At 62.5% G+C, this 57,671-nt stretch carries 51 protein-coding genes and 2 pseudogenes (2 of these 53 running past the window's edge); 40 read left to right on the top strand and 13 right to left on the bottom strand.

Translation table 11 applies throughout. The annotated features are described in order from the left end of the window. Nucleotides 1-498, bottom strand: the 5' portion of a protein-coding gene (locus C8N35_RS21945) for a response regulator transcription factor (RefSeq protein ID WP_107991884.1). Its footprint begins 174 nt before the window's first position; only the first 498 of its 672 coding nucleotides appear in the window; its start codon is at nt 496-498; its stop codon lies beyond the left edge, outside the window. 136 nt (nt 499-634) lie between these two features. Between C8N35_RS21945 and C8N35_RS21950 the strand changes: the two genes are divergently transcribed. Further along, nucleotides 635-1,732 carry a Bug family tripartite tricarboxylate transporter substrate binding protein gene (locus C8N35_RS21950; protein ID WP_245926936.1) on the top strand — a complete coding sequence of 366 codons (1,098 nt, stop codon included), beginning with the start codon at nt 635-637 and terminating at the stop codon, nt 1,730-1,732. Between the two features lie 70 nt (nt 1,733-1,802). On the opposite strand, the gene C8N35_RS21955 is transcribed toward C8N35_RS21950, so the two are convergent. From C8N35_RS21955 to C8N35_RS21970, 4 genes are all read right to left on the bottom strand, one after another. Then, complete coding sequence (locus C8N35_RS21955; protein WP_107991886.1) at nt 1,803-2,294, bottom strand: tripartite tricarboxylate transporter TctB family protein; 492 nt, start codon at nt 2,292-2,294, stop codon at nt 1,803-1,805. An 11-nt stretch (nt 2,295-2,305) separates the two neighbouring features. Next, nucleotides 2,306-3,799 (bottom strand): tripartite tricarboxylate transporter permease, encoded by a 1,494-nt coding sequence (locus tag C8N35_RS21960; RefSeq protein ID WP_107991887.1) that lies wholly within the window; start codon nt 3,797-3,799, stop codon nt 2,306-2,308. Between the two features lie 137 nt (nt 3,800-3,936). Next, nucleotides 3,937-4,923 carry a Bug family tripartite tricarboxylate transporter substrate binding protein gene (locus tag C8N35_RS21965; protein ID WP_107991888.1) on the bottom strand — a complete coding sequence of 329 codons (987 nt, stop codon included), beginning with the start codon at nt 4,921-4,923 and terminating at the stop codon, nt 3,937-3,939. Nucleotides 4,924-5,288: 365 nt separating this feature from the next. Further along, nucleotides 5,289-6,272: a LysR family transcriptional regulator gene (locus C8N35_RS21970; RefSeq protein ID WP_107991889.1), complete on the bottom strand. Its 984-nt coding sequence runs from the start codon at nt 6,270-6,272 to the stop codon at nt 5,289-5,291. 161 nt (nt 6,273-6,433) lie between these two features. On the opposite strand from C8N35_RS21970, the gene chvE reads away from it, so the two are divergent. From chvE to C8N35_RS22040, 14 genes are all read left to right on the top strand, one after another. Continuing rightward, the gene (chvE, locus tag C8N35_RS21975) at nt 6,434-7,504 is read left to right on the top strand and encodes a multiple monosaccharide ABC transporter substrate-binding protein (protein ID WP_107991890.1); all 1,071 of its coding nucleotides are present in this window, start codon (nt 6,434-6,436) and stop codon (nt 7,502-7,504) included. 185 nt (nt 7,505-7,689) lie between these two features. Further along, nucleotides 7,690-9,234: a multiple monosaccharide ABC transporter ATP-binding protein gene (mmsA, locus tag C8N35_RS21980; RefSeq protein ID WP_107991891.1), complete on the top strand. Its 1,545-nt coding sequence runs from the start codon at nt 7,690-7,692 to the stop codon at nt 9,232-9,234. Then, nucleotides 9,231-10,454, top strand: a complete 1,224-nt coding sequence (gene mmsB / locus C8N35_RS21985; protein ID WP_107991892.1) for a multiple monosaccharide ABC transporter permease — start codon at nt 9,231-9,233, stop codon at nt 10,452-10,454. The genes mmsA and mmsB overlap by 4 nt, the downstream gene beginning before the upstream one ends. Nucleotides 10,455-10,458: 4 nt before the next feature. Beyond that, nucleotides 10,459-11,451: an AraD1 family protein gene (gene araD1, locus C8N35_RS21990; protein WP_107991893.1), complete on the top strand. Its 993-nt coding sequence runs from the start codon at nt 10,459-10,461 to the stop codon at nt 11,449-11,451. 8 nt (nt 11,452-11,459) lie between these two features. Further along, nucleotides 11,460-13,205 (top strand): L-arabinonate dehydratase, encoded by a 1,746-nt coding sequence (gene araD / locus C8N35_RS21995; protein WP_107991894.1) that lies wholly within the window; start codon nt 11,460-11,462, stop codon nt 13,203-13,205. After that, nucleotides 13,192-14,154 (top strand): Gfo/Idh/MocA family protein, encoded by a 963-nt coding sequence (locus C8N35_RS22000; RefSeq protein WP_107991895.1) that lies wholly within the window; start codon nt 13,192-13,194, stop codon nt 14,152-14,154. Before araD ends, C8N35_RS22000 begins: the two co-directional genes overlap by 14 nt. A gap of 383 nt (nt 14,155-14,537) precedes the next feature. After that, complete coding sequence (gene ytfQ, locus C8N35_RS22005) at nt 14,538-15,500, top strand: galactofuranose ABC transporter, galactofuranose-binding protein YtfQ (RefSeq protein ID WP_107991896.1); 963 nt, start codon at nt 14,538-14,540, stop codon at nt 15,498-15,500. Nucleotides 15,501-15,576: 76 nt separating this feature from the next. Then, a complete protein-coding gene (locus tag C8N35_RS22010) occupies nt 15,577-17,106 on the top strand; it encodes a sugar ABC transporter ATP-binding protein (RefSeq protein WP_107991897.1) in 1,530 nt (509 codons plus the stop codon). Then, the gene (locus C8N35_RS22015; RefSeq protein WP_107991898.1) at nt 17,103-18,128 is read left to right on the top strand and encodes an ABC transporter permease; all 1,026 of its coding nucleotides are present in this window, start codon (nt 17,103-17,105) and stop codon (nt 18,126-18,128) included. The genes C8N35_RS22010 and C8N35_RS22015 overlap by 4 nt, the downstream gene beginning before the upstream one ends. Next, the gene (gene yjfF / locus C8N35_RS22020) at nt 18,125-19,120 is read left to right on the top strand and encodes a galactofuranose ABC transporter, permease protein YjfF (protein ID WP_107991899.1); all 996 of its coding nucleotides are present in this window, start codon (nt 18,125-18,127) and stop codon (nt 19,118-19,120) included. Before C8N35_RS22015 ends, yjfF begins: the two co-directional genes overlap by 4 nt. Then, complete coding sequence (locus C8N35_RS22025) at nt 19,117-19,962, top strand: SMP-30/gluconolactonase/LRE family protein (RefSeq protein ID WP_107991900.1); 846 nt, start codon at nt 19,117-19,119, stop codon at nt 19,960-19,962. The genes yjfF and C8N35_RS22025 overlap by 4 nt, the downstream gene beginning before the upstream one ends. 10 nt (nt 19,963-19,972) lie before the next feature. Further along, the gene (locus C8N35_RS22030) at nt 19,973-20,950 is read left to right on the top strand and encodes an aldose epimerase family protein (RefSeq protein ID WP_107991901.1); all 978 of its coding nucleotides are present in this window, start codon (nt 19,973-19,975) and stop codon (nt 20,948-20,950) included. 286 nt (nt 20,951-21,236) lie between these two features. Continuing rightward, the gene (locus C8N35_RS22035; protein ID WP_107991902.1) at nt 21,237-22,379 is read left to right on the top strand and encodes a calcium:cation antiporter; all 1,143 of its coding nucleotides are present in this window, start codon (nt 21,237-21,239) and stop codon (nt 22,377-22,379) included. A 252-nt stretch (nt 22,380-22,631) separates the two neighbouring features. After that, nucleotides 22,632-23,735 (top strand): transporter substrate-binding domain-containing protein, encoded by a 1,104-nt coding sequence (locus C8N35_RS22040; RefSeq protein WP_210203643.1) that lies wholly within the window; start codon nt 22,632-22,634, stop codon nt 23,733-23,735. A 185-nt stretch (nt 23,736-23,920) separates the two neighbouring features. Here the strand turns inward: C8N35_RS22040 and C8N35_RS22045 are convergent, their stop codons facing one another. Further along, a complete protein-coding gene (locus tag C8N35_RS22045; protein WP_107991904.1) occupies nt 23,921-24,457 on the bottom strand; it encodes a MarR family winged helix-turn-helix transcriptional regulator in 537 nt (178 codons plus the stop codon). A gap of 277 nt (nt 24,458-24,734) precedes the next feature. On the opposite strand from C8N35_RS22045, the gene ectA reads away from it, so the two are divergent. The 4 genes from ectA (at nt 24,735) to C8N35_RS22065 (ending at nt 28,588) form a co-directional block, all read left to right on the top strand. Then, nucleotides 24,735-25,283 (top strand): diaminobutyrate acetyltransferase, encoded by a 549-nt coding sequence (gene ectA / locus C8N35_RS22050; RefSeq protein ID WP_107991905.1) that lies wholly within the window; start codon nt 24,735-24,737, stop codon nt 25,281-25,283. 50 nt (nt 25,284-25,333) lie between these two features. Continuing rightward, entirely contained in the window at nt 25,334-26,629 is a 1,296-nt protein-coding gene (gene ectB / locus C8N35_RS22055) for a diaminobutyrate--2-oxoglutarate transaminase (RefSeq protein ID WP_107991906.1), read from the top strand. 9 nt (nt 26,630-26,638) lie between these two features. Next, nucleotides 26,639-27,034, top strand: coding sequence for an ectoine synthase (locus tag C8N35_RS22060; RefSeq protein ID WP_107991907.1), 396 nt, complete (start codon nt 26,639-26,641; stop codon nt 27,032-27,034). 87 nt (nt 27,035-27,121) lie between these two features. Next, on the top strand, nt 27,122-28,588 hold the full coding sequence (locus C8N35_RS22065) for an aspartate kinase (RefSeq protein WP_107991908.1): 1,467 nt from the start codon (nt 27,122-27,124) through the stop codon (nt 28,586-28,588). An 89-nt stretch (nt 28,589-28,677) separates the two neighbouring features. Here the strand turns inward: C8N35_RS22065 and C8N35_RS22070 are convergent, their stop codons facing one another. The 7 genes from C8N35_RS22070 to C8N35_RS22100 form a co-directional block, all read right to left on the bottom strand. Further along, entirely contained in the window at nt 28,678-29,403 is a 726-nt protein-coding gene (locus tag C8N35_RS22070) for an SDR family oxidoreductase (protein ID WP_107991909.1), read from the bottom strand. Nucleotides 29,404-29,449: 46 nt separating this feature from the next. Further along, nucleotides 29,450-30,520 carry an ABC transporter ATP-binding protein gene (locus tag C8N35_RS22075; RefSeq protein ID WP_107991910.1) on the bottom strand — a complete coding sequence of 357 codons (1,071 nt, stop codon included), beginning with the start codon at nt 30,518-30,520 and terminating at the stop codon, nt 29,450-29,452. 11 nt (nt 30,521-30,531) lie between these two features. After that, complete coding sequence (locus C8N35_RS22080) at nt 30,532-31,584, bottom strand: NAD(P)-dependent alcohol dehydrogenase (RefSeq protein ID WP_107991911.1); 1,053 nt, start codon at nt 31,582-31,584, stop codon at nt 30,532-30,534. Nucleotides 31,585-31,588: 4 nt separating this feature from the next. Beyond that, complete coding sequence (locus C8N35_RS22085) at nt 31,589-31,837, bottom strand: DUF2160 family membrane protein (protein ID WP_107991912.1); 249 nt, start codon at nt 31,835-31,837, stop codon at nt 31,589-31,591. 4 nt (nt 31,838-31,841) lie between these two features. Then, entirely contained in the window at nt 31,842-32,678 is an 837-nt protein-coding gene (locus C8N35_RS22090) for a carbohydrate ABC transporter permease (RefSeq protein WP_107991913.1), read from the bottom strand. A 4-nt stretch (nt 32,679-32,682) separates the two neighbouring features. Next, nucleotides 32,683-33,561, bottom strand: coding sequence for a carbohydrate ABC transporter permease (locus C8N35_RS22095; RefSeq protein ID WP_107991914.1), 879 nt, complete (start codon nt 33,559-33,561; stop codon nt 32,683-32,685). A gap of 119 nt (nt 33,562-33,680) precedes the next feature. Next, the gene (locus tag C8N35_RS22100; RefSeq protein WP_107991915.1) at nt 33,681-35,132 is read right to left on the bottom strand and encodes an extracellular solute-binding protein; all 1,452 of its coding nucleotides are present in this window, start codon (nt 35,130-35,132) and stop codon (nt 33,681-33,683) included. 251 nt (nt 35,133-35,383) lie between these two features. Here C8N35_RS22100 and C8N35_RS22105 point away from each other — a divergent pair, with 251 nt between their 5' ends. The 21 genes and pseudogenes from C8N35_RS22105 to C8N35_RS22200 all read left to right on the top strand — a co-directional run. Then, the gene (locus tag C8N35_RS22105; RefSeq protein ID WP_107991916.1) at nt 35,384-36,340 is read left to right on the top strand and encodes a sugar-binding transcriptional regulator; all 957 of its coding nucleotides are present in this window, start codon (nt 35,384-35,386) and stop codon (nt 36,338-36,340) included. Next, nucleotides 36,340-37,029 (top strand): HAD family hydrolase, encoded by a 690-nt coding sequence (locus C8N35_RS22110; RefSeq protein ID WP_107991917.1) that lies wholly within the window; start codon nt 36,340-36,342, stop codon nt 37,027-37,029. Before C8N35_RS22105 ends, C8N35_RS22110 begins: the two co-directional genes overlap by 1 nt. A 15-nt stretch (nt 37,030-37,044) precedes the next feature. Beyond that, nucleotides 37,045-38,484 carry a xylulokinase gene (gene xylB, locus C8N35_RS22115; protein WP_107991918.1) on the top strand — a complete coding sequence of 480 codons (1,440 nt, stop codon included), beginning with the start codon at nt 37,045-37,047 and terminating at the stop codon, nt 38,482-38,484. Nucleotides 38,485-38,555: 71 nt separating this feature from the next. After that, entirely contained in the window at nt 38,556-39,284 is a 729-nt protein-coding gene (locus tag C8N35_RS22120) for an SDR family oxidoreductase (RefSeq protein WP_107991919.1), read from the top strand. Between the two features lie 499 nt (nt 39,285-39,783). Further along, a complete protein-coding gene (locus C8N35_RS22125) occupies nt 39,784-42,075 on the top strand; it encodes an ATP-binding protein (RefSeq protein ID WP_170122217.1) in 2,292 nt (763 codons plus the stop codon). Nucleotides 42,076-42,301: 226 nt separating this feature from the next. Then, on the top strand, nt 42,302-42,580 hold the full coding sequence (locus C8N35_RS22130; protein WP_107991921.1) for an STAS domain-containing protein: 279 nt from the start codon (nt 42,302-42,304) through the stop codon (nt 42,578-42,580). Further along, nucleotides 42,581-42,952, top strand: a complete 372-nt coding sequence (locus tag C8N35_RS22135) for a response regulator (protein WP_107991922.1) — start codon at nt 42,581-42,583, stop codon at nt 42,950-42,952. It abuts the gene before it with no gap. Between the two features lie 19 nt (nt 42,953-42,971). Then, nucleotides 42,972-45,170 (top strand): chemotaxis protein CheA, encoded by a 2,199-nt coding sequence (locus C8N35_RS22140; RefSeq protein WP_107991923.1) that lies wholly within the window; start codon nt 42,972-42,974, stop codon nt 45,168-45,170. An 18-nt stretch (nt 45,171-45,188) separates the two neighbouring features. Further along, a complete protein-coding gene (locus tag C8N35_RS22145; protein ID WP_107991924.1) occupies nt 45,189-45,710 on the top strand; it encodes a chemotaxis protein CheW in 522 nt (173 codons plus the stop codon). A 123-nt stretch (nt 45,711-45,833) separates the two neighbouring features. Continuing rightward, nucleotides 45,834-48,098: a methyl-accepting chemotaxis protein gene (locus C8N35_RS22150; RefSeq protein ID WP_107991925.1), complete on the top strand. Its 2,265-nt coding sequence runs from the start codon at nt 45,834-45,836 to the stop codon at nt 48,096-48,098. Between the two features lie 111 nt (nt 48,099-48,209). Further along, nucleotides 48,210-49,079, top strand: coding sequence for a CheR family methyltransferase (locus tag C8N35_RS22155; protein ID WP_107991926.1), 870 nt, complete (start codon nt 48,210-48,212; stop codon nt 49,077-49,079). Then, nucleotides 49,076-49,714, top strand: coding sequence for a chemoreceptor glutamine deamidase CheD (locus C8N35_RS22160; protein ID WP_210203645.1), 639 nt, complete (start codon nt 49,076-49,078; stop codon nt 49,712-49,714). Before C8N35_RS22155 ends, C8N35_RS22160 begins: the two co-directional genes overlap by 4 nt. A gap of 8 nt (nt 49,715-49,722) precedes the next feature. Then, the gene (locus tag C8N35_RS22165; RefSeq protein WP_107991928.1) at nt 49,723-50,781 is read left to right on the top strand and encodes a protein-glutamate methylesterase/protein-glutamine glutaminase; all 1,059 of its coding nucleotides are present in this window, start codon (nt 49,723-49,725) and stop codon (nt 50,779-50,781) included. A 79-nt stretch (nt 50,782-50,860) separates the two neighbouring features. Further along, nucleotides 50,861-51,994 (top strand): methyl-accepting chemotaxis protein, encoded by a 1,134-nt coding sequence (locus C8N35_RS22170; RefSeq protein ID WP_146177460.1) that lies wholly within the window; start codon nt 50,861-50,863, stop codon nt 51,992-51,994. A gap of 13 nt (nt 51,995-52,007) precedes the next feature. After that, nucleotides 52,008-52,313, top strand: a complete 306-nt coding sequence (locus tag C8N35_RS22175; protein ID WP_107991930.1) for an STAS domain-containing protein — start codon at nt 52,008-52,010, stop codon at nt 52,311-52,313. Nucleotides 52,314-52,323: 10 nt separating this feature from the next. Continuing rightward, nucleotides 52,324-53,559 (top strand): PP2C family protein-serine/threonine phosphatase, encoded by a 1,236-nt coding sequence (locus C8N35_RS22180; protein ID WP_107991931.1) that lies wholly within the window; start codon nt 52,324-52,326, stop codon nt 53,557-53,559. A 62-nt stretch (nt 53,560-53,621) separates the two neighbouring features. Continuing rightward, nucleotides 53,622-54,545, top strand: coding sequence for an ATP-binding protein (locus C8N35_RS22185; protein ID WP_170122218.1), 924 nt, complete (start codon nt 53,622-53,624; stop codon nt 54,543-54,545). 19 nt (nt 54,546-54,564) lie between these two features. Then, nucleotides 54,565-55,080: a putative pterin-binding protein gene (locus C8N35_RS22190; protein WP_107991946.1), complete on the top strand. Its 516-nt coding sequence runs from the start codon at nt 54,565-54,567 to the stop codon at nt 55,078-55,080. A gap of 764 nt (nt 55,081-55,844) precedes the next feature. Beyond that, nucleotides 55,845-56,450: pseudogene (locus C8N35_RS24555) on the top strand (sensor histidine kinase); the annotation flags it as partial. A gap of 150 nt (nt 56,451-56,600) precedes the next feature. Next, nucleotides 56,601-56,990 (top strand): annotated as a pseudogene (locus C8N35_RS24560) (response regulator); the annotation flags it as partial. Between the two features lie 518 nt (nt 56,991-57,508). Further along, a protein-coding gene (locus tag C8N35_RS22200) for a PqqD family protein (RefSeq protein ID WP_107991934.1) crosses the window boundary here: on the top strand, nt 57,509-57,671 show its beginning. The gene runs 254 nt beyond the window's last position; only the first 163 of its 417 coding nucleotides appear in the window; it begins with the start codon at nt 57,509-57,511; its stop codon lies beyond the right edge, outside the window.

Genomic DNA, 57,671 nt, shown 5'->3' on the forward strand with positions numbered 1-57,671 from the left:
TCCGCGATGCTCGAGAAGGCATTCGAAAAGAGCGAGTTCACGCCTGGGAAGCTCGATCACCGTACCGCGGTGGAACAGCTCCCGGCGCCCCCGGTTGAATTTCAGCCCGCCCAGTTCTTCCCATTCGCTGCGCAGCACCGGCCTGCGGCGGGCGAGCGCACGCAGGCGCGCCACAAGTTCCGCCATTTCGAACGGCTTCACCAGATAGTCGTCGGCGCCGAGCTCCAGCCCCTGAACACGCTCGGAGGTCTTGCCGCGTGCCGTGAGGATGAGTATGGGCGTCGAGCAGCCTGCCCTGCGCAACGCACGGATCACCTCGAAACCGTTCTGACCGGGAAGGTTGATGTCTATGATGGCTACGTCCGCATCGGCGTCCTTGAGGAAAACCTCGCCTGCAAGACCGTCTTCGATCCAGTCGACACCGAAGCCGAGATCTTCGAGCGCGCCCCGAATGGCTCTGGCCAGGATCTCATTGTCCTCAAGTATCGCGATACGCATCAACTCGTCCCGTAACTCACCAGAAAGCAGGCCGGACAGAGGCGCCGAACCGCCACAGGCGGGTATCGGCAATTCATGTTCCGGTGTTATCCATACATATGCGACACTGATAAGCCAGTCTGGGGAGGCCAACACTGTGAATGCCACAAATGGTATGCGGCTTGCGACACTTGCACTCGCAGCCATTGTGACATTGTCCTGCACAGGAGACGGTGCGCGGGCCGGAACCAGCTTTGCGGGAAAGACGATCATATGGACCGTCCCCAACTCCCCTGGCGGCGGCTCTGGCCGGATCGCCCAGTTCCTTGCACCCTTTCTGACAAAGTACCTGCCGGGACACCCCACCATCTCGATTTCGTACCAGCCCGGAGGTGGTTCGATCCGTGGCGCCAACCAGTTCGCATCGCACGCCAAGTCCGACGGACTGCACCTGCTGATCACCACCGGCTCCACCCAGCTGCCATTCCTGCTCGGCGACCCGCGTGTGAAATACGACTACAAGGACTGGCGCATCATCATGGTGATGCCGACTGGCGGTGTCGTCTACACCACGCCAAGGCTCGGAATCCATGGTCCCTCCGACATTGCCAGGCTCGCGAACAAGCGGCTGATCTATGCCAATCAGGGCGCGACATCGCTTGATCTGATCCCCTTGCTGGCGTTCAGGCTGCTGGGGCTGAAAGTGGAGCATGTCTTCGGCTATCGCGCCCGCGCTGATGGCCGCCTCGCCTTCGAGCGCGGCGACGTGAACATCGACTACCAGACGACCCCCGCCTTTCTCAAAAGCGTCCGGCCGATGGTTGAAAGCGGAACGGCGATTCCCCTTTTCTCGTGGGGTGTCCTGGGCAAGGACGGCAAGCTTGAACGCGACCCCACCTTTCCCGACCTCCCGAATTTCGATGAGGTCTATGAGACGCTGAGAGGCAAAGCCCCCTCCGGGCCCGAATACGAAACCTACATGTCCATCTTCACCACCGAGTTCCTGGCGCAGAAGATGGTATTCGTCCCCAAGGACACGCCCGATGCGATCGTCGAGACCTACGAGGCCGCGCTCAAGGCGATAACGGAGGACCCCGATTACAAGGCTGAGGTCGCGAACGTTCTCGGCGACTACAGGCTGACCATCGGCAAGGAGGCGCAAGCGCTGTTTCACAGGGGCACGACGATCCGCCATGCGGACCGGAAAAGCATTACCCGCATTCTCTCAGACTACGGCGTGAACCTGAGCAAGTGACGCTGCGCGCCTGACAAAGGCGACAGGGCGACGGACCGGCAGACACTTGAGGCCTGCCGGCTCTGGGCTGTCAGCTTTGAAGCCGGAAGATGAAACTGGTGAGCCAGTCATCCAGAACCCCGGCGGGGACCGGAACATAGAAGACCGTCATGAACAGCACCGCGAAGACCACCGAGAAGGCCGCGGCACAGGCAAGAGCCAGCAGGATCCGTTTTTGGCCCAGCATGTAAAGCGACACGGCAATCGCCAGCGTCGTCGTGACGATGAACCCCAGCAAGCCCAGTAGCCACGGATAGGCAACCCAAAGGATCACGAACGCGAAAAGTCGCAGCCGCTCGGGGCCCGTGGCCGCAACCAGATGGGACACGTCGCCCGTCAGGACGGTCGGCTCGCGGCGTTGCGCGACGGCTGTGGCGATCATGTACAGCGTTCCCGCCAGCACCACCGTCACCAGCGTCAGCGGGTAGGTGCTGGCCATGCCGGAGATGCCCATGGCCTGCTCGCCGAGCACGAGCGCGAAGGCGGCAATCAACAGGAATGAAACCAGTCTGAAGACAAACATGCCGGACCTCCTCAAACTTCGGTCTGTTCGGGCATGCCGCGCCGCGAGGTTCCGCGAACGAGACGGAAGCCCAGCATGAGCACGGACACGGCCAGAAACACCACGGCGACAGGGCGCTGGAGCACCTCCCCCACGGAACTGTAGGAAGTGTTGAGAACAGCGATCTGCTGCTCGAACAACGGCCCGAGAATGACAGCCATCACCACCGGCAACAGCGAGATCCGCAGGGCCTGGAACCAGAGCGCGAAGGCGGTCGCGCCGAGCATGACGAACACATCGAACATGTTGTTCTGGATGGCGAAGGTCCCGAGGATCGAGAACACCGCGACGAAGGTCGCCAGAACGAATTTCGGGATCTTGAGAACGAAGGCGCAGTAGCGCGCCGCGAAGACGCCGAAGAAAAGCATGAAGATGTTGAGGATCAGGAAGCCCCAGAAGAAGCTGTAGATGAGGGTCGGCTGATTGGCGAAGAGCATCGGGCCCGGCTGCAGGCCATGCAGCGTCAGCGCGCCGATGAACACGGCCGCCGCGCCGGAGCCGGGAATACCCAGCGAAATGAGCGGGATCAGCGATCCGCCGACATTGGCGCTGATGGAGGTTTCCGATGCGATCAGCCCCGAGATCGATCCTTTGCCAAACTTCTCGTTGCGCTTGTTGAAGCGCTTTTCGAGCGCATAGGAAATGAACGGCGTCTCCACCGGTCCAAGTGCCGGCAGGATCCCCAGAAAGACCCCCGTCACGGCAGAACGCAGATAGGTGAAGATCCGGGTTGGCACCACGCGCAGCAATTCGCCATACGGCCTCTTGCCGTCGAAGATGATCTCGCCGCCCTTGTCGGGCTTCAACGAATTGAGTGCCAGGACCACGGCCTGGCTCATGCAGAAGAACCCGATCAGCACGGCGACGAGATTGAAGCCGGAATACAGTTCAACAACGCCAAATGTGAAACGCGGCGTGCCGATGACCGGGTCGATCCCGATCGTCACGATCAACAGGCCGACGAAACAGCCGAAAAGATTGGACGCGAGCGGCGTTTCCAGCATCACGATCACGATGGTGAAGCTGAAGATCAGCAACGCGCAATATTCCGGCGAGCCGAAGCTCAGCGCGAAAGAGGAGAGAATTGGTGTCAGGAACAGCACCGCGATGGCTGCCAGAATGCCGCCAATTCCCGAGCTTACGGCCGCCAGAGCGAGGGCGAAGGGCGCCTTGCCGGCCCGCGCCATGGCATGGCCCTCCCAACTCGTCACGATCGAGGCGGGTGTTCCGGGAATGTTGATGAGAATGGCAGAGATGCTGCCGCCGAATATGCCGCCGGAATAGATGCCACCGAGCATTATCATGCCGTGCTCGGGGCTCATGAGGAACGTCACCGGAACGAACAACGCGATGCCAAGCGTCGCCGTCAAGCCGGGGATGGCACCGAAGATGATGCCAATGATGACGCCGCCGATTTCTGCCGCCACGCTCTGGTAGGTGATGGCGTTCAGGAAACCTTCGAGCATTTTCCCTATCCTTTGATGCCAGGTCCTGTGGTCACTGAGGCCGGATTTCGCAAAGCCGGGCGCACGCGCTCACCGACAGACACCGCGCCGGCCATTGGCCGACACGGTGCCCCTCGTTCGCTTTCGTGAGATCGACGTCAGTGGGCGGCGTTCTGGAAATACTCGCTGACAGCCTCGAACGAGGCGTTGTAGCGCGCCTGTTCTTCTTCAGCGGTCAGGGGGATTAGCTCGATGCCGACTTTCTCGAAGGCCTCGCGCGTTTCCTCTTCCTTCAGCGTGTCATTGATGATCGAGGCAAGGTAGGCTTTGATCTCCGCGGGCACCTTCGGGCTGACGGCGACGAGACGGTCGGCGCCCCAGGTTCCCGACGGAATCTTCACGCCCAGATCCTTCATCGTCGGTGCGTCGGGCACCTGCGAGAGCGGCGTGTTGTCGGCAACCGCCAGCAACTTCATCTGCCCCGCGTCGATGAACTGAGCGACTTCGTCATAGTAGTTGGCAGCAATATCGACATTGCCGCCGAGAAGCGCCACGGCAGCAGGTTTGCCGCCCTGGAACGGCACGATGGTGAACTTCACACCAAGCTGCTTTTCGAGGATACGGGTGGCGATATCGAAGGCACCATTGGGAATGACGCCGACCTTCAGTTCGCCCGGATGCTCCTTGGCGTAGGCGATCACTTCCTTGAAGCTCTTGCCGGCGATCTTCGACTTGGTTCCGGATAGCCAGATGGCGGGAGCGAAGGTGATGCCTGCAAGAGGCTCCAGATCGCCCTTCACGAAGGGGGCCCGGCCCTGAACAACGCTGATCGCCATTGTCGGATTGGCGAGCACGCCGACCGTGTAGCCGTCAGCCTTCGCCTGCTTGGCGACATAGGAATTGCCGATGGTGCTGCCGCCGCCCGCGCGGTTTTCCACGCGGAACTGCAGCCCGGTCGTGCGCTCAAGTTGGGCAGCCAGTGTGCGCGCCGTCAGGTCGACGCCACCGCCGGCCGGATAGGGAACGACAAGATTGATGGGGCGAGTCGGATAGTTGGCCGGCTTGTCCGCCGCCGACGCGCCCACGGCGCTGGCGATGGTGAAAAGCACGGCTGCGCCGGTCACGGCGACTGATTTGAACGTCATCACAGATCAACCTCCCAATTATTGCTTGATTCCAACAGGCAGCGCTGGCTCCTCCAGTCGGCTTCACTCAATCGGCCACAAGGCTGAAAGCGCGGTGCCTGCTCGGGCCCACACAATAAGGTTGATCACCTGTCCAAAACCTGTCCGCCCTCCCGCCATTGACGAAGGGGCGCCGTGCCGCACCCGGCAACCCCAATCGTCAAGCTCGGCCGGGACCTGTCCCGGCATTCCGGACTACCTCACATGTTTACGCCGAGGCGACAAAGGGACACGAACGGGATCAGAGAGGGCGAAACCGCTCGGCGAGCATCGCCGGACCAAAAGTCGCCGGTATGGATCGTCACCTGCCGACAGCGGTTCGCCGTTTAAACGCCGGGTTGAGGCGGAATCTTCTGTCGTATCAACTGTCGAACCCGGCGAACCGCCGGCGAAGGTTCGATTCCACGCAAATAAATCAACGAATACGGAACCACAGCCATGTCCTCCCCGGCTTCGAGGCAGCGAATGCGACCTCCGAAAGCGTTTTGGGATGCATAGAAATTGGCCGCGGATCGAGCGATCGGGGCGATCGCGTTGGTCTCGCAGATGATCGCCAGCGTCAGCAGCATCGAGGATGTACTCAGGATGCGCTCCGGCGGCCGGTAGCCGTTGCGCAGCAGATAGGCTTCCACGGTGCGGCGCAGCAACCCGTCCTCCGGCTGCATCACCCAGTCATAGGCCAGGCAATCGGCCATGGACGGATCGGGGCGGCGCGACAGCGGATGCTCCAGCCGGGCGATGAGCGAGACCGGCTCCGGCCCGATCTCGTCGAGCGCGACGGTGCGCGCCTCCATGCCGTCGGGAACCCGGCCGATATAGAAATCGAGATCGCCGGCGAGAAGCGCGTCGCCGAGCTTGTTGCTGGTGTCGACCAGCACCGAAAGCTCGATTTCGGGATAGGTCACGCGCAATTCGCGGATCACCGGCAGCACCAGCTGCACCGCCGGCCCGGTCACGCTGCCGATGCGCACCGTGCCGCGCTCGCCGCTCTCGATGGCCGCGATCTCGTGCTGCACCGCATCGAGGCCGCGCAGGGTCTGGCGCGCCCGTTCCGCCAGCGCCGTGCCGGCCGGCGTCAGGGTCACGCCGCGGGCATGGCGGCTGTAGAGACGGGCGCCGACCGCCCTTTCCAGATCCGACAGCAGACGCGAGGCGGCCGGCTGGGTCATCGCCACCTGCACGGCGGCGGCCGAGACCTGGCGGGTTTCCGACAGGGCCAGCAGCAGCCGCAGCTGCGACAGCCGCAACCCGCGCCGGATCAACTCGTCGCGAACGACGAAACCGCCTTTCGCCGAAGAGGTCGTATCCATCTACGATATTCCAAAAAGAGTATAACTAAATCCGGAATGCGTATTTGATTGTTATAGCGGCGAGGCGCAACGTGCAACGGTCACGGGTTCCGGAGGGGAATCCATGAAAAGAATCCGGCGCACCGCAGCCAATGCGGAACAGTCGGGACCGGGAGGGAAAAATGCATTTGACCAGACGCGCCTTCGGTGCGGCCGCTATTTCGATTTCCATTGCGCTTGCCGCCCCTGCCATTGCGCAGGACAAGGGATATGTCGGCATCGCCATGCCCACCAAGTCGTCCGCCCGCTGGATCGACGACGGCAACAACATGGTGAAGCAGTTTCAGGCGGCCGGTTACACCACCGACCTGCAATATGCCGAGGACGACATCCCCAACCAGCTCGCCCAGATCGAGAACATGATCACCAAGGGCGTGGACGTTCTCGTCATCGCCGCGATCGACGGCACCACGCTGACGAGCGCGCTGGCGAACGCCGCCGCCGCCGATATCAAGATCGTCGCCTATGACCGGCTGATCCGCGACAGCAGCGATGTCGACTACTACGCCACCTTCGACAATTTCAAGGTCGGCGTGCAGCAGGCCGAAACGCTTGTGGCGGGGCTGAAGGAACGGTTTCCCGACACCAAGCCGTGGAACGTCGAGCTGTTCGGCGGCAGCCCCGACGACAACAACGCCTACTTCTTCTACAACGGCGCCATGTCGGTGCTGCAGCCGATGATCGACGAGGGCCGGATCGCCATTCCCTCGGGACAGCGCGGCATGGATAAGGTCGGCACGCTGCGCTGGGACGGCTCGGTCGCCCAGGCGCGGATGGACAATCTGCTGTCGGCCTACTACACCGACCGGAAGGTCAACGGGGTGCTTTCGCCCTATGACGGCCTTTCCATCGGCATCATCTCCTCGCTGCAGGGCGTCGGCTACGGCTCGGGCGACATGAAGATGCCGATCATCACCGGCCAGGATGCGGAAATACCCTCCGTCAAGGCGATCCTGCGCGGCGCGCAATACTCCACCATCTTCAAGGATACTCGCGAACTCGCCCGCGTGACCGTGGGCATGGTGAACGCGCTGCTCAGCGGCGGCCAGCCGGAGATCAACGACACCAAGACCTACGACAACGGCGTGAAGGTCGTGCCCTCCTACCTGCTGGAACCGGTCCCGGTGACGGCGAAGAACTGGGAGAGCGTGCTGATCGAGAGCGGCTACTACAAACGAGACCAGATCAAGTAGCACCGCCGCCGTCCATCCGCGAAAGGCGCCGGCAAAGTCGCCTGCGCGGGCCGGAGCGGTTCGCAGGTCGTCGTCTCGGTTTTTTCCGAAGTCGACAGCCGCCGGGGCTGGCCATGTGCCGGCCCCCCTGCCTCGCCCTGCCCGGCCGCCTGCGGCGGATCTCTTCGAAAAGACGCGAGGATACGATGTCGCCGATACTCGAAATGCGTGAAATCACCAAGGAATTCCCGGGCGTCAAGGCGCTCGACCGGGTGACCCTTTCGGTTGCCGAAGGCGAGATCCATGCCGTCGTCGGCGAGAACGGGGCGGGCAAGTCCACGCTCATGAAGGTGCTGTCCGGCGTTTATCCGCACGGCAGCTACGAGGGCGAGATCGTCTTCGACGGCGCCCCGCGCACCTTCCGCTCCATCCGTGACAGCGAGGATCTCGGGATCATCATCATTCACCAGGAGCTGGCGCTGATCCCGCTTCTGTCGGTGGCGGAGAACATCTTTCTGGGAAACGAGCGCGCCCGCGGCGGCATCATCGACTGGCGCGAGACGCACGAGCGCGCCGGCGAGCTTCTGGCCCGCGTCGGCCTGAAGGAGAACCCGGAGACGATCGTCGAGCAGCTCGGCCTCGGCAAGCAGCAGCTCGTCGAGATCGCCAAGGCGCTGTCGAAGAACGTCCGCCTGCTGATCCTCGACGAGCCGACCTCGTCGCTGAACGAGAGCGACAGCGAGAAGCTTCTGGATCTGCTCGTGGACTTTCGCGAGAAAAGCATCACCTCGATCCTGATCTCGCACAAGCTGAACGAGGTCTCGAAGGTCGCCGACACGATCACCGTCCTGCGTGACGGGGCGGCGGTGGCGCGCATGGCGTGTGCCGACGGCGTCGACGAGGACGACATCATCCGCAACATGGTCGGCCGCTCGCTGCAGGATCGCTACCCGCCGCGCGGGCCGGGCGAACCGGGCGAGATCGCGATGGAGGTCCGCAACTGGACCGCCTGCCATCCCCTGCATCCCGGCCGGCGGGTCGTCGACGATGTCAGTTTCCATGTCCGCAAGGGCGAGGTGCTGGGCATCGCCGGGCTGATGGGGGCAGGGCGCACGGAACTCGCCATGAGCCTTTTCGGCCGCAGCTACGGCCGCGACATCTCCGGCGAGGTCGAGATCAACGGCCGGCCGGCCGACGTTTCCACGGTGCAGCGGGCCATCCGCTCCGGCATCGCCTACGCCACCGAGGACCGCAAGACCTACGGCGTCATCCTCGACGACACCATCCGCCGCAACGTGCCGCTCGCCAACCTCCCCGCGGTTGCCCGCAACGGCATCGTGGAGCGCCACCGCGAGGCGGAGGTGGGCGAACACTACCGCGACCGGCTGGCGATCAAGTCCTCGTCCGTCGAACAGGCCGTCGTCGATCTCTCGGGCGGCAACCAGCAGAAGGTCGTGCTCTCCAAGTGGCTCTTCGCCGATCCGGACATCCTGATCCTCGACGAGCCGACCCGGGGCATCGACGTCGGCGCGAAATTCGAGATCTACACCGTGATCCGCGACCTCGCCGCCCAGGGCAAGGCGATCATCGTGATCTCGTCGGAACTGCCTGAACTGCTTGGGATTTCAGACCGCATCTACGTGATGAGCGAAGGCCGATTCGTGGGCGAAATGCCGGCGGCCGAGGCAAGCCAGGAGAAGATCATGGCAAGGATCGTCAAGTCGGGAGCAGAGGCGGGGGCGGCCGCATGAGCGACACGACCACACCGATCGCCGTTGCCGACAGGCCCGAAACCTCCAGATCCGGGGGCGGCAAATCCGGCTGGCATTTTCTGAAAGGACACCTGCGCGAATACGGCATCCTGATCGCGCTGGTCGCCATCATGGCCTTCTTTCAGGTCGCGACCGACGGGATTCTGCTCAAGCCGGTGAACCTGACCAATCTCATCCTGCAGAATTCCTACATCGTCATCATGGCGGTGGGCATGCTGCTGGTGATCGTGTGCGGGCACATCGACCTGTCGGTCGGCTCGGTGCTGGGCTTCATCGGGGCGCTGGCGGCGGTTATGATCGTGCAATGGGGCATGCCGTGGCCCGTCGCGAGCCTTCTGTGCCTTGCCGCGGGTGCGCTGATCGGCATGGCCCAGGGCTTCTGGGTCGCCTATTTCCGCATTCCCTCCTTCATCGTCACGCTTGCCGGCATGCTGGTCTTCAAGGGGCTGACGCTGTGGCTGCTCGCCGGCCAGTCGGTGGGGCCCTTCCCGCCGCATTTCCGGCTCATCGCCTCCGGCTTCGTGCCCGACATCTTTTCAGGCGAACACCTGAACCTGTTCTCGCTCGTCGTCGGCATCGCGGTGGCCGGCCTGCTGCTGTGGCTCGCCATGCGCACCCGCGCCCAGCAAAAGGGCATCGGTGCGGAGGTCGAGCCCTTCGCCTTCTTCGCCGCCAGAAATCTCCTGATCTTCGCAGCCCTCGTTTACATGTCCTGGCTCATGGCGGGTTTTCGCGGGCTGCCCAACGTCTTCGTCGTCATGGCGCTCTTGATCGCGATCTACGCCTTCCTGACCAACCGCACGACCTTCGGCCGCCGCATCTACGCCATCGGCGGCAACGAGAAGGCGGCGTCGCTGTCGGGCATCAACTCCAAGCGGCTGACCTTCCTGACCTTCGCCAACATGGGCATGCTGGCGGCCCTTGCCGGTCTCGTCTTCGCCGCCCGCCTCAACACCGCGACGCCCAAGGCCGGCGTCGCCTTCGAGCTCGACGTGATCGCGGCCGTCTTCATCGGCGGGGCGTCCATGTCCGGCGGCGTCGGCACGGTCGTCGGCGCCGTGGTGGGAGCCTTCATCATGGGGGTCATGAACAACGGCATGTCGATCCTCGGCATCGGCATCGACTGGCAGCAGGTCATCAAGGGGCTCGTTCTGCTGGCCGCGGTGATCTTCGACGTCCTGAACAAGCAGAAGGGGTGAAGCCATGCTGCTGTCGCAATATTCCCGGGCGGGCGGAACCCCGCAGATCGTCGTGCGCGAGGGCACCGAAGCCTACGAGGTCAAGACCGACCTGTGCCTTTACGCGCTCGCGCTCGACTGCATCGAAACCGGCCAGCCGCTGCGCGAGCGCATCGCCGCGCTCGGCGTCCGGGACGCGGTGGACATCGAGGCGCTTTATGCCGCCGGCAGGCTTCTGCCGCCGGTGACCCATCCAGATCCCGCCCATCTCCACATCACCGGCACGGGGCTCACGCATCTGGGATCGGCCGCAACGCGTGCGGAAATGCACAAGGCGGCGCAAGAGCACGAGACCGACAGCATGCGGATGTTCCGGCTGGGTCTTGAGGGCGGAAAGCCTGCGAACGGTGCCGCCGGGGTGCAGCCGGAATGGTTCTACAAGGGCAACGGTTTTGCGCTCGCAAGCCCCGGCGCGCCGCTGGAGGCGCCGGAATTCGCCGAGGACGGCGGCGAGGAACCGGAAATCGCCGGGATCTATCTCATCGCGCCCGACGGAACGCCGGTGCGGCTCGGCTGGGCGCTGGCGAACGAGTTTTCCGACCATGTCATGGAACGGCGGAACTACCTCTATCTCGCCCATTCCAAACTGCGTCCGGCGGCAATCGGCCCGGAGCTGCTGATCGGCGAACTGCCGCAAAGTGTCGAGGGCTGGTCGCGGATCCGGCGCGGCAACGAGACGATCTTCGAACAGCCGTTTTTATCGGGCGAGGCCAACATGAACCACTCGCTGGCGAACCTCGAACACCACCATTTCAAGTACAAGCTGTTCCGTCAGCCGGGCGATGTGCATGTGCACATGTTCGGAACGGCGACGCTTTCCTTCGCCGCCGGCATCACGCCGCGCGACGGCGACGTCTTCGAGATCGAGGCGGAACCGTTCGGCCTGCCCTTGCGCAATCCCCTGTCCTTCGCGCCGCTCGCCCGCCCCGAGCCGCGCATCGAAATCCGCGCGCTGTGAGGGACCCGATGCCCTTTCAACCGGCCGCATGGCCCCGCAAGCTCAGATCGCAGGAATGGTACGGCGGCACGTCGCGCGACAACATCTATCATCGCGGCTGGCTGAAGAACCAGGGCTACCCGCACGACCTGTTCGATGGCCGGCCGGTGATCGGCGTGCTCAACACCTGGTCGGAGCTGACGCCGTGCAACGGCCATCTGCACGAGCTGGCGCAGAAGGTGAAGGCGGGCATCTGGGAGGCCGGCGGGTTTCCGCTGGAGGTGCCGGTCTTCTCGGCTTCCGAGAACACGTTCCGCCCGACCGCCATGATGTACCGCAACCTCGCCGCCATGGCGGTGGAGGAGACGATGCGCGCCCAGCCCATCGACGGCGCGGTGCTGCTGGTGGGCTGCGACAAGACCACGCCGTCGCTCTTGATGGGGGCGGCCTCCACCGATATCCCGTCCATCGTCGTCTCCGGCGGCCCGATGCTGAATGGCTGGTTCCGGGGCGAGCGGATCGGCTCGGGCACGGCGCTTTGGCAGATGTCGGAGGACATCAAGGCCGGCCGGATCAGCCGGGAGGATTTCCTGGAAGCCGAGCAGGCGATGAGCCGGTCGTCGGGCACCTGCAACACGATGGGCACGGCCTCCACCATGGCCTCCATGGCCGAGGCGCTGGGCATGGCGCTGTCCGGCAATGCCGCCATTCCCGCCGTGGATGCGCGCCGGCGCGTGATGGCGCAGATGACGGGGCGGCGCATCGTGCAGATGGTCAAGGACGACCTCAAGCCCTCCGACATCCTGACGCGGCAGGCGTTCGAGAACGCGATCCGCACCAACGGCGCGATCGGCGGCTCGACCAATGCGGTGATCCACCTTCTGGCGCTCGCCGGCAGGGCCGAGGTGCCGCTGACGCTCGACGACTGGGACCGGCTCGGCCGCGACGTGCCGACCATCGTCAACCTGATGCCGTCGGGCGCGTATCTGATGGAGGAATTCTTCTACGCCGGCGGCCTGCCCGTCGTCCTGAAGCGTCTGGGCGAGGCCGGGTTGCTCCACCGCGAGGCGCTGACGGTGTCGGGCAAATCCATCTGGGAGGAGGTCGGCGACGCGGTGAACTGGAACGAGGACGTGATCCGGCCGGCCGAGCGGGCGCTGACCTCGTCGGGCGGGATCGCCGTGCTGAAGGGAAATCTGGCGCCCGGCGGCGCGGTGATCAAGCCTTCGGCGGCCTCCGCGCACCTGATGAAGCATCGCGGCCGCGCCGTGGTCTTCGAGGATATCGACGCCTACAAGGCGCGGATCGACGACGAGGCGCTCGACATTGACGAGACCTGCGTGATGGTGCTCCAGAACTGCGGTCCGAAGGGCTATCCTGGCATGTCGGAAGTCGGCAACATGGGCCTGCCGCCCAAGGTGCTGAGGAAGGGCATCACCGACATGGTGCGCATATCGGACGCGCGCATGTCCGGTACCGCCTACGGCACGGTGATCCTGCATGTGTCGCCGGAAGCCGCCGCCGGCGGGCCACTCGCCATCGTGCGCACCGGCGACATGATCGAGATCGACGTGGAGGCCCGCTCCCTCCATCTCGATCTGCCGGCCGAGGAGATTGCCGCGCGCCTTGCCGGGTGGCGCGCGCCGGAAGGGCCGCCTGAGCGGGGCGGCTATACCCGCCTTTACCACGACAACGTCGAAGGTGCCGACACGGGTGCCGATTTCGTCTTTCTCAAGGGCCGCCGCGGCCGGGAGGTACCACGTGACAGCCACTAGCATCGCGCTTGTCGGCATCGGCAAGATCGCCCGCGACCAGCACATCCCCGCGCTGGCCGCCTCTCCCGCCTTCGAACTGGCGGCGACCGTCAGCGGGTCCGGCGGCGTCGATGGCGTGGAGAATTTCGACAGCGTCGAGGCGCTGGTCCGCGACCGGCCGGATATCCGCGCCATCAGCTTCTGCACCCCGCCGCAGGTCCGCTATCCGGGCGCACGCGCCGCACTCGATGCGGGCTGCCATGTGATGCTGGAAAAGCCGCCGGGCGCCAGCCTGTCGGAGGTTCACGCGCTTGAAGCGCTGGCGGCCGACAAGGGCCTGACGCTGTTCGCCACATGGCATTCCCGCCACGCGGCTTCGGTCGCGGCGGCGAAGGCGTGGCTTGCGGACAGGCAGGTGACGTCGGTCCGCATCGACTGGAAGGAGGACACCCGCGTCTGGCATCCGGGACAGCGCTGGATCTGGCAGGCCGGCGGGCTCGGCGTCTTCGATCCGGCGATCAACGCCTTTTCGATCCTGACGGAGATATTGCCGGTGCCGGTTCATGTGAGCGGTGCGGAGCTGCGGTTTCCGGGCAATTGCGAGACGCCGATCGCCGGCGAGGTCCGCATGGACGGCCCCTCCGGCCCGCTCGTCGTCGCCGATCTCGACTTTCTCCACGAGGGCGATCCGTTCTGGCGCCAGACCATCGAGACCGACGGCGGCACGCTGACGCTCGACCAGGGCGGCGCGATCATGGAGATCGACGGGGTGAGGCATGCCGGCGAAAACTGGGAGGAGCCCGGCATCCACGGCGAATATGACGGGCTTTATGAGAAGTTCGCCGATCTTCTGGAAGCCGGCGCCTCGGAGGTCGACCTTCGTCCGATGACGCTGGTCGCCGACGCCTTCACGCTCGGCCGCCGGCTTGAGGCGCCGGACTTCTTCGATCCGGCGCTTGCCGGGGACTGACGGTCTGGCGATCCGACCGATGGGAAAGGAGGAGAGGTTCGACGCAAGGAGGAATGGGCTAAATGAACGGATTCCGGAGCGGTGGAAAAACACCGGGCGCGAGCCCCGTGCACCCCTCTCCCCCCTTGTGGGGGAGATGTCACGCCTTCGCGTGACAGAGGGGGGTAACGCCGCTTGCTCCGTGTCTGCCGCCATACCCCCCTCTGTCGACCGTAGGTCGACATCTCCCCCGCAAGGGGGGAGAGGGGAACAAGTGGCTTGCGCTCGGCGTCCATCTGATCACGCCGAACTGGGGAAGAGACGAAGGCTTTGAATAAATGAATTGATCCGCCGAGACGGACGGGAGCTCTCCGTTTCGGTTCATTGAAGAGGGAGGAGACGACATGAGGAATTTTCTGACAGCGGTCGCGCTGGCGGCCTTCGGCGCATCGGCTGCACTCAGCCAGACCGCGCTCGCCCAGACCGTGGGCTTTTCGCAGATCGGATCGGAATCCGGCTGGCGCGCGGCGGAGACGACGCTGACCAAGCAGCAGGCCGAAGAGCGCGGCATCACCCTGAAATTCTCCGACGCCCAGCAGAAGCAGGAAAACCAGATCGCCGCCATCCGTTCCTTCATCGCCCAGGGCGTGGACGCGATCCTTCTGGCGCCCGTGGTGGCGACCGGCTGGGACAGCGTGCTGAAGGAAGCCAAGGACGCGGAAATCCCCGTCGTCCTGCTCGACCGGCAGGTGGACAGCGACAAGTCGCTCTATCTGACGGCCGTCGGCTCGGATCTGGTGCATGAGGGCGAAGTCGCCGGCCAATGGCTGGTCGATCACGTCGCCGGCAAGGAATGCCGCGTCGTCGAATTGCAGGGCACCACCGGTTCCTCGCCGGCGATCGACCGCAAGACCGGCTTCGAGAAGGCGATCGCCGGGCACGACAACGTCAAGATCGTGCGCTCGCAGACGGGCGACTTCACCCGCGCGCAGGGCAAGGAAGTGATGGAGTCCTTCCTGCAGGCCGAAGGCAGGGGCCAGAACATCTGCGCGCTCTACGCCCATAACGACGACATGGCCGTCGGCGCGATCCAGGCCATCAAGGAGGCCGGGCTGAAGCCGGGCGATGACATTCTCGTCGTCTCCATCGACGGCGTGCCGGACATCTTCAAGGCGATCGCCGCCGGCGAGGCGAATGCGACGGTGGAACTGACGCCGAACATGGCCGGCCCGGCCTTCGACGCGCTCAAAGCCTACATGGACGACGGCACGGTGCCGCCGAAGTTCATCCAGACGGATTCGAAGCTCTACACCAAGGCCGACGATCCGGAAGGCGAATACGAGCGCCGCAAGAACCTCGGCTACTGACACGGACGCGATCGGCGCGGCGGCCTTTCATCGCCGCGCCGGCGAGCCAGTTCCAGACGAAGCGGACCGTTCCGAGATGCTGCTCACCATTCGCTCGCTCACCAAGACCTTTCCCGGCACGACGGCGCTCGACGCGGTCGATTTCGACCTCGCGGCCGGCGAGATCCACGCGCTTCTGGGAGAGAACGGCGCCGGCAAGTCCACGCTCATCAAGTGCCTGACGGGCGCCTACAGCCGCGACGGCGGCGAAATCTCGCTCGAAGGGCGACCGATCTCGCCGCGTTCGACCTCCAAGGCGCAGGAACTGGGCATCGGCACGGTCTATCAGGAGGTCAATCTGCTGGCGAACCTGACGGTCGCACAGAACCTGACCTTCGGCCGGGAGCCGACGCGCTTCGGCATGGTCGATGCCCGGGCCCAGAAGCGCCAGGCCGAGGCGATGCTGGAGGGCTACGGGCTCGATATCGACGTATCGCGCAACCTCGCCGCCTATTCCGTGGCGGTGCGCCAGATCATCGCCATCGCCCGCGCGGTCGCGCTTTCGGGCAAGGTCCTGATCCTCGACGAGCCGACCGCCAGTCTCGACGCGCGCGAGGTCGAGACGCTGTTCGACGTGGTGCGCGGCCTGAGGGACCGGGGACTCGGCATCGTCTTCGTCTCCCACTTTCTCGATCAGGTCTTCGCGCTGACCGACCGGGTCACGGTGCTGCGCAACGGCCGCAGGGTGGCGAGCGAGCGCACCGCCGATCTTAACCGCGTCCGGCTGATCGAGCACATGCTGGGCCATGCGCTGGAAGACGAGGTCATCGCGCACGGCAAGACGCATGATGCGGCGGCGGCGCAAAGGCCGGAGCTTCTGCGGTTTGAGAATTTCGGCCGGCGCGGGCATGTCGAGCCCTTCGATCTTGCGGTCGGGCGCGGCGAGGTTCTGGGTCTTGCAGGCCTTCTGGGCTCGGGACGCACCGAAAGCGCGGAGCTTCTGTTCGGCGTGGTGGAGGCCCACAGCGGCGCGGCGCGCGACGAGAACGGGACCTTCGATCTTTCCTCCCCGCGCGCGGCGGTTGCCGCCGGCTTCGGCTACGCACCGGAAGAACGCAAAGAAGACGGCATCGTCGCCGATCTTTCGGTACGCGAGAACATCGCCCTTGCACTTCAGGCGCACCGGGGCTGGTTGCGCCGTCTGTCGGGGGCGGAACAGGCCCGGCTGGCGAACAACTATATCGCCCGCCTCGACATCCGCACCTTCGGGCCGGAGCAGCCGGTCGGCGAATTGTCCGGCGGCAACCAGCAGAAGGTCGTGCTGGCGCGCTGGCTCGCCATGAACCCGCGCTTTCTCATTCTCGACGAGCCGACGCGCGGCATCGACGTGGGCGCGCATGCGGAAATCCTGCGGCTGATCCAGAAGGTGACGGCCGAGGGCATGTCCATTCTCATCATCTCCTCCGAGCTCGACGAACTCATCGCCGTTTCGGACCGCGTCATCGTCGTGCGCGACCGGCGGCACGTGGCGGAGCTGACGGGACGGGAAATCACCTCCGATACCATCGTGCGCGCCATCGCCGCCCCGCAAGCGGGCCGGCAGAACAGCGGGGAGGAAGCCGCGTGACCGTCTTGCGCCGTATCGCGCCCCAGCTCGTGACGCTTGCCGCTCTCGTGGCCCTGGTGACGCTGTTCTTTCCCGATTTCCTGAGGATCGAGGTCGTGGACGGCCGGTTCGTCGGGCCCGTCATGGACATCGCGAAACGCGGCGCGCAGGTGGGGCTTTTGACTGTCGGCATGACGCTTGTGGTCGCCACCCGGGGCATCGACCTTTCCGTCGGCACGGTCATGGCGATTTCCGGCGCCGTCGCCGCCTGGGCGATCACGCACGACGTGTCGCTCGCCGGCACGCTGGCGCTGGCGCTCACGGCGGGTGCGGCCGCGGGCCTTTGGAACGGCTGCCTCGTCGCGCTCGTCGGCATCCAGCCGATCGTCGCCACGCTGATCCTGATGACCTCGGGGCGCGGCATCGCGCAGCTGATCACCGAGGGGCGCATTCTCACCTTCTCCAACGAGGGGCTGGCCTTTCTCGGCTCCGGCGATCTTCTCGGCATTCCCGTTCCCGCCCTGATCTGGTTCGCCGCGGCGCTCGCCATCGCGTTGCTGATGCGGCGCACGGCGCTCGGACTGCTGGTCGAGGCGGTCGGCGTGAACCGGTCGGCCTCCGCGCTCGCAGGCGTCAACGCCGCCGTGCTGCTGGTCGCGGTCTACGTCGCCTCGGGCCTGTGCGCGGGGCTGGCCGGCATCGTCTCGGCCGCCGACATCCGCGGGGCGGACGCCAACAATGCCGGGCTGTGGCTGGAGCTGGATGCAATCCTCGCCGTGGTGATCGGCGGCAATTCGCTGCTGGGCGGGCGGTTTTCCATCGCCGCCTCGCTCATCGGCGCGCTGATCATCCAGACCATCGACACCGGCATCCTGCTGGCGGGCTTTCCCTCCGAATACAACCTCGTCATCAAGGCCGCGCTGGTGCTCGTCATCCTCGTGCTGCAGAGCCCGAACCTCGCCCATCAATGGCGCACGGTCGGCCGCGCGGCCCGCCGCCGGCGCGAGGGCGTTCCCCTGTCCGCGAAGGCACAAGGCCAATGAACCCGCGCCTCTATCCGCTTGCCGCGACCATCGCCATCTTCGCGCTCGCATGGGCGATCTGCGTGATGCAGTTCCCCACCATGCTGTCAACCCGGGTGGTGGGCAACCTTTTGACCGACAACGCCTATCTCGGCATCGTCGCGGTCGGCATGACCATCGTCATCCTCTCCGGCGGCATCGATCTCTCCGTCGGATCGGTCATCGCGTTTTCAGGCGTCTTCATCGCGGTGATGCTGCGCGACACGAACCTTCATCCGCTCGTCGTCTTCGTGCTGCTGCTGGCTGTCACCACGGCCTTCGGCGCGGCCATGGGCGGCCTCATCCATGCGCTCGCCATGCCGCCCTTCATCGTGACGCTCGCCGGCATGTTCCTGATGCGCGGCCTGGCCTACATGCTGACGATCGATTCCGTTCCGATCAATCATCCCTTCTACGATCTTCTCGACGGCGCCTACTGGCTGATGCCCGGCAAGGGGCGGCTGACGCTGATCGGGGCAGCGATGCTGGTCGCGGTCGCGGTCGGCATGGTCGTGGCGCACCGCACGCGCTTTGGCGCCTCCGTCTTCGCGCTCGGCGGCGGCGAGGCGACGGCGCGGCTGATGGGCGTGCGCGTCGGGCGCACGACGGTTGCGATCTATGCCTTTTCGGGGCTCATGGCCGGGCTCTCGGGCATCGTCTTTTCCATCTACACCAAGTCCGGCTATCCGCTGGCGACCGTGGGCACCGAACTCACCGCCATCGCCGCCGTTGTCATCGGCGGCACGCTTCTGACCGGCGGGGCGGGCTTCGTCTTCGGCACGCTGATCGGCGTTCTGACGATGGGGCTGATCCAGACCTACATCGTCTTCGACGGCACGCTGTCGAGCTGGTGGACCAAGATCATCATCGGCCTTCTGCTGCTGGCCTTCATCCTGCTCCAGAAGAGCCTTCTGCGCCTGTCCGCCATCGGCGGGGGGCGGGCGACCAGATCCCGGAACGAGGCGGCCGCATGAGCGAGATTTTCGACAATCGCGCCTGCGAACTGGGCGAGGGCGCGTTCTGGCACCCGGAACGGAACCAGTTCTTCTGGTTCGACATTCTCGGCCGAAAGCTGCTGTCGCGCACCGATGCCGGCCCGTTGAGCTGGGACATGGGCGAGCACGCCTCCGCCGCCGGATGGATCGACCGCGACACGCTTCTCATCGCCAGCGAAAGCGGGCTCCACCGGTTCGACATCGCGACCGGCGAACGCACGCTTGTCGCCGCGCTGGAGGCCGAACGCCCGCAAAACCGCTCCAACGATGGCCGGGCCGACCCGATGGGCGGCTTCTGGATCGGCACGATGGGCAAGCGCGCCGAACGGGAGGCCGGCGCCATCTACCGCTTTCATGGCGGCAAGCTCCGCCTGCTCTACGACAGGATTTCCATCCCGAACGCCATCTGTTTCGCCCCCGGCGGGCGCCGCGCCTATTTCGCGGACACGTCGCGCCGAACGATCTGGACCGTGGCGCTCGATGCCGCGGGCTGGCCGTGCGAGCGGCGCCAGGTGTTCGTCGATCTCGAAGTGGAGGGATTGAACCCGGACGGCGCCGTCATCGATGCGGAAGGCGCGCTGTGGAACGCGCAGTGGGGCGCCGCCCGCGTCGCGCGCTATCTTGCCGATGCCCGTCTCGAGCGCACGATCCCCCTGCCCGCGCGCCAGCCCTCCTGCCCCTGTTTCGGCGGCGCGGCGCTCGATGCGCTCTATGTCACGACGGCACGGGAGGGGCTGACGGATCCGGCGCCGCAAGACGGCCTGACCTTCGTCCTCGCCCCCGGCGTGAGGGGGCTGGCGGAACCGCCAGTGCGGCTATGAAGGTGCGGCCATGAGAGAACGAGATGTCTTCGGCGTCCTTGCCGACGGGCGCGAGGTCGAGCGCGTGCGGCTTGCCGCCGGCAGGCTCGAGGCGTCGGTTCTGACATGGGGGGCGACCGTGCAGGATCTGCGGCTCGACGGCCGGTCCGTGGTGATCGGCGCCGACCGGCTGGAGCCCTATCTCGGCGATCTTCTCTATACGGGCGCGCTGGTCGGCCGTTTCGCCAACCGGATCGGCGGGGCGCGGTTTACGCTCGATGGCGAGACCTTTCACACGGATGCGAATTTTCGCGCCCGCCATACGCTCCACGGCGGCAGCGGCGGCACCGGCGAACAGCTGTGGCGGCTGGAGGGCGCGACGGAGACCCGCGCGCGCCTCGCGCTCGACCTGCCCGACGGGCACATGGGGTTTCCCGGCGCATTGGCGGTTGCCGTCATCGTCTCGCTGGAGCCGCCGGCGACGCTGCGCATCGCGATCGAGGCCCGCACGAGCCGGGCCACGCCCTGCAGCTTCGCCCATCACGGCTATTTCGTGCTCGATGACAGCGGCGACATCGAGCGCCACCGGCTGCGCGTGGCGGCAAGCCGGTATCTGCCCGTGGATAATGACCTGATCCCGACGGGAGAGATCGCCGATGTCGCGGGCACTGCCTTCGATTTCCGCGCGCCGCGCGCGATCGGCGGCGCCGGCTATGACCACAATTTCTGCCTCGATGACGGCGATGGCCGGCTGCGCGATGTCGCGCGGCTTGAAAGTCCCGAAAGCGGCGTCTCGCTGACCGTTTCGACCACCGAACCGGGCTTGCAGATTTATGACGGCGCCCATCTGTTAGGCGCGCGCGGATTTGGCGGGGCGCGGCTGAAGGCGCGTGCGGGACTGGCGATGGAAACCCAGGCCTGGCCCGACAGCCCGAACCGGGCAGATTTCCCGCTCTGCATCCTGCGTCCGGGGTCCGTCTACACGAGCGAGACGGCCTACCGGTTTTGACGGCACACCCGCGAGACCACGTTTCTGCTCTGGTTCACGACAACTGCCTTATGGGGTTCAACACCGCCCTCAGTTGCAGACGATATGTCCAGCCGTTCTCTTGTCTGTCTGAACTCTCCGAGGGAAGCAGCGCGGGTCAGCTTAGCTCGTCTTGCAACGATATTTTATCAACTTGTTTGCAACACAGTTCTGAGGGACGTGGCCTTGCACCGGAGACCGCTGTGGGATCGATCACCGGGCTGGCTGCTTGACCACGCGGATTTGAGAGCGGGCGGAGGACGACACCATGAACGCCGACACGGCAGACGGCCCCGCCGAGGCACCACGCGCCGAGAGTATAGGAGCGATCATTTCGAGAGAGTGGTTTCTCGCGATCTCAATGATCACCTGCGCCGTCTTCGTGGTTTATGGTGAGACGTTGTTTCGTGGCCTTTCCAATTATCCGATCCTTGCTCTCCTGTTTCTCTGGTTGTTCGCCGCGGTGATTGGCTCGTCGCTGGGAGTGGTGCGGCATGCCGAAGCCATTTCGGATCGGTTGGGGGAGCCCTACGGCACGTTGGTACTGACACTCTCGATCACGGCGATCGAGGTCATGAGCATCACCGCGGTGATGCTCCATGGCGACAACAATCCCACTCTGGTGCGCGATACGTTGTTTTCGGTGGTCCTGATCCTGATGGGCGGCATGACCGGTCTGTCGCTGCTGCTTGGCGCGATCCGTCATCGCGAGCAGACAATCAACCTGCAGGGCGCCAATGCCTATCTGGGCGTCATCGTCCCGTTGGCCGTCTTGAGCCTGGTCTTGCCGAATTTCACCAGCACCACGGACGGCCCGACACTGTCCCTGGTACAGAAGATCATGGTCGGCACGATAGCCGGCGGACTTTATGTGACCTTTCTGCTGATCCAGACCGGGCGGCATCGGGCCTATTTCACCCAGCCGGATCAGGCGGAAGAAGAGGAAGAACGGGCGCACGGGTCGCTGATGCTGCATGGCTTGTTGCTGCTGAGCTATATCCTCCCCGTCGTGTTCCTGGTCGAACAACTCGCTCGCCCGCTTGACTATGTTATCGAAACGCTGGGCGCACCTCAGATGGTGGGCGGCGTCATGGTTGCGATACTGGTGGCAACACCGGAGGGCATCGGCGGCATCAAGGCTGCCCTGCGCAATCAGCTGCAGACCTCGGTCAATGTGTTTCTGGGCTCGGTCCTGGCCACAATCGGGCTGACGGTGCCTATCATGCTGGGCTTGTCCCAGATGCTGGGGCTCGATCTGATCCTTGGCCTGCAGGCGAGCAATCTGGTGCTGCTGCTTCTGGTGCTGGCCGTGAGCGTCATCACCTTCGCCAGCGGCCGCACCAACCTGTTGCAGGGCGCGGTACACTTGCTGATGTTCGCCGCCTTCTTTATCCTTTTGTTTCAAGGGTAGGACGTGTCCGGCGAGGCTCCTTTGGGGGGACAGGCCTGTGGAGCGCGCGCCCGAAAACCGGTTAGTGTCGGTGGCCTGAACCATGGCCTTCCCTGGCGCTGAATGCCTGTAGTTCCGAATGCCCGTAGTTCCGAATGCCCGTAGTTCCGAATGAAAGTGCGAGCCTTGACCAATCCGAATTGCTATCCCGCCACTCACAAAACGGCTCAACCGCGGCGGAATAGGGCACCTCACACGTTACGGCTCGGATCGGTGGGCGGCTGGATCGCCGGGTTTCTTTTCAATCTGGCGCTGGTGAGCGTTGCGGCCGCGCAGGCAACGGATGCAGCCGCACCCCCTCCCGCGCAGCAGCAACCTGTCACGGTCGGGTATCATGTCAGCCCACCCTTCGTGATGGTCGACAGCGATGGCGCGCCGCGCGGTATGGCCATCGATCTGTGGAATGAAATTGCCCAGGGGCTCGGCTACACATCAACCTTCGTGGCCTACCCCACGATTGGTGGCATGCTCGCAGCGGTCGAGACCGGCGATATCGACGTTGCCGCCAGCAACCTTTCGATCACGGAAGAGCGCGCCGCAGTGGTGGACTTCACCCAGCCCTGGTTTGACGGTGGGCTGCGGGTGATGATCGACGAGAGCGGCACCACGACGCCGGGCGACATCTGGAGCGGCCTGCGCGACGCGGGGTATCTCAAGTCCTACGGCTTGATCATCCTGCTGATCGTCGTGGCGACGTTGGGACTGACCCTGTTCGACCGCCGTTTCGACCAGAATTTCCCCAAGCGCTGGCGGGATGGTGTCGCCGAGAGCTTCTATTCCATCATGCTGGTGGTGACCAAGGGCACCCTGCCCGGCCGCTCCCGCCTGTTCGGATGGGTGGGGCGCATTTTCTCGGCGTTCTGGCTGGTTATCGGCATTGCCACGTTCGCCTATGTCACCTCTTCCGTCACCAGCGTCATGACCAGCCTCGCGATTGAAGGCTCGATCCGCGGACCCGACGACCTTGGAGGTCACACGATCGGCGTTCTGAGCGGCAGCATTGGCGAGCGCGCCATGCGCGATGAATTCATCGACATCCGCCGCTTCGACAATATCGAAGCAGCAGTGCAGGGCTTGCGCGATAACGATGTCGATGCCGTTGTCGCCGACGGACCGGTGCTGGAGTACTACAAGCAGCAGCACCCGGATCTTGGGCTGGATGTCGTCGGTCGCATCTTCAGGCCCGACAAATACGGCTTCGCAATGCCTTACACGGATACATCGCGAATGGTTCCGGTCACCGTCAAACTGCTCGCCCTGAAGGAAGATGGCGTCCTCGACAAACTCGAGAGCACCTATTTCGGCGACGAGCGCTGAAACGGTTGACGCGCGGACCTTTCGCATTCGGCGTTTCTGTTGCGGCTTCAGCACGTTCAGGGAATGGTCACTTGCAAGCACGCCGGGCCTTGCCATCGCACGGCCCGGTATATTCGCTCCTGCAAGGAACCGCGACTGAGCTTGCCCCGCAAACGGCATTGTCGCGGTGGCCTATGCGAGCAGGCTCAGGTTGCAACCGGATCGGGCTGCGGGTCCGCCCGTTCCGGTTCCGGCGGAAACGAGAGCGCGCTGGAAATATTGTGAACCCCGACATCGGCCGGCTTCTGATCGGGCCCCTCATCGGCCACCAGGGCAGCAACACGCTCCAGCGCCGAGAGAATCATCGCCTGCTCCCAGTTCGAAATCGTGTCAAACGCGCTTGAAAACCGCTGGTGCAGCGGATCAGGCGCGGAATGCAGCGCGGCCACCCCGGCTTCGGTCAACGACACCCAGTATTTGCGACGGTCACTCTCGCTGCGCCGGCGCCGCAGATAACCGAGCTGGGCCAGCTTCTCGATCAGCGCGGTCGCACTCGCGGGGGCAACGCCCGCACGCGTGGAAATCCCCTTGGGGGTGATTTCCTTGGCATCCTCGATAATCCGCAGGACCAGCAACTGTGCCGTGGTCAGGCCTGTGGCGCGCGCCAGCGCGCGGTCGTTGCGTTCCGCCGCGCCTAACACGCGACGCAGGGCCAGCAGGCAGCTTAGCGCGCGATCTTCCATGTCAATCCAGCCATTTCGCCATAGCGCACAAGTTTCCTCCATCCGCCGGATCGGTGCAAATGATTTTTCAGATTCCGAACCATTTCACCAACATCAATCGAAAATTTCGTTCCAATTTTAAATCATAATTGTCCAGCATATATACCGTATACATTTTTATTCTATTATTTTCAATAGGTTATCATTAGGCCTCGGAGCGTTAGAAATTAAATTACTTCGCTATTGAAAACATTCTCTCAATCCCTATTGTTAGTCGCGCATAGGAACTGAGGATGCCATGAGCTTGAACATTATCGGTAGCAACACATCCAGGCGGAGATCCGAAGCGCTCACCCTGAGGACACCGGAACCACAGGATGGATCGAATATCTGGCAACTGATCCGGGATTGCGGACCGCTCGACGACAACTCGATGTACTGCAATCTCCTGCAATGCGATCACTTCGCCGAGACCTGTGTCGTGGCCGAACTCGACAACGAGATCGTGGGGTGGATATCCGCCTACCTGCTGCCGGCAGAACCAGACACCCTTTTCGTGTGGCAAGTCGCCGTGGCCGAGAAGGCGCGCGGGATGGGCGTCGCCAAGAAGATGCTGTCGCATCTGCTGGCACGCGCCTGCTGCGCCGACGTCTCGAGCCTGAAGACCACCATTACCCGCGACAACAAGGCCAGCTGGGCGCTCTTCAACGGCTTCGCGGACAAGATGGACGCACCGCTCGCATCCACCGCGCATTTCGAGCGCGACGAGCACTTCGAAGGACGTCACGACACCGAATATATGGTGACGATCGGCGCTTTCGGCGACCGCAAGGTTGCCGCCGCCTGATGCTTTGACATCGCGCCCTTTCCCCTGAATCCAGATTTATCGAGGTTTCCATGAACACCTTTTCGACGGACGCTACAGCCGTGTTCAACAGGCGTGAATCGGAAGCGCGCAGCTACTGCCGCAGCTTCCCGACCGTCTTTGCCAGTGCCCGCAACGCGACGCTGACCACCAGCGACGGACGCGATTACATCGACTTTCTGGCAGGCTGTTCGACCCTCAATTACGGCCACAACGACCCGGACATGAAGGCCGCGCTGATCGACTACATCGCTGCAGATGGCGTCGCGCACGGTCTCGACATGCACACGCATGCCAAGGCCGCTTTCATCGAGACGTTCGAACGGCTCGTGTTGAAGCCGCGCGGGATGGACCACAAGATCATGTTCACCGGCCCGACCGGCACCAATGCCGTCGAAGCGGCGATGAAGCTCGCTCGCAAGGTCACCGGACGCCAGACGATCATCGCGTTCACCAACGGCTTCCACGGCATGACGATGGGCGCGCTCAGCGCGACGGGCAACGCGGCCAAGCGGGCGGGCGCCGGCGGCGCATCGCTCGCCGGCACCGCGCGGATGCCCTACGAGGGCGCGTTCGGCGCGGACGCCGACACGTTGGCGCAGATCGAGACCATGCTCGACAATCCCTCCAGCGGCATCGACGCTCCCGCCGCCTTCATCGTCGAGCCGGTTCAGGGCGAAGGCGGCCTGAATGCGGCTTCGAAAAAGTGGATGCAGGGCATTGCGCGTATTGCCCGCAAGCATGGTGCCCTGCTCATCGTCGACGACATCCAGGCGGGTGTCGGGCGCACCGGCACGTTCTTCAGCTTCGATGATTACGGCATCGTGCCGGACATGATCCCGATGGCCAAGTCGCTGTCGGGCATGGGGCTTCCCATGGCCGTGCTGCTGATCAAGCCGGAACACGACATCTGGGCGCCGGCCGAGCACAACGGAACCTTCCGCGGCAACAACCATGCTTTCGTCACGGCGCGCGTGGCGCTGGAGAAATTCTGGTCGGATGACAGCTTCGCGGCCAGCGTGCGCAAAAAAGGCGACTTCCTTGAAAAGCGCCTCACGGCAATGGCCGATGAGCTGTTGTCGGGCGCCAGCCTCAAGGGCCGCGGCATGATGCGCGGCATCGATGTCGGCTCGGGCGAGCTTGCCGGCAAGATCTGTGCGGAGTGCTTCCGCAATGGCCTGATCATCGAGACATCCGGCGCGCACGACGAGGTCGTCAAGGTTCTCGCGCCACTGACCATTCCGATGGAGCAGCTCTCCGCCGGTCTCGACATTCTGGAAAATTCAATCGCCGCCAACGTTGCGCCCATGCGCGTCGCTGCCGAGTAAGGAGACACCATGATCGTTCGCGATTTTCACGAGCTCAAGAACACCGATCGCACCGTTGCCGACGCACGCTGGACATCCACACGCCTGCTTCTGGCCGGCGACTCGATGGGCTTCAGCTTCCACATCACAGTGATCGAGGCCGGTTCCGAGCACACGTTCCACTACAAGAACCATTTCGAGAGCGTCTACTGCATCTCGGGCACGGGTTCGATCAAGGAACTCGACAATGGCAAGACACATGAGATCCGGCCCGGCGTGATGTACGCCCTCGACCAGCATGACAGGCACACGCTGCGAGCCAACGAGGAGCTTGTGCTTGCCTGCTGCTTCAATCCGCCCGTCACCGGCACGGAAGTCCATCAGGCCGACGGATCCTACGCCCCCGCCCCTGCCGAGGTCGCGTAGTCCGATCCGTCAACAGCCGCGGTTCGAACGACCGCACCGAAGATCAGGAAATGGCGCGCCTCCGGGCGCGCCGCACGAAGGCATTTCATGAGTACGCATACAGTCGAAAAGATCGGCGGCACGTCTATGAGCCGGTCCGACGAATTGATCGACACCCTGTTTCTCGGCGGACGCGAAGACGCTGATATCTACAATCGCGTCTTCGTAGTGTCCGCCTATGGCGGCATCACCAACCTCCTGCTGGAAGACAAGAAGACAGGGGCGCCCGGCGTCTATGGTCTGTTCGCCGCCTCCGACAGCAGCAGTGCCTGGAGCGATGCGCTTGACCGGACCCTGCAGGCGATGACGGAGGTGCATAACCGCCTTCTGGAACATCCCGCCGACCGACGCACGGCGGATGATTTCACCCGCGAGCGGATCGAAGGCGCACGCAGCTGCCTGATCGACCTGAACCGCCTGTGCTCCTATGGCCATTTCCAGCTCGACGAACACATGACGACGATCCGCGAGCTGCTTTCCGGCCTCGGCGAAACGCATTCCGCCCATACGACATCGCTCATGCTGCAGCGGCGCGGCGTCAACGCCCGCTTCATCGATCTCACCGGATGGCGCGACGAACGGCAGCCGACGCTCGACGAGCGCATCGAAGAGGGCATGCGCGATGTCGATCTGTCGAGCGAACTGCCGATCGTCACCGGCTATGCCCAGTGCCGCGAAGGCCTGATCCGCCTTTATGACCGCGGCTATTCCGAGGTCACGTTCGCGCGCATCGCGGCGGCCACCGAGGCCAAGGAGGCAGTGATCCACAAGGAGTTTCACCTCTCCAGCGCCGATCCGAAGATCGTCGGCACCGACGCCGTGCGCAAGATCGGACAGACCAACTTCGACGTCGCCGACCAGTTGTCCAACCTCGGCATGGAAGCGATCCATCCGCGCGCGGCCAAGACACTGCGTCAGGCCGACATTCCCCTCCGGGTGGCAAACGCTTTCGAACCGGCGGATCCGGGCACGTTGATCGATGCCGATCTCAGCGGCGAGGCCCGCGTCGAGATCGTCACCGGCCTGGACGTGCTGGCGCTGGAGGTGTTCGAACAGGACATGGTCGGGGTGAAGGGGTATGACGCCACCATCCTGAAGGCACTGACGCGCCACTCGGCGCGCATTGTCTCCAAGCATTCGAACGCCAATACCATCACGCACTATGTCGACGCGTCCCTGAAAACGGTACGCCGTGTCGAGCACGAGATCACGGAAGCCTACCCTTCGGCGCGCATTCACATCCAGAAGGCGGCATTGGTCAGTGCGGTGGGGCGCAATCTGAAGGATGTTTCGGTCGGCTTGCGCGGCCTGACGGCGCTGGATGAAGCGGGGATCACCCCGATCGCCGTTCAGCAGAGCGGGCGTGCCGTCGACGTTCAGTTCGTCGTCGCATCCGACCAGAAGCAGGATGCGATCCGGGCGCTGCATGGTGCCCTGGTCGAGGCGACCGATGGTGCCGCCTGGGAGGCGCAGGAACGCAGCGCCTCCGAAAACAAGCTGCGGTCAGCGGCCTGAGCTGCTGGCACTACCGCTCACCGCTCTGTCTGAATGGGGCGGCAACGAGAATTGGAGAAGGGGTCCATGCTGCCGCATGGACCCCTTTTTCATACGGCCAGGAAACCGCCATCAACCGGCAAAACCGCGCCTGAAACAAAGCCCGCATCGGCCGACAGAAGAAGACAGATCGCCCGGGCCACATCCTCTACTTCGGCAAAGCGCCCGCTTGGATGGCGCATCAACATCGGATCGCTCTTGGAAGGATCGCTCCAGGCGGCAGCCGCGAGTTCCGTCATTGTCACGGTCGGTGCGAGCGCGTTCACCCGGATGCCATGAGGCCCCAGTTCCTTGGCCATCACGCGCGTTGCGCCTTCCAGGCCCGCCTTGGAGGCCGCGTAACAAACATGGTCGGGAAAGCCGCGATGACCGGCGATGCTGGTGACATTGGCGATCGCGCCGCCCCCTCCGGCCGCAATCCGCGCTTTTGCGAATTCCTGGGCGCAGACCAGCGCGGCGCGCAGGTTGATCCCCATGACGGCCTCGTATCCCTCCTCCGTCATGTCGAGAACGCTTTCCAGCACATTGGTGCCGGCGCAATTGACGAGGTGGTCGCAAGGCCCCGCCTCACGCATCACCGCGCGCGCAGCCGCCGTGTCGGCGAGATCGACGGCAATGCCACGGCAGCCGGCTTCTGAATGCAGGCTGTCCAGATCGGATTGTGTCCGACTGAGAGCAACGACGTCGGCCCCGCGTTCCGCCAGCATGAGCGCCGTCGCACGGCCGATCCCCTTGCCCGCGCCGGTAATGATGACCGATGTGCCTGAGAAGTTCATCGCCGGTCTCCTGAGATGATGCGATGCGCGTTGTCGAACCGGGCGGTCAACGGGCGCGGATGCGCTTTTCGCTGGCCCGGTCAAAGAGGTGAACGTTCGCCGGATCGATGACGAAGCCGATTTCCTCGCCCGGCTTCGCCCGGATGCGATCCTTGACCACCGCATCGATCAGATCCTTGCCGGCTCTGGCAAAAACCTGCGTCTCGGCGCCCGTGGGTTCGACAACGACGACGTTCACCGGAATGCCCTGAGATCCAATGGAAATGTGCTCGGGGCGGATGCCGCAGGTGACCTCCTGACCGTCGCTGACATCGACGTCAGGGATCGGCAGCTCCAGGCCGCTGTCGGAGACGAAGCGCGGCTTGCCCCCGTCGACCGAGATCCGGCCGTGAATAAAGTTCATCGCGGGAGACCCGATAAAGCCGGCGACGAAAACGTTGTCCGGATTGTCGTAGAGATCGAGCGGAGCACCGATCTGCTCCACCCGGCCGTCACGCATCACCACGATCTTGTCGGCCATGGTCATGGCCTCGATCTGGTCGTGGGTGACGTAGACGATGGTGGTCTTCAGGCGCTGGTGCAGCTCCTTGATCTCCACGCGCATGGTGACACGCAGCTTGGCGTCCAGGTTCGACAGGGGTTCGTCGAAGAGAAAGACGCGCGGATCGCGGACGATGGCGCGGCCCATGGCGACGCGCTGGCGCTGGCCGCCGGAAAGCTGCTTGGGAAAGCGGTCTAGCAGATGCGTGAGGTCGAGGATCTCGGCTGCCTTCTGGACCTTCTCCCGGATCTCGGCGGCGGGGCGCTTCGCCATCTTGAGCGGAAAGCCGATATTGTCGAAGACGGTCTTGTGCGGGTAGAGCGCGTAAGACTGGAACACCATCGCGATGTCGCGCTCCTTCGGCGCCACGTCGTTGACGACGCGCCCGCCGATGGAGATCTCCCCTGCGGAGATAGCCTCCAGCCCCGCGAGCATCCGCAACAGTGTGGACTTGCCACATCCGGACGGCCCAACGAGAACGACGAACTCGCCATCCTCGATATCGACGCTCACGCCATGCATCACCTGATGGGCGCCGTAGCGCTTGATGACATTGTTGATCTGGACGTCGGCCACGAGAGGGCTCCTTAACTGGGCATCACGATCTGCATCTTCACGTCGGCCGGCGGCGCGGAGGCCGCGACGTCGAAGGCGCGCACGCTTTCATCGAAGTCGAAGGTCCGGGTGATGAGCGGCTTCACGTCGATCGCCCCCGACGCGAGCATGGCGACGCAGCGCGGGAAGACGTGGGCGTAGCGGAAAATGTTCTCCACCCGCGCCTCGCGCACCATCGCGGCCCCCGCGTCATAAGAAATGGGATCGGGCTGGCCGCCGATCATGACCACGCAGCCTCCTGGCGCCAGCGGCTGGAAGATCTGCGCTGCCGCCTTGGGCGAACCTGTCGCCTCAAAGACCACGTCCGCGCCCCAGCCGTCCGTCTCCTTCATGACGCGGGCAAAGAGATCCCCCGTCACGGCGTTGACGCCGGTGATGGCCGGATTGAGGCTTTCCGCAATCTCCAGTTTCTTGTCGGACAAATCACTGACGAAGACACGGGCGCAGCCGGCCGCGAGCGCGGAGAGCACCGTAACCAGGCCGATCGGACCAGCGCCCATCACGACCGCAATGTCGCCGGGCTTGATGCGGGCCTTGGTGGCGGCGTGAACGCCGACAGCGAGCGGCTCGACCATCGCCGCTTCTGCAAACGAGACAGCGTCGGGAAGCTTGAACGTGAAGGCTTCAGGGTGGACGCAGGTGGGCCGCAGAATGCCGTGAACCGGCGGGGTCGCCCAGAAACGCACAGCCGGATCCACATTGTAGATACCGAGCCGCGTCGCCTTTGAATTGGGATCGGGAATGCCCGGCTCCATGCAGACCCGGTCGCCGACCTTGAGGCTTTGCACACCTGAACCGGTCTCGATCACGGTGCCGGAAGCCTCGTGTCCGAGGATCATCGGTTCGTTGACGACGAAATGCCCGATACGACCATGGGTGTAATAGTGGATGTCCGATCCGCAGATGCCCACCGTGTGCAGCTTGATGCGCACGTCGAGGGGGCCGAGCACGTCTTCCTCGCGGTCGATTGCGGGGAAGTCGCGAAGCGAAAGCTCGTTTTTCTTTTCCAGAACCAGTGACTTCATTGCATTACCCTTTCGCGATGACGATGGCTGCGATCGCCATCGCGATGACATTGGAAATCCAGATCGAGAGGCCGGCCGGCTCCATAAAGCGGAACCAGAAGAGCGACAGCGCGATCCAGATCACGACCGAGATGAAACAGCGGTCGAAGGCGTTGGTCTCGATCGGCAGGAAGCCGCGGGATCCCGACGGCGGCGGCGCGTTGTCCTCAAGCACGTCGATGGGCGTGTCGATATCGTCGAGTTTGTGGTTCATCGCGCTATCCCTTCACCGCGCCGAAGGTCAGGCCGGTGACGATGTGGCGCTGCACCAGACCGAAGACGATGAGCGCCGGGATGAGGGTGAAGACCGAGATCGCGGCCATGATTCCCCATTCCGTGCCGGTGGTGGTGACGTATTCCGACAGGCCCGTCGTCAGGGTGCGTGCGCTGAAATTGGTGAGCGTGGCGGCGAGCAGATATTCGTTCCAGGCAAAAACCCAGGTGAGGATCAGCGTCACCGCAAGGCCAGGCCTACACAGCGGGAAGACCACTTCCGTGATCACCTTGAAGGGGCTCGCCCCGTCCATGTAGGCGGCCTCGTCCAGCTCCTTCGGGATACCGTCCAGCGTCGGGCGCAGCGTCCAGATCGCGAAGGGCAGGTTGAAGGTGCAATAGACCAGGATCATGCCGATGCGCGTATCGAGGAGCGTGAAGTCGCCGATCCGGTAGACCTGCGTCATCAGCAGGAACAGCGGCAGCAGGAACACCGCCGGCGGCGCCATGCGGTTGGTGATCGTCCAGAAGAAGATGCTCTCCTTGCCCGGCAGGTCGAAGCGCGAGAGCGCATAGCAGGCGAGGAAACCGAGCGTCGTGCACAGAACCGCGTTGCCCGACGAAATCACCAGCGAGTTGACCATGTAGCCGCGCAGGGTGCGGTCGTTCAGAACGTCAATGTAGTTCTGCCAGTAGAAGCTCTTCAGGATGATGTCCGGGGTGGAGAAGAGGTCCACGGCCGGCTTCACCGAAATGACGAACAGCCAGTAGATCGGAAAGAGCGTGAGGAAGCTCACCGCGATCCAGAAAAGGAGATAGAGCCAAGGGTGCCGGCGTTTCATCGCATCATCCCTTCCCGGTGTTGCGCGGGGCGAGCATGCCTACATAGAGCAGCCAGCACACCACGATGGTCAGGTAGAGCACGATGACGGAAATGGCCGAGCCGTAGCCGTAGTTCGTGCGCGGGAAGACTTCCTTGAAGATATGAACACCCACATAGCGGGTGGCCGCTCCCGGACCGCCGCCGGTGAGCATCAACACCTCGTCGACGGTGCGCAGCGCATCCATCAGGCGGATGAAGACCGTAGCGAGCACGGCGGGCGCGATCATCGGCAGGGTAACGTGCCAGAAGATCTGCCGTTTGCCGGCGCCATCGATCTGCGCCTGCTCGAAGGGATCTTGCGGCAGCGAGACCAGAGCCGCGATGAGGCTCAGCGTCACGAGCGGGGTCCAGTGCCAGACGTCCATGACCACCGTGACGATGAAGGCGGCCGCAGCACTCTGTCCGATGTTGAGATCGAAGCCGAACCAGCTGTCGAGCAGGTTGGGGATGATGCCGATGGACGGTGTGGTCATCAGCTTCCACACGGACCCGACAATGATCGGCGCCATGATAAGGGGCAGAGTGTGGATCGTGCGGAAGAAGCCCTTGCCGGGAAAGTCCTTCATGAAGGCCTGGGCGAGCATGTATCCAAGCACCAGTTCCGAAATGACCGCGAAGAAAACAAAGCTCACGGTCGCGCCGAGCGAGGCCAGGAAGGCTTCGTCGAAGACCAGGCGGCGGAAGTTCTCCGCACCGTTGAAGATCATGTCCGGATTGGCGGCGAAGGGGTTCCACTGGTGGAAGGAAACCCAGACCACGTAGAAGAACGGCACGACGCCGAAAAGACCGAGGACGAGCAGCGTCGGGGCGAGCAGAAGCCAGCCCAGCCTGTTCGAATGCATCGATTGATCCTCCCACATCGCGAACGCACGCTCGCGACGGCAGATGCTTGTTCTGGTTGAGATTGAAGCCGGGGCCACGGGCCGCGCCAGGAATAAGGCGCGGCCCGCAAGCGTTCGACCTACTCGCGGTAGCCGAGGGTCTGAAGTTCTTCCTCTGCCTTCGCGGCCATCTGGTCGAGGCCTTCATCCGGGCCAAGATCGCCGGTGAGGACCTTGTAGAGGATCTGCGCGGTCGCCTCGCGGACCTGGGCATGGAAGGGATACGGGGGCGCGCCGCGGAAGAGCTTTCCGTCCTCGCGCATCATCGTGTAGTAGCCGCCCAGTTCCTTATCGAGCGCCTTGACCTTCGGCGTGTCATACGTGGATGTCAGTGTGATACGCGATGCGGCCGCCGCCCAGTCTTCCTGGATTTCGGGCAACGCGAGGAACTGCAGGAACAGCAGCGCCGCTTCCTCGTTCTTGGAGGTGACCGGAGTGCCGAAGGCTCCGCCGTCGTAGTAGCCGATATAGCCCTTGCCGCTTTCGGCATCCGCCATCACGCCGTCTTCCAGCGGCGGCAACGCGACGCCCACCTTGCCGACGACGCGCGACTTGTTCTTGTCGGACGCGATCCAGGCGGCGTTCTCGCCGTAGACCAGCCCTTGCGCGGCACGGCCCGCGGCGAAGGTAGTGGCAACCTCCGTCCAGGTGGACTGAACCGATTCCGGCGGCGCGAGATCGCGCATCTCAAGCCACCACTTGAGCGCGGCCTTGGCTTCGGGCGAATTCATCGAGCCGCCGTGGGCAACGGTCGCGGCGTAGTTCTTGTCCGGGTTGATGCCCCAGTTGTAGACGCCGTAGGTGGGCGCGACGGACTCGAAGAATTCGTACCACGAGGCCGGATGGCCAGTATGGGCTTGCGCCGTGGTGCCCCACAGCTTCATGTCGTGATCCTTGCCCCACTTGGTGAAGAAGCGGGCGATCTCGGCGTATTCGGCGTGGGTCTTGGCGGGGACAAGATCGTGGCCCGTCTCCTTCTTGAAGGCGGCCTTGACCTTCGGATCGTTGAAGAGATCCGTGCGATAGAGGTAGACCTTGATGAAGGCCTCCATCGGCATGCCGAAAAGGTCGCCGTCCTTGCCGCGGAAGTTGTCAGCAAAGGAGGTCAGGTTGGCCTCATCGAAATTTGCGGCCTTCAGATCCGGGTGCGCCTTCAATTCGGCGGTGAAATCGACCAGGAAGTCGCGGGCGAGATAGGCGTAGACGATATCCTGCTCGATGAAGACCATGTCATAGATGCCGGTCTTGGCCTCCATGTCCTTGATGGCCTTGTCGTACATCTGATCCCAGGAGGTGGTCTCGATCTCCACCCGGATGCCCGTCAAGTCCTCGAATGCCGGAGCAAGGACGTCGGAGATGTAGTTGGACGGCGGCGTCGCCTCGGTCACGCCGCGCAACGTCACGCCATCGAACTTGGCACCGGCGTTCTTCCACCAGTCGGGATGTCCAACCTTGATATCCTGCGCGAAGGCGGAGCCCACCGCAAGCATGAGCGCCAGCGCGGATGCGCCGAGCTTGACAGATAAATTCATGAGATTCCTCCCGGATTTTTCTGCGAGACGGCGGCGCCTGTGGCACCATCCTCCAGATCCGTCTCTCATGACGTTACAAATGTATAATAATCAATGCAACTGTTTTATCCATTTGTGTGTATAGATTTACAAATGTAAGATCGGGCGATGCGACCGGCTCCGCGCAAGGGGCGCGCTTCGCGCAAAACGATAGGGCGACAAAGTCCAATCCGTCGGGAGGCGGGCAGAGGGTGAATTCAAGGGACAAGCACATGCCCCAGGACGGGCGGGACGAGAGCGAGGCTCTCGTGAGTGAGGTTTGCTGGCATTACTATGTCAACGAGATGACCCAGGCCGAGGTCGCCAAGACGCTCGGGCTGACGCGGCTGCGCGTCAATCAGGCGATCCAGCGCGCCAAGTCACTCGGCATGGTGAAGGTAAGCATCGAGTCCCCCTTCCTGGCGCGCATCGAACTGCAAGAGGAAATCAAGGAGCGCTTCGGCCTCGAAAAGGCGCTGGTGGCGCCGGCAAACCGTGAGGCCTACGACTATCACGTCTCTGTCGGAGCGGCGCTCGCCAGCTATCTGAGCGAGCGCGTCGCCGCCAACGACTGGAAACTCGTCGGCGTCTCCTGGGGCATGACCCTGCAAAGCGCGATCCGCCGCCTGCCGAAGCAGTTGCGGCCCGATCTCGAGATCGTCTCGATGATCGGCGGCAGCACCAAGGGCGCGTCATTCAACTCCTTCGCGATCGCCTCCGGCTTCGCGGAACGTTTCGGGGCGAACTATTCGATCCTGGCGGCCCCGATCTATCTGTCGCGCGATATCGATCCCAATGTGTTTCTGGCACCCGAGATATTCGGCGATCATTTCCGCAAGCTAAGCCATCTCGACGCGGCCGTTCTGGTCGCCGGCGACGTTTCGGACCGCTCCTATCTGGTCTCGACGGGCGTTCCGGGTGAAGTGAGCCAGGAAGAGCTCATAGCTCACGGCGCGGTCGGCGACGTGCTCGGACGGTTCCTCGACAGCGAGGGCAACACGATCGCCCACCCTCTCAACGATCGGACCATCGGCGTCGATCTGGAAACGGTAAAGCGCATTCCGGAAAAGATCCTCGCCGCGGCGGGACATCACAAGATCTCCATCATCCGCGCCGCAATGAAGCGCGGGCTCGTCAGCACACTGATCACCGACGATGTCACCGCCCAGCTGTTGCTCGAGGCCGATTGATGGTGCGTGAGAAGAGCAAGGCCCTCATCCTCGACTTCGACGGCGTTGTGGTCGACAGCGAGGTCATCGCCCTGGCAGAGCTGCAAGCCTGTCTGGCGGAATTCGGCATCGAACTGCAGCTCGGCGAGATGATCGCTCGGTTTCTGGGCGCCTCGTTCGAGAGTATCGAGGCATTCGTGCACGATACCACCGGCCGCATGCCGGACGCCTCCTTTCGGGAAGGATGGTACGCGCGGCTGTTTGCGCGTTATTCCCGCGAATTGCGCATCATGCCCGGCGTTTTGAGCGTCCTCGATCGTCTTGACGACCGCGAATACCCCTATTGCATCGCCTCGGGCAGCTCCTGTCGACGCCTCGACTTCGCGCTCAAGACTGTCGACCTGAGCGAGCGCTTCGCCGGCCGGGCCTACAGCGCGGATTCGGTCGAACACGGAAAACCCGCCCCGGATCTTTTCCTTTTTGCCGCCAGGAAGATGAACGTCCGGCCGGAAGACTGTCTTGTCGTGGAGGATGCCGGCGCCGGGGTATCGGCAGCAATCGGCGCCGGCATGCGGGTCGTCGGCTTCGTTGGCGGGCGACACCTCACCAATCATCGAGAGGAACACGCGGCACGTCTCAGGACAGCAGGCGCGGCAGATGTGGTAACGCGGTTCGACGATCTTCTTCAGATCGCGGACGCATCTGCATGAAACAGGGGGCGGTGCATGTTTCTGGGTCTTGATCTCGGTACGAGCGGACTAAAGGGGCTCATAATTCGCGACGACCAATCCGTCGTCGCCTCCGCGACAGCGCCGCTTGAGATCTCGCGTCCGAAGTCGGGATGGTCGGAGCAGGATCCGCAGGACTGGGTTGACGCGCTCGTAGCCGTGCTCGATGTGCTCAGGACCCAGATTTCGTTCGACCGGATTTCCGGGATCGGGCTGTCGGGACAGATGCACGGCGCCACGCCGCTCGATCACGCGGGAAACGTGCTTCGCCCCTCCATTCTCTGGAACGACACCCGCGCCGAAGCCGAAGCCGGGCGGATGGACAAAGACCCGGTCTGGCGCTCGGTATCGGGTAATATCGTCTTTCCGGGATTTACCGCCCCGAAACTGGCCTGGATGAAGGCGCACGAACCGCACCTGTTCGAAGCGACGCGTATGGTCCTGCTGCCCAAGGACTATCTCCGGTTCTGGCTGACGGGCGAATTCGTGAGCGAGATGTCGGACGCGGCCGGTACCAGCTGGCTCGATACGGGTAAGCGGGACTGGTCTGACGTGCTTCTGGGTGCCTGCGGGATGGACCGCAGTCAGATGCCGCGACTGGTGGAGGGGTCCGAAGCCTCGGCCTGCCTGAAGGCCGACATCGCGGCGCGTTGGGGATTTGCGAAAGACGCCGTTGTCGCCGGCGGAGCCGGCGACAACGCGGCATCCGCCGTGGGCGCCGGGCTTACGAAAGCGGGAGAGGGTTTTGTCTCACTGGGGACCTCCGGAGTGGTGTTCGTCGCCAATGATGCCTATGCGCCGGCCCCCGAAACCGCGGTTCACACCTTCTGTCACGCATTGCCGGACCGTTGGCATCAGATGGGCGTCGTTTTGTCGGCAAGCGATGCGCTCGCCTGGTTCGCCCGTCTTCTTGAGGCAGACCCTTCCGTCCTGGCCAGCACTCTGGGCGATCTGAGTGCGCCCGGACGCGCGCTCTTCCTGCCCTATCTCGGCGGTGAGCGTACGCCGATCAACAATGCCAGCGTGCGCGCGGCGTTTCTCGGGCTGGAGCATTCCAGCGACCGGACAACGACCACACGCGCTGTTCTGGAAGGCGTCGCCTTCGCCCTGCGCGACAGCCTGGAAGCCATCAGGGAAACCGGCACCGACGTTACCAGTCTGGTGGCCATCGGCGGGGGAAGCCGATCGGACTACTGGCTGCAGGTGCTGGCCTGCGTCCTCAGGATCCCGATCGATGTGCCGGCCGGTGGCGAGTACGGCGCCGCGCTCGGATGCGCCCGGCTTGGCATGATGGCGGCAACCGGTGCGGGGGCGGACATAGCGACCCGCCCGAAAATAGCGCGCACCATCGAGCCGGTGGCGGAACTCGGCAGCGCCTTCGAGGCCGGCTATGCCCGCTATGCGCAGGCACGAGAAATGCTGGCCGCGCTTTCCTGAAAACAAGGGATATCGAACGCATGCGGGCGACGAGCGCCTGCTTGCACCATCACAGCGAGGGAGGAAGTACGTTGGCAGAGAGCTTGAAAGGAAAAGTGGCGCTGATCACCGGAGCCGCCTCCGGCATCGGTTTGGCAACGACGGAAGCATTGATCGCCGCGGGCACCGTCGTCGTTCTCGCCGATCGCGACGAGGCCGCGCTCAAGTCCGTTTGTGCCCGCCTGGGGGACAACGCACACCCCCTCGTTACCGATCTGCTCGATGTCGAGAGCTGCGCCCGAATGATTCCGGGCGCCGTGGACCTGGTGGGCCATATCGACATTCTGCACTGCAATGCCGGAAGCTACATCGGTGGAGACCTGATCGACACCGATACGGCAACGATCGACCGCATGCTCAATCTGAACGTCAACGCCGTCATGAAGAACGTCCGCGACGTGCTCCCCCACATGATCGAACGCAAGACGGGGGACATCCTGGTGACGGCTTCCGTGGCCGGTCACATGCCGATCCAGTGGGAACCGGTCTATTCCGGATCGAAGTGGGCGATAACCTGCTTCGTCCAGACCATGCGGCGCCAATTGAAGGGCCACGGCATCCGGGTGGCGCAGGTATCTCCCGGCCCGGTCGCCAGCGCGCTTCTTGCCGACTGGCCGGAAGAAAATCTCCGCAAGGCGAAGGAAACGGGCAGCCTGCTCGAACCGGCGGAAATCGCCGATGCGGTGATCTACATGCTCTCGCGGCCGCGCAACGTCACGATCCGCGACATGATCGTGCTGCCGACGAATTTCGATATCTGAGCCGATCGGCTCCGGCGATATCGAGACAATGCGCGCTTTGCCTTTTCAGCGCTGCTAGGCAGATCGCCACTTGCCGGACAGAGAACGAGACGATCGTCGTCGGCTCCTTCTCTGTCGTTTGCTCTGGAACTTTGCGAAGTACCGCCTTCACCGCCCTGCCCCGCCGCTTGGCTGTAACGTGGTCATCGCCCGCACACAGCCAGTCGATCACGTTTCACGAGCAATTCAAGCAATCAAATGAAGCTTGGAATAACAAAAATATATTTGAACAAATTGCATGAAGTTCGGATGAGTAAAATACATAAGGGCAAATAATACAATTGCATTACATGCGTATAATTACAAATAACATATGACTTGTGAAATAATATTGCATTTATAGTTCAGAGCTAAAATCGCTACGCAGCAAGACACGCAGAGATTTCAAGCCCTGTTCATGAACCCATTCAAGAGTGCACTCACCAACCGGCCACCGCGACGCGGCGGTCTGGCGCTCCCCATGATCCTGATTGCAGGCATGTGCGCGGCCGGGCTCGCGGTGCTCTCGCTTGGCCAGCTCATTTCACACCTCTCGTCCGCTGGCGGGACCACCGTGTCGCTGCTGAGTGCGGCAATCGGATTGAGCGCCTTGTGCCTGGGCTATGCGATTGGTCAATACCGCATCGAGAACCGCCAAGACGAGATGAACACCATTCGAGAGCGTCTCGAACTGCAGACATCGTCCATCGGCCGGCTGGCGGAAGAGGCACAGGATGCACGCTCTACCCTGCTGGACGCCATTGAAAGCACGCAGGAGGGATTTTCGATCTTCGACGATCGGGACCGGCTTGTATTGTGCAACGCTCCTTTTCGCGCGCTCTACTCGGAAGTGGATCTGGAGATCGCGCCCGGCGTAGCCTTTCGCGATATCATCCGCGCAGCCGCGCAGGCCGGCACCTACGGGCCGATCGATGACATCGAGCATTTTGTCGCCAACCGCGTAAATCGACGCCGTGACCAGTCCTGCGCCGCTGTCGAGGAAGGCCTGGCAGACGGACGCTGGATCCAGATCTCCAACCGCCGCACGCGCACCGGCGGCATTGTGAACGTGCTTACCGACATCACCGAGGCCAAGACCCGCGAGAGTGCCCTTTCCGACGCTTACACACGCCTCGAACGTCAGGCAGCAACGCTGGAAGCCCAGGCCTTCCGCACAGAAGAGCTTGCGAGCGCGGCACAGCGCGCCAACCGCGCAAAATCAGAATTCCTGGCCATGATAAGCCATGAGATCCGCACTCCGATGAATGCTGTCATGGGCTACTGTCAGCTCTTGCGCGATAGCGAGCTCGATGACGAACAGCGGCTTTTTTCCGATGGCATTGACGAAGCCGCCCAGAATCTTCTGGCACTGGTCAATGACATTCTGGACATCTCGCGTCTTGAGAGCGGCCGGATGGAACTGCGCCCGAGCGAATTCAATCTCGAGGCGATGCTCGAGCGCTTGCTGAACATCGCACGCGTCCTTACTGCGGAAAAGCCGATCGAGTTGCGCCAGTCCTTCGCGCGCGATCTGCCCGATGTCATTCACGCGGATCGCGACCGTCTCCACCAGATCGTCCTCAACCTGCTCGCCAATGCAGTCAAGTTTACCGAAACGGGATGTGTGGAGCTCGTCGCCGGACGCAACAGATGCGAGGACGGAGACAGGCTGTATTTCGAAATTCGCGACACAGGCATCGGCATCCCGTCCAGCGACGTACACCGGCTATTCGACGCATTCGAGCAGGGCAGGCAAGAAGCCGACAAGGGCCTCGCCGGCTCAGGCATGGGGCTGGCAATCTGCAAACGGCTCGCGGACCTGATGGGGGGAGCCGTCTCCCTGTGCGAACGCCCCGGTTACACGACCACCTTCCGGCTCGACATTCCTCTGGTTGTCACCGAAGAGAGTCCGGCATACGCCGCCGACATGAAGGGTTTCCAGGCGCACGCCCCGGATATGTCCCCCCAAACATTGCGCATCCTGGTCGCCGAGGACACGCCGGCAAGCCGCGTGATCGTCACCAAGATGCTTGAACGCAACGGCCACACCGTACACGCCGTCGAAGACGGTCAAGAGGCGCTCGACGCCATCCGAAACGAGCACTTCGATCTGGTGATCCTCGATATACAAATGCCGAGGCTCGACGGCTTCGCAACGGCGATGATGATGCGCAGATTGCCAGCACCAACAAACACCATCCCCATATTCGCCCTGACAGCACAGGCCCATACGGAAAGCCGCGAACGCGCCGCGCGGGCCGGGTTCGACGACTATCTGGTCAAACCCTTGCGGCAATCCGACCTGGACACTGCCGTGAACTCGATCGTGCCTTCATCGTCGCGCGTCGCAGACGGGTCCGTATCCACGACAACCTATCGCTCAGCCGCGAGCGCAAGCCCCCTCCGAAAGGCCAGATCCATGGCCTTCGAACACCCCCACATCGACAACACGACCTTGCGAGAACTCAGGAACGCGGTGGGTGCGGAGACATTCGCGGACCTTTTGAACAAGCTCCGCGGCAACACGGAGTCCTACATGGACACTCTCAAAATCGCGCTTGAGGAGAGCGACCTCCCGACCATACGCACGGAGGCTCACAGATGCGCGGGATTGTTCGCCCAGTTCGGGTTGGACGACATCACCGCCCTCGCCCGTAAAGTGGAAGACGTACCGGATAGCGAAAAGGCAGAATACGCCAACAAGTTGCACGCCTCCCTGCACCTGGTTCTCGGGTTGCTGGATGATGGCAGTCTTCGACGCGCAGCAGAATAGAGGTGGTGACCTTGCGTGTACCGCACGAACGCGCCCTCCATTCCGATAAATACATATAGAGTATATACATACGTATTAATATTTATGACGGTAAATACATCGCATTAATTATTATTTAAACGATATAATGCACAAGTATTACAAACAAAATTACAAACTTATCTTTGCGTCGCCTTCGCGCAGATGTCAAACAAAACGCCCAGACAAAATTGTGTATGAAGAATAAATGCTGATAATAAATCTTCCCGAACATCTGGATATAGAGGCGGCATCTGACCTCAAGGCGACGTTGACCGCCGAAGACGGCGGAGATCGCGCCGTTTGTGTCAATGCGCAACAGGTCTCCCGCGTGGGCACTGCCTGCATTCAGGTTCTTTTGTCTGCGGGCCGCTCGTTGAGCACCGAGGGACGTACCTTCACCATCAATGCTCCGTCGCCGGCCTTTTTGGCCGCATGTGCGGATCTGGGCCTTGTCGAAGAATTGCAGCGCTGGAGCACCGATTAAATGGGCAAGCGGATTTTGACCGTCGACGATTCCAAGACCATGCGCGACATGGTGCGTTTCACGCTCAGTGGCGCGGGTTTCGAGGTCGTGGAAGCCGAGGATGGCGTCAAAGCGCTCTCGCTTCTGGACGGTACTCGTGTCGATCTGATCATCACCGACATCAACATGCCCAATATGGACGGGGTCACGTTGGTGAAAAAGGTGCGGGCCGGAACGAGCCACCGTTCCATTCCCATCCTCATCCTGACGACCGAGGGCGGCGATCAGAAGAAGGCTGAAGGCCGCGCGGCCGGAGCTACCGGCTGGATCATCAAGCCATTCGCCCCGGAGAAGCTGCTTCAGGTCGTCAACAAGGTCTGCCCGTCGAGCTGACGCCAGGAGGACAGAACCATTGAACTCCGATCGCCCCGACACCGACGAATTCGCGCAGTTTCGCCAGACCTTCTTCGAGGAATGCGCGGAATTGCTTTCCGCGCTCGAAGAGCATCTCGCCGATCTTCAGGAGCGCGCCGGCGATACAGAAGAACTGAACGCGATCTTCCGGGCCGTCCATTCGATCAAGGCCGGTGCAGGCGCCTTCAATTTCACTCGGCTCGTCTCATTTTCCCACACCTATGAAACCCTTCTCGATGCCTTGCGCGATGGACAGGTCCACCAGAGCGAGGCGGTGACCGCAGCTCTGGTACGGGCCGCCGACGTGTTGGCGACGTTGGTGGAGGCGGCCCAAGAGGGGCGCGAGCTTGCCGCCGATTTCGGCGAAGCCGAGGGAGCGGAACTCGCCGCACTTCTCCAGCAGGCGGGGCTGGCCCGGCACACTGATACTCCCGCCCCGGATGCGGTGTCCGCAGTTACAGACGACACGTCGGCAAAGAGCGCTTCAACGCGCTATTCCATCCGGTTTGCGCCGTTCCCGGAACTGTTTCGTCACGCGAACGAACCACTTCTGCTGATCCGGGAACTCATGCGGCTCGGCGACGTCGCGGTCACATGCGACACCAGCCGCCTGCCCAACCTCGGCGCCCTAGAACCGGAAGACGCCTACCTCGCCTGGGATATCGAGATCGAGACAGACCGCCCGCTTGCCGATCTGCGCGAGGTCTTCGAATTCGTAGACGAGGATTGCGACCTGGTCATCGCCCCAGAGGCACATCTGCCGGTGGCCGAGCCGATCGACGATGAAGAAAGCGGCACAGCAACAATGCCGGCCGAAGCCACGCAGACGGTTCCCCACCCGCATCTCGCAACGACATCGCAGCTCCCAGCTTCGACAGCGGAGACTGGGGGTGCCGGACAGGCTGCGGTCAATCAGAAAAGTGCCGGCGTGACCTCCATTCGCGTCGATCTGGCCCGTGTGGACCGGCTGGTCAATGTGGTCGGAGAGCTGATCATCGCCCAATCGATGCTGGTCCAGCAATCCCACTCGGATGCAGGCGACACGCCGCAGCTCACCACGACGCAGGGTTTCGACGAAATCGCAACACTGACGCGTGAATTGCAGGAATGCGTCATGGCGATCCGCATGCAGCCGGTCAAATCCGTGTTCGCGCGCATGCCCCGTATGGTGCGCGACATCTCCGCCAAGCTCGGCAAGAAAGTGCGGCTCGTTACCGCCGGCGAGCAGACCGAGGTCGACAAGACGGTCATCGAGGAACTGGCAGATCCGTTGACGCACATGATCCGAAACGCTGTCGACCACGGCATCGAACCGCCGGAAGTTCGCCTAGCGGACGGCAAGCCGGAACAAGGCACCGTGCGCCTGACCGCCAGCCACGCCGGTGGCAACATCCGCATCGAGTTGACCGACGACGGCGCTGGTATCAGTCGCGAAAAGCTCTTCGCGAAGGCAGTGGAAAAGGGCCTCATCGCGCCGGATGCAAAGATATCCGACGAGGAAATCGATGATTTGATCTTCGCACCGGGTTTTTCCACGGCAGCCGCCGTGTCCGATGTGTCCGGACGCGGCGTCGGCATGGACGTCGTGCGGCGCAACATTGTCAATCTCGGCGGACGCATCGCCATGCGTTCCGAGGCGGGAAAAGGCACCCGCTTCACCTTGAGCATCCCGCTCACGCTGGCGGTACTCGACGGTATGCTCGTGGCTGTCGGACGGGAGAAATACATTCTTCCCCTGACGAGTATCGTAGAGAGCTTCAAGCCGGACCCCGCCCATGTGCGCGCTCTGACCGGCGGCGGCGAGGTGGTTTTCATTCGCGGCGAGTACATCCGCCTCATCCACTTGAGCCGGATCTTCGGCGTCAGCGAAGCCATACCCAACGCCTGGGACGGCCTCGTCGTGCTGGTCGAGAGCACCAACAACAACAAGATCGGGATCGTCGTCGACGAGCTGATCGGCCAGCAACAGGTCGTGATCAAGAGCCTGCACGACAATTTCGAACCCATTCCCGGCATATCCGGCGCCACCATTCTGGGCGACGGCCGCGTGTCACTGATCCTCGACGTCGAACAATTGCGCCGCATGCCGGATCACGTCAGCGGGCGCCGAGAGCGCGCGTCCGCGCCCTGCTCCGACACCGGGAGCGCTCCAATACCCTCACCCGAAGCTGAAGCTCCCCTCGCCGCTCTGGCGTGAGCGAAACGGAGGATTGTCATGACCGCCAACAAAGACCTGTCCGCGCCTGGTGCGGGAACGCCCGACCAGGCGGACCATTCCATACGTGAGCCGCGCCAGTTCATCAGTTTTCGCGTCGACAACGAGGAATTCGCCATCGACATAATCTCGGTGCGTGAAATCAAGGGCTGGACGTCGACCGCGACCCTGCCCAATCAGCCACCTTACAACCGCGGCGTCATGAACCTGCGCGGCACCATCGTGCCGATCTTCGATCTGCGCTGTCGGTTCGGCATGGGCATGACCGAAGCGACGGCCTTTCACGTGGTCATCATCGCCAGCGTCATGGACCGGACGATCGGTCTGCTCGTGGATGCCGTGTCCGACATCCTGACTATCGACACGGATGCCATCCGCCCGGTGCCCGACACGGAACAGGTCGCGTCCACCACATACCTGTCCGGCATCGTCACCACCAAGACCGGAATGGTCATCATTCTTTCGCTCGAAAAGCTATTCGGGCGCGAACAGACAACAGCGGCCGGAGAGATCGCCGCCTGACAGGAATGAGCGGATGCCGTCCCGGCTCGGAGCCGCGGCGACGACATCCTCCAGCTTGATCCCTTGCCGGGGGTTCGAGGCCCCCTCGCCAGCCCGATCCGGAAGGTCGAAAGGAAATACAAGATGTCCTGGTTCAACTTCAATTCCACAACCGGCGCGGACACCCGGGAGCAGGAAATCGGTCGCAACCTGCGCCAGGCGATCGACAATGTGTCGACCGCGATCATGATGATCGACCGGGACTTCACGATCACTTATGTCAACGGCAGCACGATGGCGCTGCTGACGAAGCATGAGGAGCATTTCAGAACACTCCTTCGCGACTTCAATCCCAACAAGATCGTGGGAACGAACATCGATGTGTTCCACAAGAACCCGAGCCATCAACGCCGCCTTCTCGCGGATCCGGCCAATCTGCCCCACAAGACAGAGATCAACGTCGGCCCCCTCACCATTGAACTCAACATCACAGGCGTATTCGACACGTCGGGTACTTATATCGGCAACACCCTGGAATGGGCGGACGTCACCGAATTCAACGAGCTGAATGCCAATTTCCGCGGCCAGATCGATGCCATAAACAAGGCTCTGGCGGTGATTGAGTTCGCCACTGACGGTACAATCCTGCGCGCAAACAAGAATTTCGAGAAAGCGACCGGGTACAGCCTCGACGAGATACGGGGCAAACACCACTCAATTCTTATGCCGAAGGGCGAACGGGACACGACCGAATACCGTCTGTTCTGGGAAAAGCTAGGGCGCGGCGAACTCGACCGAGGCCAGTACAAGCGCATCGCAAAGGACGGTAAGGAGATATGGCTGGAAGCCAGCTACAATCCGATCCTCGACGCCGATGGCAATGTGCTCAAGGTGGTGAAATACGCTTCCGATATCACCGAGCAAACCAACCAGAACGCCAATTTCCGCGGCCAACTGGAAGCCATCAACAAGGCGCAGGCGGTTATCGAATTCGCTCTCGACGGAACGGTTCTTAACGCCAATCAGAACTTCCTCGCCACGCTCGGCTACAGCCTTGAGGAACTGAAGGGCAAGCACCATTCCGTGTTTGTGGAGCCGGCCTACCGTCATTCGCCCGAATACCGCCAGTTCTGGGAGAAGCTCGGCCACGGCATCTATGACAGCGGCCGTTACAAGCGTATCTCCAAGACCGGCGACGAAATCTGGATCCAGGCCAGCTACAACCCGATACTCGACGCAGACGGGCGCCCCTTCAAGGTCGTCAAGTTCGCCACCGATATCACCGAGGAAGTGAGACTGTCGCAGATGCTGGAGAACGCCGTCTCCAGTTGCCAGTCCGCCGTCGCCGCAGCCAAGTCGAACGACTTGCGCAAGCGCATTCCGCTTGAGGGAATGACGGGCGAAGTCGCGGATATGTGCGAAGGCATCAACGGCCTGCTCGACACCATGTCGAACCTGGTCGCCTTCATCATCACATCCTCGCGCTCCGTCAATGAAGGAGCGGAGGAGATTACCACCGGCACCAATGACCTTTCGCAGCGCACAGAGCAGCAAGCCTCCAATCTGGAGGAAACGGCCGCTTCCATGGAGGAGATCGCTGCAACCACGAAACAGAACGCCGACAATGCCCAGCAGGCAAACCAGCTGGCCATCAACGCGCGCGGCGTGGCCACAGACGGCGGCGCTGTCGTGACCCGTGCCGTCGACGCGATGTCGCAGATAGAGACATCTTCCCAGAAAATCTCCGACATCATCGGCGTGATCGATGAAATCGCGTTCCAGACCAACCTGCTCGCACTCAACGCCGCGGTGGAAGCCGCACGCGCCGGAGACGCGGGTAAGGGATTTGCGGTGGTCGCCTCGGAAGTTCGTTCTCTGGCTCAACGCTCGTCACAGGCCGCGCGCGACATCAAGGCGCTGATCGTGGAAAGCGGTCGCCAGGTCAAGGACGGCGTATCGCTGGTCAACGACGCCGGCAATTCGCTGACCGAGATCGTCGATTCCGTCAAGCGCGTAACCGACATCGTTTCCGAGATCGCCGCCGCCAACCGAGAACAGTCCACCAGCGTGGAGGAGATCAACAAGGCGATCGGCCAGATGGACGAGATGACCCAGCAGAACTCCGCCCTGGTCGAGGAAAGCGCCGCCGCTTGCCGCATGCTGCAGGAACAGGCCGAAAACCTCTACCAGCGCATGGCCGTCTACCAGTTGGATGAGGCCGCCATGGAAAGGGTACGTTCGGAAGGTGAGGCGGTCACGCGACTGCATCCAACATCGCAACGCGTACCGGCGCCCGCAAGGCCCGTCCGCATCCCGCAACGTGCGGCTACAGGCGGTAGCGGCGGCGTCGCTGCCATGCAGGCAAGCCTGCAGACCGCGCTGGAGGACGACGACTGGAAGGAATTCTGAGCCCGCGAGCGCCGTGACAGCACCGCCTTCGAGCTTTATCCCGTCGACCGGCCGTATCGCTCAAGACGCGATGCGGCCGGAGCCCGCCGTCCAATCCAGGTTCCGTCACCCATGCTCTCGCCAACCCCCGCTCCATTGCAAAAGCAACCGGAATTCCTCTTCACCGATGAGGACTTCGCCGCGCTTTCGAAGCTGGTCTACGACAATAGCGGCATCGTGCTGAAAGCGCACAAGAAGAGCATGGTCTATTCGCGTCTGACCAAGCGCTTGCGCCAATTGAACCTGAGAACATTCAGAGACTACTGCGCCCTGGTATCCGGCCGTCGCGGCGAGAGCGAACTCGGTCTGCTGATCAATGCGATCACCACCAATCTCACGAAGTTCATGCGCGAGCCGCATCACTTCGAACATCTGGCGGCAACCGTCCTGCCGGAGATCAGGGAGGAAGCGCACCGGACGGGGCGTCGTCGGATGCGGATCTGGTCGGCGGGGTGCTCCACTGGCGAGGAGCCCTACTCCATCGCCATGACAATCTGCCAGGGCTTTCGCGATCTGAACAACTGGGACGCCCGTATTCTGGCCACCGACCTCGACACCTCCGTGCTCGCACATGCCTCCGCCGGCATCTATCCCATAGACGCCTTCTCGCAGGTCCCGCGTCCCCTGATCGCCCATCATTTCTCACGCACTCCGAGCACGGACGCCGGTCTGACGGCCGCGCCCGATCTGCGGCGTCTGATCGCCTTCAAGCAACTCAATCTTCTGGGCCAATGGCCCATGCGGGGTCCTTTCGACGCCATTTTCTGCAGAAACGTGATGATCTATTTCGACGCCCCCACCAAGACACGGCTGATAAACCGTTTCGCGGACCTTCTGCGCCCCGACGGGTGGCTCTACATCGGCCATTCGGAGAGCCTGCTCGATCGTCAGACGACTTTCGAGCTCAAGGGCCGCACGATCTATCGAAAGCGCACCGCGTGACCGCGTCCCTGCTCACCCCTGCACCCGCAAGCCCACACCCCGGCGGGATGCCGGCCGTGTCGCGCTCCTTCAACCATCAATACGGCGTGGAACAGGTCCGCGTTCTGCCCGGCGCCTACTACACTACGGGCGCCAGGGACGAAATGATCGTCACCATCCTGGGCTCCTGCGTCGCCGCGTGCGTGCGCAATCCGCGCACCGGCTACGGTGGCATGAACCACTTCATGCTGCCTCGAAGCGACAGTGGCGACTGGAGTGGTCTGAGCTCGGCCATGCGCTACGGCAATTTCGCCATGGAAGCCTTGATCAACGACGTCTTGAAAACCGGGTGCCCACGCGCAGATCTGGAAATCAAGCTCTTCGGTGGCGCGAACCTCTACAACGGTCCGAGCATGGTCGGCACCCAGAACCTCGAATTTGCTCTGGGTTACCTGAGGACCGAAGGGCTGCCTTTCAAGTCGCAAGATCTCGGTGGCCCCCGCGGCCGGCGTATCCACTATTTTCCCGCCACGGGCGCGGTCAAACGCCTCTTGTTGAAACCCACGACAGACCTCCGCCTCATCCGCTCCGAGCAGAATTATGTCCAGTCCCTGCAACAACAGCCGATTGAAGGCGACGTCGACCTTTTCGATTGAGGACAGTGATGCCGCACAAACCGGTCCGTGTACTGATCGTCGACGATTCCGCACTGATCCGTCAGTTGCTGACCAGGATGCTGTCCGGCGATCCCGACATCGAGGTCGTCGGCAGCGCATCCGACCCCTACGCCGCGCGCGACAAGATCAAACAGCTTCTCCCCGATGTCATTACACTCGACATTGAGATGCCGCGCATGGACGGATTGGAATTCCTGCACAAGATCATGACCCTGCGCCCCATGCCGGTGGTCATGGTGTCGTCTCTCACGCAGGCCGGCGCGGACACGACGTTGCAGGCCCTGGAAATGGGCGCCATTGATTTCGTGGCCAAACCCACGGTAGATCTTCAGTTCGGCCTTCTGGAAAAGCAGGTGGAAATCTGCGCCAAGGTCAAGACGGCGGCCTCTGCCAACCTGCGGCGCGAGCCGATGCGAACCGCCGCCGAGCCGCGCAACAGCGGGTATTCCTCGACGGAGAAGATCGTCGCCATAGGCGCCTCGACAGGTGGGGTGGAAGCACTTCGAACGGTTCTTTCCGCGCTTCCCGCCGATAGTCCCGCCATCCTCATCACGCAGCACATGCCTGTCCATTTCACCTCAACGTTCGCCAAACGTCTCGACGGACTTTGCAACATTGCGGTGGAGGAAGCGCGCGAAGGCACACGCGTCCTGCCCGGACACGCCTATATCGCCCCCGGGGATCTACACCTTCGTCTGACACGCAGCGGCGCCAACTACGTATGCAATGTGAATGGAGACGATCGCGTGTCCGGTCATTGCCCGTCTGTGGACGTGCTGTTCCGTTCCGTGGCCACCGCCGCCGGCCGCAATGCACTCGGCGTGATCCTGACGGGAATGGGCAAGGACGGCGCCCTGGGCCTTCTGGAAATGCGCAAGGCGGGTTCCACAACATTCGGTCAGGACGCTGCGAGCTGCATCGTCTACGGCATGCCGCGCGCCGCGATGGAATGTGGAGCGGTCGAGACACAACTACCGCTCGATCAAATTGCCCAGAATATCCTGGATGCCTGCAGCCCGACCGCGTTACGCACGACCCGCATATAAAAATCTGCAAGTAAAATTCCGTATGTATAAGTATACAGATCAGATAAACCGCATATAAACCATTCTGCATCAGAAATATGTGCGGCATTTCCGACTCCATACTCATATAATTCAGGGAATATTCCTAGTTATGCAACAAGACCTGAATAAAGAGCAGGCAGTCGATCTCCTGGACAAATGGCTGGGCCTTTCACGCACGCAACGTTACGCCTTGGAAGCGCTCGTCGCCGAGATCGGACGGGCGTCGACGGATGTGGAGGAAAGCGTCTCCGATCTGACCGGCCGTTTTCAAAGCATTGCCGACAAGACGCAGGAGCAAGCGCGATCCGTGCTCGAGATCGCGGAACTGACGACAGCGGTCACGATCGGTGACGAGGTCATCCCCTTGACGGAATTCGCAGGAGGACTGCGAACGACGCTTTCGGATCTGATGGAACGGATCATCCACCTGTCCTCGCGCAGCATATCGATGGTTTACACGCTCGACGACGTGATGGTCGAGCTGGCGGATGTCGACAAGAGTGTCCAGCAAATCGACAAGATCAACTACCAGACCAATCTTCTGGCACTCAACGCGAAGATCGAGGCGGCGCGTGCAGGCGAAGCCGGGCGGGGGTTCGCTGTCGTCGCCCAGGAGGTCCGAGAGCTGGCCAAGCGGGTCGGCGACATGGCGAGCACGCTGAAGGGACAACTCGGATCGATCTCGGAAAATCTGCACAAGACACATTCCCTCGTGCAGGACATCGCGAGCCTGGACATGTCGGAGCAGAATGTCGAGACCAATGCCCGCTTTACGATGATCATGGATTGCATCGTCGGCCAGAATGCTCGCCTATCGCAGTTCCTGGAAGATACCGCGTCCACATCCCAGGATATCACCAACGATATTTCCGCAGCCGTCGTCAGTATGCAGTTCCAGGATCGGACCACGCAGGTCCTGCAGAACGTTGGCATTGGTTTGAACGCACTGGCCACCGGCAATACGGACCTGGAGAGCAGGACGAAACGCGAACTCCCTGAAACGGATAAGAGCGAAGCAGTGGACGGCGAATGGGCCCGCGCCATCGCCAGCGAATTCTCGCTCGGCGACGTCCGGGCGCGCTTCCTGAACCACCTCCAGCTCACCGTGGATACGGCCACGCCCGCGCAAGGGGCAAGCAACAGCAATTCCGCCGCCCCGTCCGAGCTCGACGACACCATCGAGCTTTTCTGAAGGAACCCGTTCCATGAATGCCCAGACCAGCCAGACGGGCCAAACCCATCACATCAAGCTGAGCGGACGTTTGGTGTTCTCCGACCACGCCGAATTCCGCCATCTGCTCAACCAGATCACGGCAGCGAAAGTGGAGTCGTGCATTATCGACCTGTCGGAATTGCAGTCCATCGACTCCTCCGGTCTTGGCATGTTCATGGTTGCTTTGGAAACCGGCAAGGAGAATGGCTGGTCTCTCACCCTGCGTTCCCCGCAAGGCCACGTGAAGGCGCTCATCGAACTCGGCAAGTTCGACAAGCTCCTGAACGTCGAAAAATGATGGCGTGCCCATGAGGAGGGATCGGGAGGGATTTGACGAGGCCCAGAGCCACCGGTTCAGCGACAACCTCGGTTTCGAGTTGAAGAACTCACGCATTCTGATCGTCGATGACACATTGACGGTCCGTGCGGTGATCGCCGGCTATCTGCGCAATTACGGCTACGTCAACTTGCGCGAAGCCTGCGATGGGGCCGAAGGGCTAGACATCGCGCACGAATGGGCCCCCGATCTCATTATCACCGATCTGATGATGCCGCGCATCGATGGCTTCGAGCTGTGTCACCGCCTCCACTCATCTCCCGAAACGGCTAATGTACCGATCCTGGTTCAAACAGCGCTCAACAAGTCCGAGGAACGCTCCGCCGTCTTCAGCGCGGGCGCGGCCGACCTGATCTCCAAGCCGATCGACCCCCAGGAATTGCTCGGCCGCGTGCGGACGCATCTGGAAAAACGGCGTCTGATCGCCCGTCTTTCGGATTTCCAGCGGCGCATGGAAAACGAGCTGGCGCTCGCGCGTACGATGCAGGAATCCATCCTGCCCGAAGACGACGAACTCGCCGCGATAAGCGCGCGCTACGGCGTCACCCTTGCCAGTCACTATGAAGCCTCCATCGGACTGGGCGGCGACCTCTGGGGCCTTTCCCCGATCGATGACGACCGGCTGGCCGTGTTCAGCGCCGACTTCTCCGGCCACGGCGTCGGCGCCGCATTGAACACCTTCCGCCTGCATTCCTTCATCGTCGGCGGCGCCGTCAAGGCGGGTTCCCCGGCCGAATGGCTCTCCCAACTCAATGTCTTCTTCTACGACCTGCTACCAGCCGGCCAGTTCGCAACCGTGTTTTGCGCCTTCATCGATTTTGCGCGCAACACATTCGACTATGCTTCCGCCGGCGCCCCGCCCCCACTCCTGAATTCCCCCGACACCGCAGGTTCCTTCCAGTCCCTCGACAGCGCCGGCTATCCAATCGGCCTGCTCAGCGGGGCACGCTACGAAAATGCAACCTGTGCATTCCCGCCTGGCAGCACGCTTTTTCTCTACAGCGATGCGTTGATCGAAACTCCGGAACCCCCGAATGCGGTCTTCACGACACATTCTCTGTGCGAATTCCTTCAAAGCATGTCCGCCGGGGCAACACCGCAAGAACAGAAGGAGAAGGTTCTCAATCATCTTCGCAAGACCGGTATGGAGAAGCCCGAAGACGACCTGACGATTGTGATTCTCAAATCGAGGAGCGCGGCTCCATGAGCCAATCCGACCCTCTCGCAGGGCGTTCAGGTCCCGCAACATCTCGCAACAGGAGGGGCCTCGTGGCGATCCTGTCCGACGATGCCAGCCGGATCCTATCCGCCGCGGCCGTCTTGCAGAAAAAGGGCGCCCGTTTCCGGTTCGTCGAAACCCCACAGGATCTGAAACAGATCGTGTGCGCATGTTGCGACAATATCGAGGTCGCCCTCGTCGAAGAGCCATTACCGCGCGCGCATATCCAGAACCTTCTGCGTCAACCTCTCCCTGCCGCAATCTGTCCTGCGCTGCATACGGTTGTCCTGATGGAGGAGGCCGATACGGAAATGCGCGAACAGGTGCGCCAGGCCGGAGCGACGCTCGTGGATGAGGCACCACAAGACTCTCTCCCCCTCCAAGACCTGTTGCACACCAGGGTTCCCCATCCCTCTCCCGTTCCCGCGTCTCCGCGCGCGGAGCCCTCCGAGTTCGGCTTGCTCCTGTCCGGCGTCTTCGAGATCCGCTCACTGGAGGAGGCTGAGAAACTGTCGAACCTTCTGGCCAGCAATACCCCCGAACCGGAGAAGGTTCGCATCGGCATATGGGAATTGCTGTCCAACGCAATAGAGCACGGGAACCTGGGGATCAGTTTCGAAGAAAAGACCCGCCTTCTCGAAACCGGCCGCTTCCACGAGGAAGTTACCCGCAGATTGAGGCTCAAACGCTACCGCGACCGCGTCGCGCGCGTGGTCTTCTCCGCCGGCCCAAACAGCGCCCGTCTGCAGGTCAGCGACGAAGGTCCCGGCTTCGATTTCCGCAAGTTTCTGAAACGGGAGCTGCAACTTGAACGCCCGAACGGACGCGGCATCCGGCTTGTCTGCCGCATGTGCTTCGACGAGCTCTCCTATATCGGCGCGGGCAACACGGTCGAAGCCACCGTTCACTTCTGCGACCGCCCCGGGGATGCCCCCGAAGACGTCTCGGCAGAGGAAAACACGGATCCAAGATGAAGCAATCGTGGAGATGGAAATGAAACCCCTGTTTGCAATGCTCTTGTGGTTGATCGCATTGACACCGGTAACCATCGAGAGCGTCAACGCCGAAGAACTGGAGACACCGAAGGGCAAGGCGCTCCTCGTGGTGCATGGAAACATTGCTCACACCAACCGCGACGGCGCCGCCCACTTCGACCTAGCGATGCTGAACGCTCTGCCGGGCCGCATCGCCACTGTCCAGACGCCATGGACCCAGGGCATTGTCACCTTCGAAGGTCCGTTGCTGCGCTCCGTTCTTGATCGCGTGGGCGCCTCCGGAAGCACGCTTGTGATCCGCGCCTTGAACGATTACAGCGCCGAAGTCCCGCTTTCGGACGCATATGAACTGGACACTATCCTCGCTCTGAAGAAAAATGACCAATACATGAGCATACGGGACAAGGGACCGATATTCCTCATCTACCCCTTCGACAAGAACCCCGACGTCTACAACGAAAAATACTTCGTGCGTTCGGTTTGGCAGATCCGTGAAATCGAGGTTGTGCGTTGAAAGGCGAGCTGAGGGACAGTCAGCTCGCTGTCGAACAGGCGGGACGGGCAACCAAATACCTGCTGGCGCTCTCAGGGGTCTTGCTATTGGCCACGGCCGCCATGTTCATGATCATCATCACTCGCGAAAACCAACTGCAGGACAGCATTCGAGAAGACGCAATTTGGGCGATCCATCAGTTTGATCGCGAGACGCGAGAACTGGCGCATATCGTGGCCTTCGCACGCGCTGCACAGGCTCCCGGCGATCCACGGCTGCTTCCCGACCCTACCCCCGAAGACCTCGTTTTGCGCTACGACATCCTCTATTCCCGCATGGTTCACCTCCAGGAGGCGGATCTCAACAGCCGCTTCACGCAAACAACGCCGATCCGCGGACTGATGGCTGCCGCAGCAGCCATCGTCACGGGAATCGAACCGGTTTTCAACGCCATCAACGCCCAGGGAATGTTAGACCTGCCCGCGCTGTCACGTGTCGCGGACAAGCTGCAACGGCTTGAAAACCTCACAAGCACGCTGCTCGTGCGTACGAACGCTGTCGTCGCAACGAGCCGCGCGGACTCACGCTCCGCCATTCTCACCGTCCAGACCTATGCCTTCGGTCTCATTCTCGCGCTCGGCATATGCACAACGCTTCTCATCCTCAATCTCATGCGCCAGATGCGGCTCGTGTATCGCACGCGGCTGAAGCTATCCCAGGCAGCTCAGGACATGAGCCAGGCCTATCAACAAGCGGAAGCCGGCAACCGCGCGAAGTCGGTCTTCATGGCCACAATCGGCCACGAAATCCGCACGCCGCTCAACGCCATCCTCGGGATGGCGGAACTGCTGTCGCAAAGCCGCCTGCCGGAAAAGGAACTGAGCAACGTGCGCACCATCGCGCGCTCGGGACAACTCCTTCTGGAAATGCTCAACGAAGTCCTCGATTTCGCCAAGTTCGAACACGGTCTCGCGCCTCCCGAAGCCGTTCCCTTCCGTATCAGCGACGTCGTCGGTGCCACGGTCGCCCTGATGCAGGGGCGTGCCGTCGAGCACAATAACCGGTTGAGTGTTGATCTGATGGACGTAGCCTCGACCACCTATGTCGGCGACCCCAAGCGGGTCGAACAGGTCCTGCTGAACCTTTTGAGTAACGCCATCAAGTTCACCGCGAACGGCGATGTTTGCGTTCAGGTTCATCAGGAGGTACGTGCAAGGGGCTGCTGGCTCACGATAGCGGTCTCGGATACGGGAATAGGCATCGCCGAAAACGCACGGGCGCAGCTCTTCACGCCGTTCAATCAGCTCGACGCTTCGATCGCCCGGCATTATGGCGGAACCGGGCTTGGGCTCGCTATCTGCAAGCAACTGGCGGAAAGTCTTGGCGGAACGATCGAGGTTGACAGCGCGCCCAATCGAGGCAGCGTGTTCAGCTTCGCATTTCCGGTGCGCATCGCCGCCACACAAGACGCGTTGTCAACTGTGGAGCGTACGAACAAAATTCCCCCAGAGCCGCTCCCCGCACTCTCCATCCTTCTGGTGGAGGACAATCCGATCAATCAGCAGATCGCCAACGCGTTCCTCTCCAGTCTCGGACAAGCGGTTTGCACCGCGTCCAGCGGGCTTCAGGCACTCAGCGAGATGCGCTCGGGCACCTTCGATCTCGTGCTGATGGACGTGCAGATGCCGGAGATGGACGGAATAGCAGCCACGCGCGCAATCAAACGGCTTGGCCCCGACGCCGCAAGGGTCCCCATTGTCGCCATGACCGCCAACGCCTCCGATGACGACCGGACCGCCTGCCTGGAGGCCGGTATGGTCGAGGTCAAAACCAAGCCGATGACGCTGAGCGGACTAGCCACGCTTATTCGACGTTTTGCGCCCTCCCCGCACGATGACATGGCATCTCGCGCGCGCCCGAAACAGGGTTGATCGGACCAAGCCGCTACGCCCGGGCACGTCGAAGCGCTTTCGGCTGACTACTAGAGCGCTTTCCGCTCAGGCAAAACCGCCTGAGCGACAAGAAACCACTCAAGATCAATACCTTGAGCATATTCTTGTTGATCAAATTGCTTCAATCCGATCAACAAGAATATGCTCTGGTTTTGCGAGACGCCCGTCTCACAGGCGCAGCACGGCATGGATCGGATCATTGCCGACGGCGCGCATATGGCCTTTCGCTAAATCGGCGCTCTCAATTCACCAGGCTCGTCGCCATCAACACGTGCGAGCGCCACGATCGGCGCCTTGCCTTGTTCAGAACGCGCAATATGTGGAAGAGCCGCAAGGTGCAAACGAGCCTTTCGGCTCAACTCCGCCAACTCGACGGCAAATCAAGATGAGTTGACCTGTCGACTTTTCCGCCCCAGTGACGGACCGAAGTGTTGCGCAGCCCCCAAAAAAACGCATAAGTTCGGCGGACTGCCAATTTTCCCAATGAAAAGTCTCCAATGACAGCTAGCACCAAGTTCGTTCTGGCCGGCCCCGACGTGGTTTGCGAAGAATTTGACGGAGAGTTCGTCATTCTCGATCTGGAGACAGGCTGCTATTTCAGCCTCAACCGCAGTGCGAGCGCTATCTGGAAACTTCTGGAGGCTGGGTTTGCACCATTGG

Source organism: Breoghania corrubedonensis (assembly GCF_003053845.1).
GTDB lineage: Bacteria > Pseudomonadota > Alphaproteobacteria > Rhizobiales > Stappiaceae > Breoghania > Breoghania corrubedonensis.

What these genes read in the sequence shown, in the direction of transcription:
- C8N35_RS21955 (WP_107991886.1), bottom strand. Translation starts at nt 2,294, where the DNA reads ATGTTTGTCTTCAGACTGGTTTCATTCCTGTTGATTGCCGCCTTCGCG.
- C8N35_RS21960 (WP_107991887.1), bottom strand. Translation starts at nt 3,799, where the DNA reads ATGCTCGAAGGTTTCCTGAACGCCATCACCTACCAGAGCGTGGCGGCA.
- C8N35_RS21965 (WP_107991888.1), bottom strand. Translation starts at nt 4,923, where the DNA reads ATGACGTTCAAATCAGTCGCCGTGACCGGCGCAGCCGTGCTTTTCACC.
- C8N35_RS21970 (WP_107991889.1), bottom strand. Translation starts at nt 6,272, where the DNA reads ATGGATACGACCTCTTCGGCGAAAGGCGGTTTCGTCGTTCGCGACGAG.
- chvE (WP_107991890.1), top strand. Translation starts at nt 6,434, where the DNA reads ATGCATTTGACCAGACGCGCCTTCGGTGCGGCCGCTATTTCGATTTCC.
- mmsA (WP_107991891.1), top strand. Translation starts at nt 7,690, where the DNA reads ATGTCGCCGATACTCGAAATGCGTGAAATCACCAAGGAATTCCCGGGC.
- mmsB (WP_107991892.1), top strand. Translation starts at nt 9,231, where the DNA reads ATGAGCGACACGACCACACCGATCGCCGTTGCCGACAGGCCCGAAACC.
- araD1 (WP_107991893.1), top strand. Translation starts at nt 10,459, where the DNA reads ATGCTGCTGTCGCAATATTCCCGGGCGGGCGGAACCCCGCAGATCGTC.
- araD (WP_107991894.1), top strand. Translation starts at nt 11,460, where the DNA reads ATGCCCTTTCAACCGGCCGCATGGCCCCGCAAGCTCAGATCGCAGGAA.
- ytfQ (WP_107991896.1), top strand. Translation starts at nt 14,538, where the DNA reads ATGAGGAATTTTCTGACAGCGGTCGCGCTGGCGGCCTTCGGCGCATCG.
- C8N35_RS22010 (WP_107991897.1), top strand. Translation starts at nt 15,577, where the DNA reads ATGCTGCTCACCATTCGCTCGCTCACCAAGACCTTTCCCGGCACGACG.
- yjfF (WP_107991899.1), top strand. Translation starts at nt 18,125, where the DNA reads ATGAACCCGCGCCTCTATCCGCTTGCCGCGACCATCGCCATCTTCGCG.
- C8N35_RS22025 (WP_107991900.1), top strand. Translation starts at nt 19,117, where the DNA reads ATGAGCGAGATTTTCGACAATCGCGCCTGCGAACTGGGCGAGGGCGCG.
- C8N35_RS22030 (WP_107991901.1), top strand. Translation starts at nt 19,973, where the DNA reads ATGAGAGAACGAGATGTCTTCGGCGTCCTTGCCGACGGGCGCGAGGTC.
- C8N35_RS22035 (WP_107991902.1), top strand. Translation starts at nt 21,237, where the DNA reads ATGAACGCCGACACGGCAGACGGCCCCGCCGAGGCACCACGCGCCGAG.
- C8N35_RS22045 (WP_107991904.1), bottom strand. Translation starts at nt 24,457, where the DNA reads ATGGAAGATCGCGCGCTAAGCTGCCTGCTGGCCCTGCGTCGCGTGTTA.
- ectA (WP_107991905.1), top strand. Translation starts at nt 24,735, where the DNA reads ATGAGCTTGAACATTATCGGTAGCAACACATCCAGGCGGAGATCCGAA.
- ectB (WP_107991906.1), top strand. Translation starts at nt 25,334, where the DNA reads ATGAACACCTTTTCGACGGACGCTACAGCCGTGTTCAACAGGCGTGAA.
- C8N35_RS22060 (WP_107991907.1), top strand. Translation starts at nt 26,639, where the DNA reads ATGATCGTTCGCGATTTTCACGAGCTCAAGAACACCGATCGCACCGTT.
- C8N35_RS22065 (WP_107991908.1), top strand. Translation starts at nt 27,122, where the DNA reads ATGAGTACGCATACAGTCGAAAAGATCGGCGGCACGTCTATGAGCCGG.
- C8N35_RS22070 (WP_107991909.1), bottom strand. Translation starts at nt 29,403, where the DNA reads ATGAACTTCTCAGGCACATCGGTCATCATTACCGGCGCGGGCAAGGGG.
- C8N35_RS22080 (WP_107991911.1), bottom strand. Translation starts at nt 31,584, where the DNA reads ATGAAGTCACTGGTTCTGGAAAAGAAAAACGAGCTTTCGCTTCGCGAC.
- C8N35_RS22085 (WP_107991912.1), bottom strand. Translation starts at nt 31,837, where the DNA reads ATGAACCACAAACTCGACGATATCGACACGCCCATCGACGTGCTTGAG.
- C8N35_RS22090 (WP_107991913.1), bottom strand. Translation starts at nt 32,678, where the DNA reads ATGAAACGCCGGCACCCTTGGCTCTATCTCCTTTTCTGGATCGCGGTG.
- C8N35_RS22095 (WP_107991914.1), bottom strand. Translation starts at nt 33,561, where the DNA reads ATGCATTCGAACAGGCTGGGCTGGCTTCTGCTCGCCCCGACGCTGCTC.
- C8N35_RS22100 (WP_107991915.1), bottom strand. Translation starts at nt 35,132, where the DNA reads ATGAATTTATCTGTCAAGCTCGGCGCATCCGCGCTGGCGCTCATGCTT.
- C8N35_RS22105 (WP_107991916.1), top strand. Translation starts at nt 35,384, where the DNA reads ATGCCCCAGGACGGGCGGGACGAGAGCGAGGCTCTCGTGAGTGAGGTT.
- C8N35_RS22110 (WP_107991917.1), top strand. Translation starts at nt 36,340, where the DNA reads ATGGTGCGTGAGAAGAGCAAGGCCCTCATCCTCGACTTCGACGGCGTT.
- xylB (WP_107991918.1), top strand. Translation starts at nt 37,045, where the DNA reads ATGTTTCTGGGTCTTGATCTCGGTACGAGCGGACTAAAGGGGCTCATA.
- C8N35_RS22125 (WP_170122217.1), top strand. Translation starts at nt 39,784, where the DNA reads ATGATCCTGATTGCAGGCATGTGCGCGGCCGGGCTCGCGGTGCTCTCG.
- C8N35_RS22130 (WP_107991921.1), top strand. Translation starts at nt 42,302, where the DNA reads ATGCTGATAATAAATCTTCCCGAACATCTGGATATAGAGGCGGCATCT.
- C8N35_RS22135 (WP_107991922.1), top strand. Translation starts at nt 42,581, where the DNA reads ATGGGCAAGCGGATTTTGACCGTCGACGATTCCAAGACCATGCGCGAC.
- C8N35_RS22145 (WP_107991924.1), top strand. Translation starts at nt 45,189, where the DNA reads ATGACCGCCAACAAAGACCTGTCCGCGCCTGGTGCGGGAACGCCCGAC.
- C8N35_RS22150 (WP_107991925.1), top strand. Translation starts at nt 45,834, where the DNA reads ATGTCCTGGTTCAACTTCAATTCCACAACCGGCGCGGACACCCGGGAG.
- C8N35_RS22155 (WP_107991926.1), top strand. Translation starts at nt 48,210, where the DNA reads ATGCTCTCGCCAACCCCCGCTCCATTGCAAAAGCAACCGGAATTCCTC.
- C8N35_RS22165 (WP_107991928.1), top strand. Translation starts at nt 49,723, where the DNA reads ATGCCGCACAAACCGGTCCGTGTACTGATCGTCGACGATTCCGCACTG.
- C8N35_RS22175 (WP_107991930.1), top strand. Translation starts at nt 52,008, where the DNA reads ATGAATGCCCAGACCAGCCAGACGGGCCAAACCCATCACATCAAGCTG.
- C8N35_RS22180 (WP_107991931.1), top strand. Translation starts at nt 52,324, where the DNA reads ATGAGGAGGGATCGGGAGGGATTTGACGAGGCCCAGAGCCACCGGTTC.
- C8N35_RS22190 (WP_107991946.1), top strand. Translation starts at nt 54,565, where the DNA reads ATGAAACCCCTGTTTGCAATGCTCTTGTGGTTGATCGCATTGACACCG.